The organism is Sulfitobacter pacificus, assembly GCF_030159975.1.
Classification (GTDB): Bacteria; Pseudomonadota; Alphaproteobacteria; order Rhodobacterales; family Rhodobacteraceae; genus Sulfitobacter; species Sulfitobacter pacificus.
The window spans coordinates 736611-793818 of the sequence record NZ_BSNL01000001.1 but is presented as its reverse complement, the minus strand read 5'-3'; the positions used below and the strand labels follow the sequence as shown (position 1 = coordinate 793818).

Here is a 57208-nt window from a genome sequence, read left to right as displayed (position 1 = left end):
CAAGGAAGGACCGCAGCTTGCGCGACCGGCTGGGATGCTTGAGCTTGCGCAGCGCCTTGGCCTCGATCTGGCGAATACGTTCGCGCGTCACGCTGAATTGCTGGCCAACTTCTTCCAGCGTGTGATCGGTATTCATGCCGATGCCGAAACGCATCCGCAGAACACGTTCCTCGCGCGGTGTCAGGCTTGCCAGCACCCGTGTTGTGGTTTCCTTGAGGTTCTCCTGAATGGCACTGTCCAGCGGCAGCACAGCATTCTTGTCCTCGATGAAATCGCCAAGCTGGCTGTCTTCTTCGTCGCCAATCGGGGTCTCCAGTGAAATCGGCTCCTTGGCGATTTTCATCACCTTGCGGACCTTTTCCAAAGGCATTTGCAGCTTTTCGGCCAATTCTTCCGGCGTCGGCTCGCGGCCAATCTCGTGCAACATCTGGCGACCTGTGCGCACCAGCTTGTTGATGGTCTCGATCATATGCACCGGAATACGGATGGTGCGCGCCTGATCGGCAATCGAGCGGGTGATCGCCTGACGGATCCACCATGTGGCATAGGTGCTGAACTTATAACCGCGACGGTATTCAAACTTATCCACCGCCTTCATCAGGCCGATGTTACCTTCCTGAATAAGATCAAGGAATTGCAGACCGCGGTTAGTGTATTTCTTGGCGATCGAAATCACCAGACGCAGGTTGGCCTCGACCATTTCTTTCTTGGCCTGACGGGCCTCTTTCTCGCCCTTCTGAACCTGCTGCACGATGCGGCGGAATTCAGGGATATCCAGACCGACATATTGACCGACCTGCGCCATATCCGCGCGCAGTTCTTCAACCTTATCAGTGGATTTCTCAATGAACATCTGCCAGCCGCGACCGGGCTTTTCCGCCATCCGCTCCATCCAGTTCGGATCCAGCTCATACCCGCGATAGGCGTCAACAAATTCCTTGCGGTTGATGCGCGCCTGATCCGCCAGTTTCACCATGGCAGAGTCGATCTGCATGATCCGGCGGTTGATCCCGTATAGCTGGTCAATCAAGGCTTCGATACGGTTGTTGTGCAGGTGCAGGTCGTTGACCAGCAACACAATTTCCGCCCGCAGCTTCTGATATTTGTCTTCCTGCTTCTTGGTGAATGAATTGTCTTCATTCAATGTCGCGGAAATCCGGCTGTCCTGCATCTCGCTCAGCTTGACGTAATCATCGGCAATGATGTCCAGCGCTTCCAGAACCTGCGGTTTCAGCGCAGCTTCCATCGCGGCCAGCGACATATTGGCCTGTTCGTCATCATCATCGTCGTCATCATCTGTGGAGATCGGGTTGCCGTCCGCGTCAAGTTCCTGCTTTTGCTCTTCGCTCTTGGTGTCTGTCACGCCACCAACCGCAGGCACAACCGGCGTTGTTTCACCGTCTTCGCCCATCTGATCGCCAAAAGTCGCCTCAAGGTCGATCACATCGCGCAGCAGAATATCTTCGGACAAAAGTTCGTCGCGCCAGATCGTAATCGCCTGAAAGGTCAGCGGGCTTTCACACAGGCCCGCGATCATCGTATTGCGGCCCGCCTCGATGCGTTTGGCAATGGCGATTTCGCCTTCACGACTCAATAGCTCAACCGAACCCATCTCACGCAGATACATGCGTACCGGGTCATCAGTGCGGTCCAGCTTTTCCGTGGTGCCGGAGGACAGCGTGACTTCCTTGTTGCTGTCCGTGGTGGCAAGCTCGGTGCCACCTTTGGCTTCTTCTTCCTCGGCGTCCTCATCTTCGATGATGTTGATGCCCATTTCAGACAGCATCGACATCACGTCTTCGATTTGTTCGGATCCAACCTGATCAGGCGGCAGCACCGTATTCAGCTGACCATAGGTGATATAGCCCTTCTCGCGGGCCTCCGAGATCATCTTTTTTACTGCTGCCTGGCTCATGTCCAGGGAATGACCGTTATCGCCGTCTTCGCGCTTGGTGTCTTCGTTGGTGTCTTTCGCGGCCATGTAAGTCCCTCCAGCGCAAACGCGCGAATCAGTGTCCGGTGATTCGTTAATGCCGAATCATGCGGGTTTCAGCGTGATTCTTAAACCCGATATCCTGCTTTTTCCTAAAGTGCCTGCCAAAAGATCACTGTCTGCCCTTTTCAGCCTTCAGCTGCCGCCTTTGGATTTACTAAAAATGATCTTCTCGATCAGCGTATCCCACGCACTACGCTCGTCTTTATCGATATGCGCACCATTGTCGCCCACCAGATATTCCGCCGATTCCTGCTGCCCCGACCGGCTCGCCTCATTGGCGGCACGCGCGGCCTCTGACAGGCGCCATGTGACGCCTTCGTCCGCTACCCCATTCAGATCCTCAGCCGCTTCGGCAATCTCTGCGTTCAGTCCCCGCGCCGCTTCCAGTTTTGCCAGTTCCTCCGCCACCGTCAGCCGCGCCATCTCGGCATCGCCGGGATTACGGATACAGGGTGTGATGGCTACGTGGCGCTGGGACAGCAGGTTTTCAAGTGCCTCCTCCCCCAATGCGCCGGAAATCTTTTCGCGCAACACCTCAGGTGTGTCATGGGCATGGCGCAGCATCACATCCCGCAACCGGCGGTGCATGTCATCCGCGCAGGTCATCCCCTCCAAGCCGCTTTCGAACCTCTCGACAATCTGGGGGTTGGTGGCACATGCTGCCAAAATCACCGCCTCGCGCAAGTATTCGGTCATGCCGGCATCGGTGGCCGCAACCAGCATCGACGACTTTGCTGTATGGCTGGCCTTATAGGGCGGCTCCTTGCCCCATTTCCCGGTTTTACCCCGCGCCACCGCCGTGCGCCCGCCGGTTTGCGGGCGGAACAGCTTCCAGCGCAGGTCTTTGATTTCCTGTCCATAATGACTGCGGATCGACGGATCTTGTATCAATTTGATCTTTTCGCGCAGCGCCTTGTCCAGCGCCGCCTTGCGTTCGGGACTGTCAAACACCTTGCCTTCGGTCTCGCGCTGCCACAGCAATTGCACCATCGGCACCGCCCCGTCGATCAGCTTTTGAAATGCCCCTTTGCCAGCAGATTTCAACAGATCATCCGGGTCCTGCCCTTCCGGCATCATCGCAAACCGCAGGGATTTGCCCGCCTCGATCAAGGGCAGCGCCAGATCAATCAGCCGCAACGCCGCGCGTTGCCCTGCCGTGTCGCCATCCAGCGTAATGATCGGTTCAGGATCAATCCGCCACAGCATCGCCAGCTGGTTTTCCGTGATCGCCGTACCCAAGGGGGCGACCGCCGCCTCAAACCCTGCCTGTTGCAGCGCAATCACGTCCATATACCCTTCGGCCACCAGCAAGGGCTGCCCCTTGCCCGCCGCCGTGCGCGCCTCTTTCACATTGTAAAGGCTGCGCCCCTTGTCGAACAATTCCGTCTCTGGGGAATTCAGATATTTCGCGTTGTCATTGGGGTCCATCGCACGCCCACCAAAGGCAATCGCCCGCCCCCGCGCATCCCGGATCGGAAACATGATCCGCCCGCGAAACGTGTCATAGGGTTTGCCGCCCTTGGTCGAGGGTTTGGCCAGCCCGGCACCAAGGATCAGCTTGTCGTCAATATCCTTGCCCTTCAGCGCATCCCACAGCCCCTGCCATGTGTCCGGCGCAAACCCGATTTCCCAGCGTTCCAGCGCCGCATCATTCAACCCGCGCTTGTCCAGATAGGCCCGCGCCTCGGCCCCGGCATTGGTCTTGAGCTGCAAACGGAACCAGCGCACCGCCAGCTCCATCACATCGGCCAGCTCTGTGCGTTTATCCGCCTTTTCCTGCGCCCTTGGGTCCTGTTTCGGCACCGGCATCCCGGCCTCACGTGCAAGAATCTCCACGGCTTCCATAAACCCGACATTCTCTGTCTCGCGGACAAAGGAAATCGCATCACCCTTGGCGTGACAGCCAAAGCAGTAATAGAATCCCTTGCGGTCATCGACATGGAAACTGGCGGATTTTTCCTGATGAAACGGGCATGGTGCCCACATGTCGCCCTTGCCCTGATTGGACTTGCGAGGATCCCACACAACTTTGCGCCCGACAACCTGCGACAGGCTCGATCTTGTACGTAACTCGTCTAAAAATCCGGGTGGAAGGCTCATGCGTCTTTATATCGGACGGCTAAGGGCGAAGTCCATATGGCGTGCCGCTTATTGCTGCAAACACAGCTCCGTCCAGGCATCTGCAAGGTTCTGTTGCCGGATGTCACGCATCTTCATCTCATAGACCCATGGTGTCAGCAGCGGGATGGCGGTGTTGAAATTCTCTGGCCAAGTGGCGTTTTCCAGCACATGTGCCTGCACCTTGCGTTCCTTGACCCGGTCCAGCCGCGCCTGCTGGATCGCAGCCACGACACTTGCCTGATGGCCGCAGCTTTCAACCTTGGCGGCGTCCTGTGCCCAAAGGGGCAGCGCCAGCGATGATGCAGCAACAGCTGCCAGTACCAATACACGTGTCATTTCTTGAAACCATCCCGTCAGATTCGATTTAACCAAAGGTTAACCGCGTGACGCCACCGCCGCCATAGCCTGTTTCAGATCATGCAATAAGGTGCCGGCCATCGAGCGGAACACCATAATCTGAAAGCTTTCCGGCCCGGTGCGGGTGATCGAGGCATTCATATGCCCCAGCTGACTGCGCGCCGTATGGCCCCGTTTGAACGTGCCTGCCCGCAGGTCCAGCGGCACCAGCCGTGCCAACACATCCACCGCGCCCGCACCGCTGATGTTCACCACCGCCCAGGCATCGGATTGATCCACCACAGCAGCATGATCAGCCAGCGCCGCATCCGGGGCAGCGCCGATCAACATCACCTCGTCGCGCCCGAACCAAAGACAGCGCAGACCGCCCTTGCCCGTGCTGCGCCCCGCCGCCGGCAATTTTACCCCATGCGCCCGTTCCAGCGCAGCCGACAATCCCGATGTGTCGCCAAAGGCAGACAAAGAGGCCATCGGCGCAAACCCCGCTTCCTCAACCGTGACAGCGCCCAAACTCAACGGCACCAGCCCCGCACAGGCGCTTCGTTCCTTTAATTCAACCACGCACCCTCTCCCCTGCTTCATCCACAAACACCGGATTACAAATCTCCACCTCGGTTTCGATACCGCGCATATGATCCACCATGCGCACCACCTCGCCCAGCCTCTCTGGCCCGCGCCGCAGGAACGCCAGACCAATCATCCGCCCGCAGTCCGGCGAATACCCGACAGAGGACACATGCCCCTGATGGTTCACCCGGATCGCATCCGCGGCGCGATCAAACAGAAACGCACCGCCGCTCAGCTTGCCCTCCGCCTCAACAGGTTTCACCCCGACCAACTGTGGCCGGTCCTCATCCACCAGCCCCTCCCGCGCCGCCATCACCTTGCCAACACAGTCTTTCTTGGCAGAAATCATCCGCCCCATGCCAATATCAAAAGCCGTTGCGCGCCCCTCAATCTCCGCATGGGTGATGAACCCTTTTTCGATCCGCAGCACGTTCAGCGCTTCCATGCCGTAAGGCCCACCGCCCAGTGCCTCTGCCCGCGCTGTCAGCACATCAAACAGGCTGGCTCCGAAGCGCGAAGGCACCGCCAATTCATAAGCATGCTCACCCGAGAAAGAGATCCGAAACAACCGTCCCTGAACCCCGCCAACACTGACACCACCACAAGCCATAAACGGCCAGCTCTCGCCATCAATCGGCACATCCAGCAGCCCGTTCAACAGCTCCCGCGCCTTGGGGCCAGCAATCGCAAACTGCGCCCATTGTTCGGTGACAGAGGTAAAAGCGACCTGCCATTCAGGATGCAGACATTGGGTTACAAACTCCAGATGACGCATGACATTGCCTGCCGCCGCCGTTGTGGTGGTCATGACAAAATGCTGCTCACCCAGTCGCGCACAGGTGCCGTCATCCATGACATGCCCATCCTCGCGCAGCATCAGCCCATAGCGCACCCGCCCGACCTTCAGCGTCGAAAACATATTGGTATAGACAAAATCCAGCAGCTGCGCCGCATCTGGCCCCTGAATGTCGATCTTGCCCAGCGTCGAGACATCACAGACACCAACCGCGCGGCGCACATACCCGACCTCACGATCACAGCTTTCACGCCATGTCGCTTCTCCGGCCTTCGGGAAATAGCTTGGCCTGTACCACAGCCCCGCCTCAATCATCGGTGCCCCCCGTTCCACCGACGCCTGATGCGAGGTGGTCCAGCGTTCCGGCGCAAACCCATGCCCCTGACTGCCCGCTCCCATCGCCGCGATGCTGACCGGCGTGTAGGGTGGTCGGAACGTGGTCGTCCCTGTCTCCGCTATCCCGCGCCCTGTGGCATCCGCCAGAATGGCCAAGGCGGCCACGTTCGAATTCTTCCCCTGATCCGTTGCCATGCCCTGCGTGGTATAGCGTTTCATATGCTCGACAGATTTGAAATTCTCCACAGCCGCCTGTTTGACGTCCTTCACGGACACATCGTTCTGGAAATCCAGCCAGGCCCGCCCTTTGCCCGCCACAGCCCACAGCGGTGCCATACGGTACGCCGCATCCTCTGCCACCGGCAGATCCACATCCGCCGCCTTCCGACCCAGCGCCTTCACCGCCGCTGCGCCCGCCGCAACACCGTCTTTCAGACAGGCCAATGTGGAGAACACCCCGTTACAGGCCCCCGCCACAGTCATATTCTCCAAAGCCCCTTCGCTCGGCACAAAGGCCTGAAGATCCTCGCGCCAGCTTGGCCGCCCACCGGTATGACAGGTCAGGTTCACCGTTGGGTTCCAGCCCCCCGACATGGCCAGACAATCCACTTGCAAGGTCTCCTTTTCACCCGAGGCCAGCCGCAGCGTGATGCTCTCCAGCGCCTTGCGCCCGCCGGAATTACACACCTGCGCGCCTTTGAAGATGGCAAATCCGGCCCCTTCAACAACCGCATCCGCGCGGCTGTCGATCAGCGCCACCACATGTACACCGGCCTTGACCAGATCCCGCGCCGTGCGGTGCGCATCATCATTGTTGCCAAACACCGCAACCCGTTTGCCGGGACTTACCCCCCAACGGTTCAGATAGGCCCGCACCGCCCCGGCCATCATGATCCCGGGCCGGTCATTGTTCTGAAACGCCACAGGCCGCTCGATTGCCCCGGCTGCCAGCACCGACTGTTTCGCCGCAATCCGCCAGAAACACTCCAGCGGTGCGCCACCTGTCCGCTGCCCGGTATGCTGGTTCACCCGCTCAAGCGCCCCATACATGCCGCCGTCATAAACGCCGGTCACGGTGGTACGCGACATCAACCGCACATTCTCCATGTCCGCCAGTTCCGCCACGACCTCCGCAGCCCAAACCGCGCCGGCCTGATGTCCCACGGCGTCACTTTCCGCGTTCAACCGCCCGCCCATCACGCTGTCTTCATCCGCCAGAATCACATCCAGACCGCTGCGCCCCGCGGTCAGCGCCGCCATCAACCCCGCAGGCCCCGCACCAATCACCAGCAGATCACAAAAGGCAAAGGCCTTCTCATAGGTGTCCGTATTGCTCTGCCCGCTCAAGGCACCCAAACCCGCCGCCTTGCGGATCACCGGCTCGTAAATCGCTTCCCAGAACTTCCGGGGCCACATGAAGGTTTTGTAATAAAACCCGGCCCCCAGAAACGGGGCCGCCAGATCATTCACCGCCATCACGTCAAAATCCAGCGACGGCCAGGCATTCTGGCTCTTCGCCACCATCCCTTCAAAAACCTCCACCTGTGTGGCACGCAAATTCGGCTCCGCCTCAGCGCCCTGCCCCAGCGTGATCAGCGCATTCGGCTCTTCGCTGCCCGCCGTCAGCACCCCGCGCGGACGGTGGTATTTGAACGACCGCCCCATCAAACTCACACCATTCGCCAAAAGGGCCGAGGCAAGACTATCCCCCGCAAAACCGTCATACCCCACACCATCAAAGGTAAACCGCACCGGCTGACCGCGATCCACAATGCCCTTGCCCGCAACCCTCATGATGCTTCTCCCATGGTCCGCTTCACATCCGCCGCCAGTTTCACATCCGAAATCTCATGGCTGCGCGTGTCGCGTTTCACCACCAGCCAGGCACCGCACCCCGCTTCATGATGCCATAATTCCTCGGTCACCCCCGCCGGGTTCTCGCGCAGATGCAAATAGTGATCCCATGCCTCTGCCGAGGCCTCTACCTCAGGGCGTGCCAACATCACTGCCGCACCTTGATAATAAAACTCACGTCGGTCCCGATCTCCACATAACGGACATTCAATTCTCACGTGATCCCTCCCAACAAAGCACCCACTTGCCCCTCTTTTTGGCCTTATATACTGTCCGCACTCTCATCCCGCGCTAGTGCAGGTTATGCTGCGATCCGGTCGCCTCTTCATCCATCAAACCGACCCCGGTGCGGAACCGGTCCAATCTGTATTTTGCCGCCGCTTCATGGCGATTGCCCGTAGCCATCAAATGCGCAAAAACATCCCCCGATCCCGGCACCGCCTTGAAGCCGCCGTAACACCAGCCGCAATTGATAAACAAACCTTCGGTCTCGGTCTTGTCGATGATGGGCGATCCATCCGGCGTCATATCCATGATACCGCCCCAAGAACGCAGCACCTTGGCCTTGCCGATCATCGGCATCAGGGTCATCCCTGCCTCCATCACATGCTCCATCATCGGCATATTGCCACGCTGCGCATAAGAGGCATAAAAATCTAGATCACCGCCAAAGACCAATCCGCCCTTATCCGACTGGCTGATGTAGAAATGCCCCATGCCAAAGCTGACAACATGGTCGATCACCGGCTTGATCCCTTCGGTGACAAAGGCCTGCAACACATGGCTTTCAATCGGCAAGCGCATCCCGGCCATTGCCGCCACCTGCCCCGACCGCCCAGCGACGACCACCCCTACCTTTTTCGCGCGGATCGGCCCACGGGTGGTCTGCACGCCTTTCACAACACCGTTCTCGATGTCGATCCCCGTCACCTCACACTGCTGGATCAGATCCACGCCACGCTGATCGGCCCCGCGCGCAAACCCCCAGGCCACCGCATCATGGCGCGCCGTGCCACCTCGCCGGTGCAGCAAACCGCCGTAAATCGGAAAACGGATATTGTCGAAATCCAGATAGGGCAGCATATGGCGCACCGCCTCTGTGCTCAGCAATTCCGCATCATCACCCTGTGACACCATCATATTGCCGCGCCGCGCAAAGGCGTCGCGCTGACCGTCGGAATGACAAAGGTTGATAATTCCGCGCTGCGACATCATCGCATTGTAGTTTAGATCCTGCTCCAGCCCTTCCCACAGCTTCAGCGAATGGGAATAAAACTGCGAATTGCCCTCAAGCCCGTAGTTCGCCCGCACAATCGTGGTGTTGCGCCCGACGTTGCCGCCGCCAAGATAGCCTTTTTCCAGCACCGCGATATTGGTCATGCCGTGGTTCTTGGCCAGATAATATGCGGTGCTTAACCCATGTCCGCCACCGCCGATGATCACCGCATCATATTCGGCCTTGGGTTCAGGATCACGCCAATGGGGCGTCCAGCTCTTGTTGCCGCTCAACCCCTCGCGCAGCACGCGCAACCCTGAAAACCGCATGATGAAAACCTCTCTAGCCCTACCGCCATAAAGGCAGCACCCGCCCGAGGGTACAACGGCTTTTTACACCAGCTGGTCCATCAGCGACATTAAACCGCCGCAGCAGCACCTATTGCCTTCATCGCAGCAATATAGGGCCCCGGCCCATGGCTGATCCGTGCAACACCCGCTTTGGCCAGCTTTTCAATCGGCAGGGCATCGCCCATCCGCATCACATTGACCGGCAGCTCCTGCGCGCCGCAAAACTGCGCGATCAGATCCGCATCCGCCAGACCGGGCACGAATATCCCATCTGCCCCGGCCTCGGCATAGGCCTTGGCGCGCGCAACCGCCTGCACCATCAGATCCGCCGCTGGCGCGGTATCGCCGCAGAAAAACACATCCGTGCGCGCATTGATGAAAAATGCGGGCCCCAGCGCCGCCCTGATCGCCGCAATCCGCGCGGCCTGATCGCGCACAGGGTGCAGCCCCTCGCCACCGACAACGCGGTCCTCGAAGTTCATACCAACCGCCCCGGCCTCGCGCAGCAACACCGCATTCACCGCCACCTCTGTCGGGGTCAGCGCATACCCGCCTTCAAAATCCACCGTGACTGGCACCTCCACAGCCCCCGCCACCTGCCCCGCCACCCGTAAGGCATCCGCCATCGGCAGCGCCTCACCATCCGCAAACCCCTGTGCGGCGGCCACGGCCCAGCTGCCCGTTGCCACCGCACTGGCCCCTGCATCCGCCACTGCCTTGGCCGATCCCGCATCCCAAATATTGTGCAAAACCAGCGGGTCCCCCTTCGCATGCAAGCCCCGGAACGCCGCCGCTTTTTCTGAAAATTCCATCATCTTCCTCCTGTTCCCTGCGCAAATCCGCGCTCCATTTCGATCAACGCCTGTTTGCGCCACAAACCACCACCATATCCGGTCAGCGCCCCATCCGCGCCAATCACGCGATGACAGGGAATCACAATTGCAATCGGGTTCGCCCCATTGGCCCGCGCCACCGCCCGTGTCGCCTCGGGACGGCCCATAGCTTTGGCCACCTCCCCGTAAGAGCGGGTTTGCCCCGCCGGTATCTCGCGCAAGGCCCGCCAGACCTCTTGGGTGAATGCTGTGCCCAGAGGCGCCAGCCGAGTCTGGAAATCGGCAGATTGCCCCGCCATAAACGCCGCCATCTCGGCCTCTATCTGGTCTGTCGGGGCAAAGCGGCCAAAGCCCAGCGACCCTTTGGCAAAACCATACAGCCGTTTCAATTCCGCCGGCAGCGCCTTGCGTTCGGCAAATTCCAGCAAATGCAGCGCATGTTTATCGCTGACCGCAATCATCGGCCCCAGCTTGGTCTCGATCCAATCGGCCCGCAATGTGGCATCCGACACAAACTTCGACGGGGCCAGCCCCAGCCATTTGCCAAAGGCACGGCGAAAGGCGGCGGGGCTGTCATAAGACGCCTCGATCTGTGCATCGATAACCCGCCCGCCTTCCGGCAAAACGGCCGCCCCCGTGCGCAGCCGCGTCAGCCGCGCCATCTCAAGGAAGGTCATGCCGAAATGGCGTTTGAAGGCGCGCCGCACCGTTGACGGGTCCAACCCCATGGCAATCACATCATTTTCCTGCCAGCGCCGTGCCGGATCCTCGCGCAATGCCGTCAACAAGGCCGCTATGGCCGGTTCGCCCTCTGCTGCCGGTGCCATCGGGTGGCAGCGTTTGCAGGGGCGAAACCCCGCTTCGATACAGGCCCCCATCGTGTCAAAGAACACACAGTTCTCGCGTTTGGGTTTACGCGCGGGACAGGTCAGGCGACAAAATACACCGGTAGAGGTCACGCCGACATAGGCCCGCCCGTCAAACCGCGCATCCCGCGCCAGCAAGGCCGCATAGAGCGCCGCATCATCTGGAAGATCAAACATCATGACACAGGCATAGCGCGCCGCGCACAGCCTGTCCGCCCATGATCGGGCGTCTATTCAAGAAAGTGAAAATTCATCAGATGTTTCAGGCCCGAGCACACCGTGCCAACAGCCCTGTCAGTCTGGAAAGGGCGGCACCCGCCCTTTCCTTTTATCTCGCCGGTATCACAAACCTTTGGCGCGATAGCTTGCCGCCACTTTGTCAATCGACACCAGATAGGCCGCCGTGCGCAGGTCCTTTACATCGTCGCGCCCGTGCCAGACATCCGCCATCGACTGATAGGCCGTCGACATTGTGTCATCCAAACCGGAACGCACCAGCTCCAGCTCGCCCGCGCCGCGCAGATACTTCTCTTTGAAGTTCGGGCTCAGCTCCCAGCCGATGCCGCTGTCTGCCGACAACCGCTCCAGCTCGTCCACCACCAGCTGGTGACGCGATTCCTCCTGACGGCGCTGCATCCGGCCAAAGCGGATATGGCTCAGGTTCTTGACCCACTCAAAGTAGGACACCGTCACACCACCCGCGTTGGCATACATATCCGGGATAATGACACAGCCCTTGTCGCGCAGGATCTCATCCGCGCCCGCTGTCACCGGTCCGTTAGCGGCCTCGATAATCAGTGGTGCCTTGATGCGTTCCGCATTGCTCAGGTTGATCACCCCTTCAAGCGCCGCCGGGATCAGGATGTCACAGTCCAGCTCCAGCAGCTTCGCGCCATTCTCCTCCATCTTGCTGTCTGGATAGCCGGTAATCGTGCCATGTTTGCCGATCCAATCATAAACCGCCTGCACATCCAGCCCGTTTTCATCATGCAAGGCACCGTCGCGCTCAATGATCGCGGTGATCTTGCAACCGTCTTCCTCGCTCAGGAACTTGGCCGCGTGATAGCCCACGTTGCCCAGCCCCTGCACGACAACCCGCTTGTCCTTCAGCTTGCCAGTCAGCCCGGCCTTTTCCATACCCTGTTTGTCGCGGAAAAATGCGTGCAGCGCATATTGCACGCCGCGCCCGGTCGCTTCGGTGCGGCCCTGAATGCCGCCCGCATTGGTCGGTTTCCCGGTCACACAGGCCACGCCGTTGATGTCGGTGGTGTTCATGCGTTTGTACTGATCCGCAATCCAGGCCATTTCGCGCTCGCCGGTGCCCATATCGGGGGCGGGCACGTTCTGGGCCGGGTTGATCATATCGCGCTTGATCAACTCATAGGCAAAGCGGCGGGTGATCAATTCAAGCTCATGCTCGTCATATTCACGCGGATCAATACATAGCCCGCCTTTGGACCCACCAAAGGGGGCCTCTACCAGTGAACATTTATAGGTCATCAAAGCGGCCAGCGCTTCAACCTCATCCTGATTCACCCCAAGCGAATAACGGATACCGCCTTTGACCGGCTCCATATGTTCGGAATGGACCGAACGGTAACCGGTGAATGTCTGGATCTTGCCGCGCAGACGCACACCAAAACGCACAGTGTAGGTGGCGTTGCAAACGCGGATTTTCTCTTCCAGCCCCGGTGGCAGATCCATCAATGCAACGGCGCGGTTAAACATGATATCCACGCTTTCGCGAAAACTCGGTTCGTTTGATGACTGCATCGGTCTCTCCTGTCCATGTTCGAGGGCAGCGGTCTGGGTGCCTCATCGCTGTCGCGACTCAGCAACCTGTTGGATGCCCCGCCGTTACCCTAACCCCCGAGTTTGCAAGGTGCGACTTTATTCATCGTTAACATGCCATCTCTTGTGCAGGGCAAGAATCAGGCGACAAAGCGAGGACTGTCCACAAGCCGGAAACAGCCCCCATGATTCCAGCCTCACAGTTGATTAAAAACCACATAAAATGCCCGTATTTGCCTATAATTCGCCCCATTTCCGCCACGTTGGCACGTCACAACAGTCGCAAGGAAAAGTCCGCCCGCTTGTCTGGGACGCCCTGAAGGGGTTTGGCTGGAAAGGTTAACTACGATGACACAACTACTGCGTAAAAAACGCGCTGATCTAAGTGATCTGGCGACATTCTATCGCAATTTTGCAAAGGACGAGGACGGGGTTGTCACCATCTTTGCCTGTTTCATGGTTTTCATGATGATCATGGTTGGTGGCATCGGCGTGGACATGATGCGCCACGAAATGGAACGGACCCGCATTCAAGCGGTGGCCGACCGTGCTGTTCTTGCTGCCGCCGATCTGGACCAGCGACTGCAACCCGAAGCGGTTGTGCGGGATTACTTTGCCAAATCTGGCATGGCCGACTTCGTTTCCGAAGTGACTGTGGATCAGGGGCTGAACTACCGTACGGTAACAGTTGATGCCACAGCCAATGTCGACACGCAATTCATGGACTTCCTTGGTGTTGACTCATTGTCAGTGCCAAGTGTTTCGACTGCCGAAGAAAAGGTAAACAAGGTCGAGATCTCGATGGTACTCGATATCTCCGGTTCCATGCGCCACAACAACAAGATGTCAAACCTGCATGACGCCGCAGGGTCCTTTCTGGATGCCGTCCTGAAAGAGGAAACCAGAGATCTGATTTCTGTCTCCGTTGTGCCCTACACCGCACAGGTGAACGCTGGCAAAGATATCTTTGATCTGATGGATGTCGACCAGACCCATGATTATTCCCACTGCATCGATTTCACCGATGCTGATTTCGGCTACCCTGCCATCTACGCCGGCCATGTTCAGGGCAGTGAACCCTATGAACACATGCAGCATTTTGATGCAGGCTATAGCTGGAATGGCAGCCGGTCAGAGAATGCAATCACCAACCCAGGCTGCCCGAAACAGCCCTATGAGGCAATCACTGCCTTCTCACAGGACAAAGAAGCCCTGAAAGCCCAGATCAACCAGTTCCGTCCGCGGGCGAACACGGCCATCCATCTGGGCATGAAATGGGGTGTTGGCATGCTTGATCCGGCATGGCAGGCATTTAATTCGGCGCTGCCGGAAGTTGACGAAGCCTTCCGCGACCGGCCTGCCGCCTATCCCGATCCAGATGCCCCCGGCACAAACGAAACATTGAAAACCATCATCCTGATGACCGATGGTGAAAACGTTTCGACCCAGCGCATCGTCAAGGACTATGTCTATGCCCGCGAAAGCCACTGGCTGCACTGGAGCAAATACCCGCTGAACTATTACCTGAACCGGCATGTCCGCTCTCGTGACCACTGGCGCTGGAAGTACACCAAATACACGCCAAGTTTTGCCGACAGCCTGCTCAGCGACATCTGCGACGCGGCCAAGGAAAACAATATCGTAATCTGGTCTATCGGGTTCGAAGTGACAGACCATGGTGCCAACGTGATGCGTGATTGCGCCTCCTCACCCAGCCATTTCTTCCGGGTGGAAGGTATCGAGATCACAGAAGCGTTTGACTCCATCGCCCGCCAGATCAACCAGTTGAGGCTCACACAATGATACAGCCCGTACATAAGTTTCTGCGACGGTTCCGCCGTGATGAAGACGGCGCCGCCCTTCTGATCGAATTCGCAATCTTCGTTCCCCTGCTGTTCAGTGTCTTCCTGATGGCGATCGAAATGGGCATCTACTCCATGCGGCAGATGTATCTTGATCGCGGGCTCGACATTGCGGTGCGTTACGTCCGCCTGAACACCAACCGGACGTTTACGCATAACGAGATCAAACAGTTGATCTGTGACAATTCAGGGTGGCTTGAAAACTGCGACGAGACACTGCGCCTTGAGATGACAACTGTGGACCCACGCGCCTTCACCCGCTTTGACCCGGAAGTCGACTGTGTTGACACCTCTCAGCCAGCAAAGCCCGTGCGCGGTTTCACCCTTGGCGAGGCCAACCAGATGATGATGCTGCGCGCCTGCGTCAGGTTTAATCCGGTCTATCCGACCACCGGTCTGGGCCGTGAATTTGAAAAAGACGGGACTGGACGGGCCAAAATGGTCTCGATCGCCGCCTTTGTACAGGAGCCGTAAAGATGTGGATTGCACGTGTAAAAACCCGGCTGCGCGGCTTTCTGCGCAATGATGACGGCACCATTGCGGTTGAAGCAATGATCATCTTGCCGGTGATGTTCTGGACCTTCCTGTCGGTGTTTTCGATCTTCCACGCCTTCAGAACCTATAGCATCAACCACAAGGCCGCCTTTTCAATCGGTGACTCCATCTCGCGTGAGACGGCACCGCTGGATCAAGCCTATTTGGATGGGTCGTTGCAGCTGTTTAACTATATGTCCAACAGCCGAAGCCATTCCGCACTGCGGGTGACCTCGCTTTACTTTGACGCGGACAATGCCCGCTTCTATCGGGACTGGTCAAAATCCAGCGGTGGCAAGCCGGAACTCAGCAATGGCGACGTCAGAGACTGGGTCAACAGGCTGCCGACGATCCCCGACAATGAACGCATCATGCTCGTCGAAACCTGGAGCACCTATGAGCCGCCCTTCAAAACAGGGCTGGAACAACGCGAGATCACCAACTTTGTCTTCACCCGCCCGCGCTTTGCCCCACGGGTCTGCTGGCTCGAATGTAACTAAGTCCCGGTGAACAACGGCACGTTCACGTAACCAGTATTTGTTTACCCCAAACGCACGCGGTCCGCCCTATTGGTGCGGGCCGCGTGTTGCCATCATAGCGGATAAGACTTCGGACATGAATTTGGTCTGACTGCCCGGTGTCATCCCGCCAATCCCGATGCGCCGCCCTGTGCGCCACCACAGACCGGGCCGCCAGGCACGTGGTGCATCTTGCGATGCACCTGCGGTCTTGAGCAGGAAACCGTTCGAGGGTTTGAAGGCAAAAACGCCGCGGTCCATGGTTTGAATATCGGCCACGCGCGCGATCACCGTGCCATCACCATCGCGCAATTCCGTCGGGGTCAGCTCGATCCAGCTGGCGGTCGACCTGCGCATCCTGTCGGTAAGCCACAGAGCCCCCGCACCCAGCGCGATCAAGAACACCTGCCAACCCAGCGACGGGGGCCGGACAAAAGCGATGTAAATCAACAATACGCCCAGCAATCCAAGGGACGTTAGCCCCAGAATGCGCCGCCCTGTTGAGGCCCGCGCCACGGCAAGAACTTCGTTTTCGTCTTTGAATTCCACTTTTACAGCTCCGCGTTGACCACAGGCTCCCTACCCCGCGCCGCAGCCATGGGCAAGCGAACCCGCGCTCACGGGCGTTTAGGCCCTTTGCGCTTGGGGCGTTTCAGCATCTCGTCCAACCTTTCCGCCACCTCTTGACGCTCCTGCAACGAGAGGGTGCCGACCCGTCGCAACCACGCGGCCTGCACCTCACCGGAAAACTGTTCCGCCGCCGCTGTCTGCGCCGCCAGCAATTGCTCTAGCTTTGCCGCGTCAAACTGTTCGGCGCGCAGAACCGCGATCAACTCCTGATGCAGGGCACGCCGCTCCGCACGGCTTGGCAAATCCCTTTCCCCGTCCTTCAGATCATCACGCAGCGCCCGCCTGTCTTCCTGCGACAAGGACCGCACAAAAGACACGCCGGAAGAATGCCCCGCCTCCGATTTGGGGTGCCAGCCACGTTTACCCCCGGCATGACGCAGGGCCGCACCGGCGAAAATTCCCACAAAAACAAGGTTCAACGCCAAGGATATCCCAAAAGCCCATTTTAGAACACGCCCCCTTGTGCGCCGTGGCTGTGGTGTCTGTGTCATCCTAGCTTTCCTCAATATCCCAACCGAATGCGGTCAACGTACTCACATTGATATCCGCCTCCAACGTGTTCTCTATCCCCAGAACCGTGCCCGCCAGATCGGGCAAACCTGTGGGCGGTGCCACGCCCAGCCAAAACCCCAGACAGCTTGCCGTGATCAAACCGCCCATACCCGGCAAACCGCCCAAGGCGCTGAACACCGCCTGCCAGCCCCGACGCGGGGGGGCGGGCTGCATGGTTTCAGCGTCAGACAGCACCCGTGCCAGCAACCCGTCAGGCATCTGCGGCGCTGTGGCGCGGGCCTGTTGAAACAAGGCCTCAAGCTCCGTGTCGTTCACATTCTCATCCATCATTCTCATACCCCAAGGCATCCCGTTGTCCGGCCAAGGCCTGCGTCAGCGCTCGCTTCCCCCGCGCGGTCAGGCTTTCCACCGCTTCGATCCCGGTCTCCAGAATCACTGCAATCTCTGGGTTGGCCAACCCATCAATGTGGCGCAAGACCACCGCCTGTCTCTGCCGGTCCGGCAAACAATCCAACGCCTTTTGCAAGGCATCCGCGCGGGCCGCATCCTGCATCCGTTGTTCCACACTGGCCGCCGTATCAGCAGGTTCATCAATATCATCCAACCCGGTGCTGCGCCGCTTGCGCAGGCGGTCAGTACAGAGATTGGCCACCACACGGTAGAGCCATGTGCTGACCTTGGCCTCACCACTGCGCCAATCCGGCGCAATCTTCCACAGACGCAACAAGGCATCTTGTGTGACATCCTCTGCCTCGGCCGTATCCCCCAGGACGCGCAGCGCATGCGCGTAAAGTCGCGGCGTCAGCGCCGTCGCCAACATCCTTGCCGCTGCACCATCCCCTGCTGCATAGCGCTGCAACAAGGCCGCCTCGGCATCATCACCCGGCGCAGTCTGAGGAGAGTTGGACATATCCATCATCGCTAAGCGTCTCGGGGGCGCAAATCAAGCGCCCCCGGTCCATACCTCAGTCAGCTTTGCGCGCGTGATCTTTACCGTGGTGCCCCCGGCCCAGATGCTTGCGGGCCTTGTCAAATTCCTCCGCACTCAGGCTGCCATCATCATTGGCATCCAGCTTGGCGAACATCTTGGCCGGATCGCGCCGCGCGTTCATCTCCTCATAGGACAGCTTGCCATCGCCATTGGCATCGACGCGCTTCATCATCTTGGCCGCCCGTTTGCCGTGACGCCCTTCCGAGGCGGCTTCCAGCTCTGCCGCATCCAGCTTGCCATCCTTGTTGGTGTCATGGCGTTCCAACATCTTGGCGGCACGCTTGCTGCCACGATCGACACGCTGCGCCTGCATTTCCTCAGCAGTCAGAAACCCGTCACTATCCGTATCCGCCGCCGCAAAACGGGCCTGCGCATGTGCGTTCAACTCTTCAGGTGTGACCGCGCCATTGCCATCTGCGTCGATCTGCTCGAACATCGCTTTGGTGTCCTTGTCACCGCTCTTGGCCTGTGCAGTACCGCCAACGGCAATAAGTCCCGCCAGCAAGGCAATCTTGATATATGTCGCATTGATCATTGGGTTACTCCATTTGTGATCTTGGGGCCCATTGTTTCGGGTCCAGTGATCATCAAACGGGCGGTTCGCTGAATTCCGTCGCAGATATTTCACATTTTTTGTAGAAACTTGCGACATCGCGCCGCAATTTCCGCCTGTGCCCTTTATTTCCCGCCGAATGAGGCGCAAATGAAAGACATCAAAAGGAATACCTATGACCGAGCACGCACATCTCGCAGACACCCCTGCCGACTTTTCTGCGCCCAGCACCGAACGTCCCCGTTGGCAGGCGATGCTGCGCGGCTGGCGTGGGAAATGCCCCAACTGCGGCTCCGGTCCGTTGCTTAACGGATATCTCAAGGTCAATCACGACTGCGCCGTGTGCCGTCAGGAATTCCACCACCACCGCGCGGATGACGGGCCGGCTTATCTGACCATCCTGATCGTCGGCCATCTGTTGGCACCGCTGTTGCATATCGTCTTTGTCACCTGGCGCCCCGAGCCACTGACCCTGTTCAGCATTTTTGCGGTTGGCTGCGTCGGCTTGTCCCTCTACCTTCTGCCCAGACTGAAAGGCGCAATGATCGGATTTCAGTGGGCCAAGGGCATGGGCGGTTTCGGGGACGATACCTGACATCCCTTGTAAAGGGATAAAGGCATGAGCATCGACAAAAGCCAGATACGCAATGCAGCCACGGTGATCGTGTTGCGCGACAGATTTGACGCACCACGCATCCTGATGGGGCAGCGCGGGGCCAAGGCTGTGTTTATGCCCAATAAATTCGTTTTCCCCGGCGGTGCCGTAGATGCAGGTGACGCTGATATTCCGCTGGCCAGCCCGCTGCCCGATCTCTGCGCCACGCGCCTGTGTGAAGATGCGGATGCGACATTGGCCCATGCCATCGCCGTCGCCGCCATACGCGAGCTTTGGGAAGAAACCGGCCTGATCCTTGGCACCAAGGGCGAATGGGACCGGCCCCCGCCCGCCGATTGGGAAACTTTCGCCGCCACTGGCCACCTGCCCGCCGCCTCCGCCCTGCAATTCAGCTTCCGTGCCCTGACCCCACCGGGCCGCCCCCGCCGGTTTGACGCAAGGTTCTTTCTGGTGGATGCAGATGACATTGCCTCTGATCTGGATGATTTTGAGGCCGCCTCTGACGAGCTGAGCCACCTGCAATGGGTGCCCCTCAGCGAGGCACGATCCTTTGACATGCCGTTTATCACAGAGGTGGTGATGGCAGAGGTTGAAGCCCGCGCCAAAGACCGCACCCCACCAGAGTCCGTGCCGTTTTTCAAAAACAACGACGAGGAAAGCCTGTTTCTACGCCTGCGTGGCAGACCGATGAACGGCTAATGCAAACGTCCAACTGCACCCGAACATTACGCCTTTGGCCTTCACCCGTGGGCTGCGGATGAACCGGCCCGGTCAGATCACCAAAATCAGCAGCAGGATCGACACCAGCAGGATCGCCATGCCAAGCCACTCTCTTGCGGAGATCTTTTCACGAAAGAACAGAACCGAAGCCGCAATGCTGAAAATAATCTCCACCTGACCCACCGCTTTGACATAGGCTGCGTTCTGCAAGGCAAAAGCGATGAACCAACACAGCGATCCCGCCATCGAGGTCAACCCGATCCAGACCGCCACTTTGCGCGCGCGCCAGACCGCACCGATCTGCCCCGGTTCGCGCAGCCGCAACCAGACCAGCATGATCACCGTCTGCATCGCCACCACCACCGTCAGCGTCAGCCCCGCCCGCAAAAACGGATCATCTGCCGCAACAGCAAGGGTCGCGCCGCGATAACTAACCGCAGAAAAGGCAAACAACACCCCCGATGCAATCCCCAGCGCCGAGGCCCGGTTGCCCAGATCACGCAGCTTGAATCCGGTCGCATTGGGTACAGCGGATAACAGCAACAGCCCGACAATCCCGATCGCAATCGCCACAAAGCCAAAGGCCGACACACCTTCACCCAGCAACAGCCAGCCCACCAGCACCGTCTGGATCACCTCTGTCTTGGTAAAGGTCATGCCCACCGCAAAATTGCGTTGCTTGAACAACAGCACCGCACAGACCGTTGCGGTGATCTGCGAACAGGCCCCCAGCAGCCCAAACCCCCAAAAACCCGCACCGACCTCCGGCAGGGTGGCGTTTTCAACCGCGAGATAAGCCAGCAGCAACAGGGTTACAAAAGGCAGCGCATAAAAGAACCGCGAAAACGTCGCCCCCGCCGCGCTCAGCGTTGCAGTGGCCAGATGTTTTTGCAGCATAAAGCGCACGGTCTGGAAAACCGCCGCAGTCAGGGAAATGAGGATCCAAAGGTCAGGCAAAAACGCTGTCATGCCTCCCCTATAGGCTTAATCCTCTTTCGGCTGCCAGAGCGGATGTGCCACAGGGTCTTTTGCCCTTAGAAAATACCGCGCGATGATCTGGCCATAAGATCGATAGACATAGCCCTGATTGCCCAGCAGAAACTTATCCTTGCCCGCCCGATAAAGCGCGGGCAGATGATACCAGGCCACCTGCGGATGGGCATGGTGCACCGCATGGAAGTTATTGTTCAGAAACAAAAACGCCAATACACCCCGATCCTCAATCACCACCGACCGGCCTGCACTGCGCTCATGGGCGCGATGCTCCAGAAAGGTGCGGATGCGCAGAACCGACATTGCGCCGTAACAGGCCCCCAGATAGGCCCAGAGAGAGACCGAGGACAGCGACACCAGCCACAGCGTCAGCACAACTCCCGGCAGATGGGCCAGCCAATGCCAGATCACCTCCCGCGCGCCATGTCGGATGCGGCGCAGATCCCCGCGCAGAAATCCCGCCATGCCGATCACCGGCCCCACTACCATCCGCCCCAATAGCGTATTATTGAACCGCAGCACATGCTGCTGCCAGACCGGCAAGCTGCGCCAGACCGCCGGATCCAGATAGGCACTTTCGGGATCATCATAAGGGTCGGTCAGATCCGCATCCCGGTGATGTTCCAGATGCAGGGCACGAAACCGCAGATAGGGCACAAATAATCCCGGCTGAAACAGCCCCAGGGCGCTGTTCGCCTCTATGCTGCGGAAAAACCCATCGTGCAAAATCTCATGGCTGAGTGAGGAATGTAACGTCAGCGCAAAAACCAACAACCCCCATTGCAGCCCTTCCCAACCTGCTGGCAATAACAGCGCCCCACCCCAAACCACCGCGCAAAGGGACAGCACCCCAAAGGTCGGCCAGCGCCATCCGACATCTTCCCGGTTCAGAACAGCGGTTTCAAGATCGCTCAAAAGAGGGGCATTCATATCAGTCCTGCGGTTTTTTGTTTCACCCTGCATGCGGCAGCGCCGTCGCCTCGGCCATTCCAATAATGATTAACAACCTCCCGAATGCGTGATATAAATCACCATATGTCTGAAATACCCAACAAACTCACCCGCGCCCAAGAATTTCGTCTGCGCCTCACACAGGCCATAAAAGCTGCGGGCATCACCCAAAGCGCCCTCGCCCGCGCCATCGGCACCGATCGTTCCACCCTGTCTCAGGCGCTTGGCGATACCGGCACCCGCCTGCCCGGGGCCCATGTGATCGGGGCCTGTGCCAGTGTGCTTGGGGTCTCCTCGGATTGGCTTCTGGGGCTGTCGGACCGCCCGGAGACCGCCGCTGATCTGCTCTCCAACAGCTTTGAGGTCAGCCACGCCCCCCGCGCCCTTGTCGACGAACAGATCTTCGATTGGCACCGCGAGGCCGCCGGCTATAAAATCCGCCATGTGCCCGCAACCCTGCCCGATATGCTCAAGACCGATGAGATGCTGACATGGGAATATGGCCCGCATCTGGGCCGCACCGCAAAACAGGCCATCAATGCCTCACAGGACCGGCTGAACTGGATGCGCCAGACCGGTTCGGAATATGAAATCGCCCTGCCGCTTTATGAAATCGACTGTTTCATCCGGGCCACCGGCTATTACACCGGTCTGCCCGCTGCCATCCGCCGTACACAGGCCGACCGGCTGATCACGCTTACCGAACAGCTTTACCCGCGCTTGCGCATCTACCAGTTTGACGCCCGCCGGCTTTATTCCGCACCGGTCACCATCTTTGGCCCGCTGCTTGCGGTCTTTTACACCGGCGGCCATTACATGGCCTTCCGCGACCGCCGCCGGATCGAAACCTTCACCAGCGATTTTGACACGCTGATCCGCGAAGCCCAATACACCGCCCGCGATTTCCCCACCCTGCTCACCGAAATGCGCCAGATGATCCGCTGATCTCCTTTCGGAACGGAGCCGCCTTTGCGTGAACCTGTGCCGCGCCGGACGCGGCTTTCGATCAAGAAAAATCGCCGCGGGCCCCGCTTGCGGGAGACGGCTATTTTACTTGAGCGCAAGACGGGGCTGGTGCAAACCGGCTCGTGCAAAGACGGATCTGGTCTGAAAGGTCTTTCGGAAAGGAAAGCCCTGCAGCGCCGCATCCCTTTCGGCACCCTCCCTCTTCAGCGCCTGCACTCTTTAAACTTTCGGATCAGGGTTCTCCGTATGCCCATCCACCGCGATGACCTGCCCCGAAACCATCCGTGCCTGATCAGACCCCAGAAACACCGCCATATCGGCAATGTCGCGCGGCTGCACAAATGATCGCATCGAAGTGCCTGCCGCATAGCCCGCATAAACCTGATCGCGTGTCATGCCCTTGACCGCCGCCTCACGCGCCAGAACCCCTTCCATGCGCGCGCCTTCAACAGATCCCGGACAGATCGCATTGACCCGAACGCCAAATGGCCCCAACTCCATCGCCAATGTCTTCATCAATCCGATCATCGCCCATTTCGCCGCCGCATAGGGCGCACGGTTGGGATAGCCATAAAGACCAGCCGTAGACGAGGTCAGCACAATCGCGCCCGCCCCGGCGGCCTTCATCACCGGGGCCGCGTATTTCGCCGCCAGAAATGCCCCTTCCAGATTGATGCTTACACATCTGCGCCAATCTTCCAGCGCGACATCCTCAACCGGCGCGGTCGGCCCTGCGATACCCGCATTGGCGCATAGGACGTCCAAGCGGTCCATCTGCGCAAACACCGCCGCCATCGCGGGCTCATCCGTTGCATCCACCTGAAACCCGCGCCAGTCGTCGGGACAGGCCGCCAGGGCAGCACCGTCCACATCCGTCACCCAGACCTCAAGCCCTGCCGCGGCAAAGCCCTCGCCCATCGCACGGCCAATGCCTGACGCACCCGCCGTGATCAGAACCCGTTTCACCGCGCCCCGCCAATCGCACGCCCCAGACCTTCAGGGCGCGGCAATCCCGCATGCCCCTGCGCAATCCGCCCCAGCGCCGCCTCAATCGCCGGTGACGGTGGGCTGGGCTTGCGCGTGTCAAGGCTCACATGCAGCAGGAAATGCTCCCCGCTGGCCAGCACCCGCGCGCCCTCGCGCATCTCGTGGAACAGATGCATCTTCTTGCCTGCGCCCAAAATCACCTGCGTGGTGATTTCGATCACCGCACCTGCATGCACCTCGTCCAGATGCCGGATGTGGGTCTCGGCGGTGAAATAACTCCCGCCCTTGGCAATATAGTCCGCATCACAGCCGATCATCTCCATAAACCGGTCCGTCGCATCGGCGAAGGCCTGTAGATACCGGCTTTCGGTCATATGACCGTTGTAATCCGTCCAATCCAGTGGCACCGTGCGCCGCGCCGTCAGCACCGGCTGATCCGCCTCCACCTCATCCGCATGGGCACCCAGCGCCGTGCCTGCGCGCATCATCTTTTCCTGCGCGTTGATCAACGCCCCCGCTCCCCAATTCTGCGCCTTTAAACCGCGCATCATGGTGACCAGATTATTGTCCCGGATCCGCTCCAGCTCGCGGATCGAATGATGTCCCGATTGCGCATCCGACTGCCCGGCAATCAAATCAACCAGCTCGTCGGTAAACTCAGGCACATCCATCAGCTTGGTCCAGGGCCATTTCAACGCCGGCCCAAACTGCGCCATGAAATGTTTCATGCCCGCTTCGCCTCCCGCCACGCGATAGGTCTCAAACAACCCCATCTGCGCCCAGCGGATGCCGAAACCATAGCGGATCGCATCATCAATTTCTTCCGTGGTCGCAATCCCATCCTTGACGAGCCACAGGGCCTCGCGCCAGACCGCCTCCAGAAACCGATCCGCCACATGGGCATCGATCTCTTTCTTCAAATGCAGCGCATGCATCCCCAGCGAAGCGAGAACGGCCTTGGCCTTCTCAATAAGCGCTGCCTCCCCGGCCTCGCCCGGCACCAGCTCAATCAGCGGCAACAGGTAGACTGGGTTAAACGGATGGGCGACCATGATCTGCCCGGGGCGTGCCGCCCCCTGCTGTAACTCGCTCGGCTTGAAACCAGAGGTCGACGATCCAATCACCGCCTCAGCGTCACAGGCCGCCTGAACTTGCGCGAAAGTTGCGTGTTTGATTTCCAGCCGCTCTGGCACGCTTTCCTGAATCCACTCCGCGCCCTCAACCGCCTCAGCGATGGAGCCATGAAAACTCAACGTTCCCTCATCAGGCAGCGCCACATCGGTCAGACCCGGCAAGGAGCGCCGCGCATTGGCCATGACCTCACCAATCTTGCGCTCTGCTTCCGGGTCGGGATCAAATACCCGTACATTCCAGCCGTTCAACACAAACCGCGCGGCCCAGCCGCCGCCAATCACCCCACCACCAATGATCGCTGCTGTTTTCGTCATTTCACCACCCGCAATTTGCTGACATCCCAGCCATTAAAATCCAAAATCTCTGTTGCCGCGCGGATCCGGTCGCCTGCCGGTTTGCGGCTGCGGTTCAGGATCGCCGCCCAGCGCCCCTCCGCATCGCCAATCGCCGCTGTGCGAAACCCCTCATCGACCCACATGACAACCAATGTGTCTTCGCCGCCCATCTCGCGCAACACACCGGGCGCGGAAATCTCATATGCCGTCTCTGCCTCCCGCGTCCGACGCAGGTAGACCCCACCGGACGCCGCCCGATATTCCTCCGATCTGGTGCAGCTCCCCAGACAGGCCACCGTCTGCCATGCACCGGCAAAACGGTCACGGTCAAAGCGGCTGGTGCCGCCAAAAGCCACCGTCGGGTTGCGCAGCCCGATCAGAACATCCGGTGCAGGTTCGGCCACACATCCCGTCAGTACCGCCAGCATCACAATTGCTGCGATGCGGCGGTGTATAGGGGGTGCATCAGAGGTGTACCGGGGGTGCCCCCCCGTTTTCACAACAGTTTCTGCGCCTGCACTCACTTCGGGGCCCGCTTGCTCAGCCCCAGTTTTTCGCGCACCTCTGCTGGTCCGATGACCCGTGCGCCCATATTCTCAATGATGCTTCCCGCCCGCTCGACCAGCTGCCAGTTCTCCGCCAGAACCCCCTTATCCAGCCACAGATTATCTTCCAATCCGACCCGCACATTCCCCCCCGCCAGCACGCTTGCGGCGACATAGGCCATCTGGTTGCGCCCCAATCCAAAGCCGGAAAAATGCCAGTCCTCAGGCACGTTATTCACCATGGCCATAAAGGTATTCAGATCATCCGGTGCGCCCCAGGGCACCCCCATACATAGCTGCACCAGCGCGGGGCTTTCCAGCACACCATCGGCAACCAGTTGTTTTGCATACCATAAATGACCCGTGTCAAAGGCTTCAATCTCGGGTTTCACGCCCAGCTTGGTCATCATACTGCCCATCGCCGTCAACATGCCGGGCGTGTTGGTCATCACATAATCGGCCTCTGCAAAATTCATCGTGCCGCAATCCAATGTGCAGATCTCTGGCAGACACTGCGCGACATGCGCCACCCGTTCAGTGGCCCCCACCATGTCAGTACCTTCGCGGGTCGGAAACGGATTTTCCACATCGCCAAAAACAATATCCCCCCCCATGCCGGCGGTCAGGTTCAACACCACATCCGTGTTACTGTCACGGATGCGTTCGGTGACTTCACGATATAGCGCCAGATCCCGGCTAGGTTTGCCGGTCTCGGGATCACGCACATGACAATGCACCACCGCCGCCCCTGCCTTGGCCGCCGCAATGGCGCTTTCGGCAATCTGCTGTGGCGAGCGTGGCACATGCGGGCTTCGGTCCTGGGTCGCGCCAGAGCCTGTGACAGCGCAGGTGATAAAGACCTCGCGATTCATGGTAAGTGGCATGGGGTGCTCCTTGCGGGTGAGGTTAGGGTTTTCACGAACCATGGCCTAGGAAGACGGCCTGCGCCATGCCGAATGCGACAGATTGCGTCCTCTAGAACGACGGCTGCGCAGCGGGGTGTTTTCCTGCAAGAAGACGCCCCGGATTTTGGTTAACTTCCGCCCGCTCAATAGGGAAGCGGATGGGCCCTGTTGACCTCATCAAGGGCAGTCAGCACCTCATCGCCCAGCCGCAGATCAGCGGCGCCAAGCGCGGTTTCCAGTTGCGACATCTTTGTTGCGCCAAAGATCACAGACCCCATAAAGGGCCGCTGACAACACCAGGCCAGTGCCATATGGACCGGGTCCAGTCCATGGGTTTCCGCCACTTTCAGATAGGCATCCACGGCCTCAAAGGCACGCGGCCCCTTGCGTCCACCAAGGTCTTCATTCAGCGACAGACGCGATCCCTCGGGCACCGCCCCACCCTGATATTTACCCGTCAACAGCCCTGTCGCAAGTGGTGAAAACGCAAACATATCAATGCGTTCATTGATACATGCCTCCGCTACATCTGTGTCCGCCATCCGGCACATCAGCGAATATTCGTTCTGCACGGATATCGGATGCGGCCCGCCTGTGCGCTTGGCGGCCTCGGCCCATTGCGCCATGCCCCAGGCGCTTTCATTGCTCAGACCGAAGTGGCGGATCGTGCCGCGTTTGACCTCTGCCTGCAACGCGCCCAGCGTGTCTTCCATATGCGCCATGGTCTCTGCGCGGTTCTGATCGGAAGGGTCGTAGGTCCAGTTCTTGCGAAACATATAGCTGCCCCGGTTGGGCCAGTGAAACTGATAGAGATCAATCCAATCCGTCTTGAGACGGCGCAGCGACCCCTCAATCGTTTGGGCAATTGTTTGGGATGAAATCGGCGCACCATCGCGGATATGTGCGACACCTGCGCCTGAGTGTTTGGTCGCCAACACGACGTCATCGCGCCGCCCGTCGCGTTCGTTCCACAGACCGATGATCCGCTCGGTCCGGCCGGTAGTTTCCGCGCTGATCGGGTTGACCGGATACATCTCGGCGGTGTCGATAAAATTGATACCGGCCTCAAGCGCGCGGTCAATCTGCGCATGGGCCTCGTCCACCGTGTTCTGCGTGCCCCATGTCATCGAGCCCAAACACAGCTCGGAAACCATCAGGCCACTGCCGCCAAGATCATTCTTCTTCATCACCATCCCTCATATTTTCCGCCACCCTAAGCCACTGAAACGTGCCTTCAAGACCAAAACCCACCCGCCCTTTGCCACAATTTTCTAAACAAATCCCAAGACGCGCAGGAAACGACGTCAATTGTCGAGTTTCGACTTGGGCAGCTGGATCAAAAATGCGTTAAAGCACCTATGCGTTTGCTTATTTCCTTTGCCGCCCTCTTCCTCTCCGTCATCCTGCTGCAACTTTCCTCTGGCGGTGTTGGTCCCATTGATGTGCTTTCCGGCACTGTATTGGGCTTTTCCCGGCAGGAAATCGGCCTCTTGGGCTCGGCTCATTTTCTGGGCTTTTTCATTGGCTGCTGGTGGTCACCGCGGCTGATGGGCTCGGTTGGCCACAGCCGTGCTTTTGCCGCTTTCACCGCCATGGGGGCCATCGGGCTGATGGCGCATATGCTGGTGGTTGACGCCTATGCATGGGCGTTGATGCGCGTGGCGTCAGGGCTTTGCGTGGCGGGGTGTTATACGGTGATCGAGGCCTGGTTGCAGGCCAAAGTCACCAATGAGACACGTGGGCGCACCATGGGGATCTACCGCGTTGTTGACATGACCGGCAGTCTGGGCGCGCAGATGATTGTCGGGATCCTCGCCCCTGCATCCTATGTGTCCTACAATCTGCTGGCCATCGGGTGTTGTGCGGCCCTGCTGCCGCTGACCTTGACCACTATCAAACAGCCCAAAACACCGGACTCGCCCCGGTTGCGTCCGCGCCTTGCCTTTGACCGTTCCCCACTGGCCGCAGCGGGGGTGGTGGTCGCGGCCCTGTCCAGCGCGTCGTTTCGTATGGTTGGGCCAATCTATGGTCAGGAAGTCGGGCTGAGTGCGGGCCAGATCGCATGGTTCCTGTCGGCCTTTGTGCTGGGCGGCGCTTTGGCGCAATTCCCGGTTGGCTGGCTGGCAGATAAATACGACCGCCGCTGGGTGCTGATCTGGCTGTCCGCGGCGGCGATCCTCAGCTGCGGGGTGACCATGATGTCCAGCGGGCTTGGCACCACGGGCATCATGCTGTCGGCGGGGCTGTTTGGTCTGACGACATTCCCGATCTATTCGGTTGCCGCCGCCCATGCTCATGATTTCGCCAGCGATGACGAACGTGTCGAACTTTCTGCCGCGCTGATGTTCTGGTTTGCGTCAGGGGCGATTTTCGCGCCCTATGCTGCCTCTGTGCTGATCGAAAGCTATGGACCCGCCGCCCTTTTCATCATGATTTCGATTGGCCACGCCCTGCTGGTGATCTTCGGGCTGGTGCGGATGCGCGCACGCCCAGCACAGACCGATCGCACCCGCTATGTCTACGCGCCGCGCACCTCCTTTGTCATCGGGCGGTTGTTGGGCAAGGATCGTGATAAACCTCGAAAACCACCCACTAAAACGCCATAGTTTCACCACAGCGCTACCTTCCTGAACCGCTATCCGCTCCTCACGAAAAGGATCGGATATATGAAATTTCTTACCGCTGCTGTAGCCATTCTGTTCGCTTTTGCGTTGACCATATTGCTGGCCCCTGACGGCACATCTTCACAATTGCCACCTGATGCGGCCCCGATCGCCTTAACAGCCCCCGCAGTAGAGGAAAAACCCGCTTCACGAACCCCATCTGAAAAGGCGACTATTGATGTTTCCGGCATTGAAGGCGCATGGCGTGATTGGATGTCCCGATACAATATCAGGGCCAGCGCGATGACACTGGGCCGCGGCGGTCAGATTCTTCACAGCATGGGCGAAGGCAGACGCGCCGATACCGCCTATCCCATCGCCAGCCTGACCAAGGCCATCACCGCCATGTGCCTAAATGACATCATGGATGCCTTTGACCTGAGTTGGTCAAGCACACTTGGTGATCTGGCCCCAGCCCTGACCAAGCACCACATGCCCCCACACCCCGGTGCAACTGCGCTTTCGCTTGGCGATCTGGTTACACATACCACCGGTTGGCCCAAGAACATCGCCGCAACTGAAACCGCTGGCGAAGGGCGCAACCTCTACACCCAACAGCACTTTGCCCGTGAAGCCCTGACCAACCCGGCACATCAATCCGCGGACCACAGCTTTACCTACTCGAACACCAACTTCGCCGTGCTTGGACAGATCATTTCAGTTCTTTCCGGCAGGCCATACGGTGAAACCTGCAAGGCACGGATCATGGGGCCTGCGGGCGCATCCCAAGCCGCCGTTGCAGGACGTATGTGGGCCACTGGCGGTTTTGGCGGTTGGTCCGCATCAACCGAAGACTATGCTCGTTTCTTGATGCATTGGTTTGCTCCCGAGCAAGCTTGGATGCTGGCACCTGAAGATTTTGACTATGACAGCAAAAGTGGTGCAGGGCTGGGTGTTTTTCACAGAAAAACACCAACAGGAAAAGCGATCCAGCACAATGGGATGTGGCGCAGCAAAAAACCAGCCCGCCAGCATGGCGCATTGTTTGTCATGACCGAAACGGGGACCACATTTGTCGTAAACTGGCAAGGTCAATTGCCCAACGCCGGATATCGCGACCTACGCGCGGCCATTATCCCCCAAATGCCCTGATTGATCCCGCATCACTTGCAGTCTATGTCAGGCAGACCCGCGTAAAGGAAAAGACATGGCCCGCCACCTCATCACTTCTGCCATTCCCTATATCAATGGCATCAAACACCTTGGTAACCTTGTGGGCAGCCAACTGCCCGCTGACCTTTATGCACGGTATCTGCGCACGCGCGGCAACGAGGTTCTGTTCCTCTGCGCCACTGATGAGCACGGCACGCCGGCTGAACTGGCCGCGACCAAGGCGGGCAAACCGGTAGCTGAATATTGCAAAGAAATGCACGCGGTTCAGGAACGTATCGCCGGGGATTTCGGCCTGTCCTTTGATCATTTCGGGCGCTCTTCTTCGCCGCAAAACCATGCGCTGACCCAGCATTTTGCCGGGGTGCTGGCAGATCAGGGCATGATCGAGGAAGTGACCGAGAAACAGGTCTATTCCAACGCGGATGAACGCTTCCTGCCGGATCGCTATATCGAGGGCACCTGCCCCAACTGCGGCTTTGACTCTGCCCGTGGCGATCAATGTGACAATTGCACCAAACAGTTGGACCCGGTTGATCTGATCAACCCGCGCAGCACCATTTCCGGCTCCACCGATCTGGAAATGCGCGACACCAAACATCTGTTCCTGCGTCAAAGCCAGATGAAGGACCAACTGGATACATGGATTGACGGCAAGACCGACTGGCCGGTGCTGACCACCTCGATTGCCAAGAAATGGCTGCATGACGGCGACGGGCTGCGCGACCGTGGCATCACCCGTGACCTCAGCTGGGGTGTGCCGGTGAAACGCGGGGATGCGGACTGGCCGGGCATGGAAGGCAAGGTGTTCTACGTCTGGTTCGACGCGCCGATTGAATATATCGCATGTGGTGCGGAATGGGTCGAGGCCGGCAAAGGCACTGATTGGGAGCGCTGGTGGCGCACCGACAAAGGTGCCGATGACGTGCGCTATACACAGTTCATGGGCAAGGACAATGTGCCCTTCCATACGCTGAGCTTTCCGGCCACCATCATGGGCTCTGGCGAGCCTTGGAAGCTGGTCGATTATATCAAATCTTTCAACTACCTGACCTATGATGGCGGGCAGTTCTCCACCTCGCGCGGGCGGGGTGTGTTTATGGATCAGGCGCTGGAAATCCTGCCGGCAGATTACTGGCGCTGGTGGTTGCTGAGCCACGCACCGGAAACTTCGGATGCGGAATTCACTTGGGAGAACTTCCAGTCCTCTGTGAACAAGGATCTGGCGGATGTTCTGGGCAATTTCATCAGCCGCATTACCAAGTTCTGCCGTTCCAAATTCGGTGAGGCCGTACCAGAGGCAGGCAGTTACGGTGCGCCCGAAGAAGCGTTGATTGCGGATATCACCGCCCGTGTGGCGCGCTATCAGGATCATATGGATGCGATTGAAGTGCGCAAATCTGCACAGGAGCTGCGGGCGATCTGGGCTGCGGGCAACGAATACCTGCAGGCAGAGGCCCCCTGGACCACCTTCAAGACCGATCCTGACAAGGCTGCCGCGCAGGTGCGTTTGGCCCTGAACCTTATACCGCTTTATGCCAGCTTGTCCTCCCCCTTTATCCCAACCGCTGCGGCCTCAATGCTTGCAGCGATGAAAGTCGAAGACGCGGGTTGGCCCGATGATGTGCCCGCGGCGCTGGCCCGTCTTGCCCCCGGTCACGCCTTTGAGGTACCCGAGGTGCTGTTTGCCAAAATCACTGATGACAATGTCACCGATTGGGCCGAACGTTTCGCTGGCACAAGGGCGTAGCCCGGCACGGGATGCGATGATTCAGTTGCCATAATCAGGCGGCTAGAATTCCTCCCATCCCTCTGCGGCAAGGTCGGGGCTTGCCGCCAGCGCTGCATTGCCGTGCGAACCTGCGCGCGGGGGGGCCGGCATTGGCGGGGCAGGTTTTGCCACTGGCGTTTTCCGGGGACCTTCGCGGTGCATATCCAGTTTGAAACGCGACACGGCCTGAACCAAAGCATCGGCTTCTGACGTCAAGGCGTGGCTGGCGGCGGTGGTCTCTTCAAACATTGCGGCATTCTGTTGGGTGACATGATCCAGATCATTCACCGCGGTGTTGATTTCAGCCAGCCCGCTGGACTGCTCACGCGCAGAGGTTGCAATATTTGACACCCGGCTGGAAATCTCGGCGACGGATGTCACGATTGACGACAACGCCTTGCCGGTGCGATCAACCAGATCAACGCCCTGCTGCACCTGTTCGCCACTTGAATTGATCAGCTCGTTGATTTCTCGCGCCGCGTCAGAGGAACGTTGAGCAAGGGCGCGCACTTCGGTTGCGACAACCGCAAACCCACGCCCCGCCTCGCCTGCACGGGCGGCCTCAACCCCGGCATTCAGCGCCAAGAGGTTGGTCTGAAAGGCAATATCGTCGATCACGCTGGTGATCTTGGAAATCTCCTGCGAGGAATTCTTGATCTCGTCCATGGCGGTCACCGCCTTGCGGGCAACCTCCCCGCCCTGATCGGCATTGCGTTGTGCATCCGCAGACATCTTGCTGGCGTGATCAGCGCTTTCAGCGGCGGAGCGGACAGAAACCGTCAATTCGTCCAGCGCGGCGGCGGTCTCTTCAAGGGTCGCCGCCTGTTTCTCCGTCCGGCGTGACAGATCATCCGCAGCAGATGTGATTTCCCCCGTTTCATTGCGAATGGAATCGGAGTTGTGGATTACTGCCGAAATCGCATCGCGAAGGGATTTGACCGTGGCGTTAAAGTCATTGCGCAATTGCAGGTAAACATCGGGCACATCTTCCGTAATGTCACATTCAAGGTTGCCGTCCGACAATTTATTGAGACCGATGCCGAGTATCTGCACAACTTTGGTCTGTTCCTCTGTCGCACGCAGCCGCTCGGCCTCTGCCGCCTTGATCGCTTTGTCCTGATCCGTGACATCAGTGCCGATAAAGGTCACGCGATCCGGCGCACCCTCTTCGTTTTTGGTCACAGCAAAACTTCCGTCAACCGTATAGGTCTTATCCGCAAACTTGCTGTAGGCGCTGAACCGGCCTTGCTGAATATCCTCGCTCAGAACCTGCCGTGCAAATTCGTCGCCATTTGCATCCCCCGGCAAATTCCCTTTGAAAATGCTGTCCAGGCTGCAGACATCGGTATCCGCAAAGGTGCCGTTGATCATCGACAGGAAAATATCATTGGCATCAATGACCTTCCCAGCCCTGTTAAAGACGATCCTGGCCTGTGCGGCGTTTATTGCCTGAACCAATGCGGCATCCTGTGCGGTATTTGTACGGTCATCCCATTCGACCACACAGCCAAACAATTGCCCCTCCGCATTATGCACCGGGTTGATGTTCAAACGCAGGATTCGCCCGCCCGAGCGCATATTCACGCTACGCTCTTCCTTGGACAGTTTGATGGTCGGATCGGTGACCTTGACCAGCATGGTTTTCAACTGCGCAAGCTTACCCAGATCCTCATCCACTAGGCTGTCCGGTTTTATATCCGGCCAGGCTTCCCTGATGTCCGGCAACAGGTTTTCCATCAGATCAACACAGGCCGGATTTACAAAGGTAATCTTGAACGACATGTCCACAATCATCATCGCTGCGGCAGAGCCTTCTAATGCCGCGCTTTTAAACAGGTTCTCGAACTCCTGCTCCCGCGCATCAGCCAGTTTGGCGCGAAACTGATCCAGTCGCTCTGCCATGACACCAATTTCGTCACGTCGGGTCGCATAGGGGATCACGGTATCATATTGCCCTTGAGCAACAGATCCCATCGCATGACCCAGCTTTGCCAATGGCTGCGACATGCGCAGGCGCAGGAATATGGTCGCAAACGTCAGAGAGATCAGGAAAACCACAAAGCCGAACGCCAGAATGGTCATTTCGTCCTGCGCAAGAACTGCCAATGCAGGTGCCATCGTCCAGGCCGTCACCACCACGCCAACAATTTCATCCTGCCCGCCAAAGCGGCTGGGGATGGCCGCAATCATCCCATCGGCCGACAATACGGCGGCACCCGTCTGTAATACCTCCTGGCCAAGGCCGGTCATTTGCGCCGCCACCGTCTCTGGCACGCCTTCGCCGGTCTGGAACACCACCTTTCCGCCCGCATCAAGCACCACACCACCAAGGGCCGCCTCTCCCGAATTCTCAAGAACGCCACTGACAATTTCAGACAGGGCATCAATGTTGGTAAACTTGATGGACCCGCCCATTTGCATCGCCAAAAGTTCCGTCACCTCCTGCGCGCGCACGGTTGTGGTCGTTTCTGTCTTTTCCAGCATCACCGTGTGGTTCTTGTATTCGATGACCGACACAACCAAGGCCACACAAAGCGTCACGATAAATGTACTTTGAAAAAAGAGGCTCTTTAAGAAAGGAACGCGGGTCTCTTGGGTGGTGTTTTCAGACATGCTGCATTTCCTTCACGCGACGGATGGCCCCTGGGGACCGGTTGCGCGGGTTTTAGGCAGACATTTATTTCCAGCCGATTAACATCCCTGATGATCCAACTGACCACAGGCGCGAACGACACCGGCAACCTCTGCGAAAGCTTCGGATAATGGGTTGGATTTTCGCCAAATCATGCCAACTGTGCGCCCGGGCTGCGGCCCTGCAAAGGAGGTACAGCTGACATTGGCAGAACGGGTTTCCACCTCAACTGCCATCTGCGGGATCACCGTCACCCCAATCCCAGCCCCAACCATCTGCACCAATGTTGACAGGGAGCTGCCATCCAGCCCATCACGGGGCATGGCAGAAGGTGCGTTGCAAAAGCCCAGGGTCTGGTCACGAAAACAATGACCCTCTTCCAGCAATAACAACCGCATATCGCGCAAATCCTCGCCTTTGGGCGCGGGTTCGCTTGCCGCACTCCGGGGCCGCACCAACAGAAAGTTTTCGCTGAACAGTGCGGTTTCGGTCAAGGTCGGTTCCGAAACCGGCAAGGCCACAATCGCCGTGTCCAACTGACCTTTCTGTACCTCCTGCACCAGACGCGGCGTCAGGGTTTCGCGCACATGCAGATCCAGCGCCGGATGACTTTGGTTCAGCTTACCGATCAAGGTAGGCAGCAGGTATGGCGCGATTGTCGGAATCACTCCCAGACGAAAACGCCCGGTCAACTGCCCTTTGGCGGCGCGGGCAAAATCATCCAGCTCATCCACGGACCGCAGAATCGCAGTGACCCGTTCCAGGAAGGCTTCGCCAAATGCGGTCAGCTGTATTTGGCGCGCCGCACGTTCCACCAGTTGCGTGCCAAGACTTTCCTCCAACTCCTTGATCTGAACAGATAAGGCGGGTTGAGAAACCGAAGACGCCTCTGCCGCCCGGCCAAAATGGCGGTGTTGCGCAAGCGCTTCAAAGTATCGTAGCTGCCGGATAGTGAAATTTGCCATAACCTAAAACTATCACAACCATCAGATAATCCAACTTATAACTACCGTTCAGCTTTGGTAAGCTCTCCCCAAATCACCTGAGCAAATCACCTGAAAGGAACAGATCAATGGATGGCAATGATTATGAAGCGGGCGGCAAATGCCCGGTGATGCACGGCAGCACCAAGCACGTCACACATGATGCGCGCACCAACAAAGACTGGTGGCCAAATCAACTTAACCTCAAGATTTTGCACCAGAATACCCCATTGGGTGACCCGATGGGCGAAGATTTCGACTATGCCGCAGAGTTCAAAAAGCTGGATCTGGATGCGGTAAAGAAAGATCTCGCGGCGCTGATGACAGATTCGCAAGATTGGTGGCCTGCGGATTATGGTCATTACGGTCCGTTGTTTGTGCGCATGGCATGGCATTCAGCCGGCACCTACCGCACGGCAGATGGTCGCGGTGGCGCGGGATCAGGATCGCAGCGTTTTGCGCCGCTGAATTCATGGCCCGATAACGGTAACCTTGATAAGGCCCGCCGCCTGCTGTGGCCCGTTAAGCAGAAATACGGGCGTCAGTTGTCATGGGCTGACCTCTTTGTGCTGACCGGCAATGTCGCCATGGAGACCATGGGCTTTAAATGTTTCGGTTTCGCCGGTGGCCGCGCCGATGTCTGGGAGCCCGAAGAAGACATCTATTGGGGAACGGAAACAGAGTGGCTGGAACCCTCTGGTGGTGAGAACAGCCGTTATTCCGGTGATCGGGAGCTGGAAAATCCGCTGGCGGCGGTGCAGATGGGGCTGATCTATGTCAATCCCGAAGGGCCGGACGGCAACCCTGATCCACAACTTTCGGCCAATGACATCCGCGACACCTTTGCCCGCATGGGTATGAACGACGAGGAAACCGTTGCCCTGACCGCAGGTGGCCACACCTTTGGCAAGGCACATGGTGCTGGTGATCCAACGCTGGTGGGCGCCGAGCCTGAAGCTGCCGGGATCGAAGCCATGGGCTTTGGCTGGGCCAATAAATTCGAAACCGGGCTGGGTGCGCATAGCACGACATCCGGGATCGAAGGGGCCTGGACGCCAACGCCAACCACCTGGGACATGTCCTATTTCGACACGCTGTTGGGCACCGAATGGGAGCTGACCAAAAGCCCGGCCGGCGCAAAGCAGTGGAAACCCAAAGGCGATGCCATGGCCAACACCGTGCCGGATGCCGCCACCGGCAAACCGGCCTACCAGCCGATGATGACCACGGCGGATATGGCCATGCGCACCGACCCTGAATACCTGCGCATTTCCAAGCACTATCACGCCAACCCAGAGGTATTTGCCGATGCCTATGCCCGCGCCTGGTTCAAACTGACCCATCGCGACATGGGGCCAAAAGCCCGTTATCTGGGCAAGGAAGTGCCGGCCGAAGATCTGATCTGGCAAGACCCGCTGCCTGCGGTTGATCACCCGTTGATCGATGATCAGGACATCGTGGATTTGAAGGCCAAGATCCTTGCAACCGGACTGAGTGTGTCAGAGCTGGTCTCGGTGGCATGGGCCTCTGCCTCCACCTATCGCGGGTCGGATCACCGTGGCGGGGCCAATGGTGCCCGTATCCGACTGGCCCCGCAAAAGGACTGGGAGGTCAACGAACCAGCCAAGCTGGCAAAGGTTCTGGCCGCGCTGGAAGAGGTGCAAACCACCTTTAACGCCGGGGCGTCCGGGGGCAAGAAAGTATCCCTTGCTGATCTGATCGTTCTGGGCGGCAATGCGGGTGTTGAGCAGGCGGCAAAGGCTGCGGGCCACACCGTGAACGTGCCTTTTGCACCGGGACGCACCGATGCAACAGCGGAGCAAACCGATGTCGAAGGCTTTGAACCGCTTGAGCCAAAGGCAGACGGTTTCCGCAACTATCTGGCGGTAGGCTTTACCGTGCCGACAGAGAAACTGCTGGTGGATCGTGCGCAACTGCTGACCCTCACCGCGCCTGAAATGACGGTACTGCTGGGTGGTTTGCGGGTCATCGGTGCGAATTACGGCGGCCAAAAGCACGGCGTGTTCACCAACACCCCCGGCAGCCTGAGCAACGATTTCTTCAAGACCATTCTGGATATGGATGTCACATGGCATGCCATTGAAGGCGAAGAGGTGTTCGAAGCGCGGGACCGCAAATCGGGTGCGCCTGTCCGCACCGGCACACGCACCGATCTGGTCTTTGGCTCCAACTCGCAACTGCGGGCCTTGGCCGAAGCCTATGGCAGTGACGATGCAAAGGACCGTTTTGTCGCTGATTTTGTGAAAGCCTGGAACAAGGTGATGAACGCGGATCGTTTCGATCTGGTGTAAACCTTTGACAAATTGATAACACAGGCCCTTCTGAGCAATCAGGAGGGCCTGTTTCGTGTTCGGTTCATGGGGCCAGCCACCGACCTTGCCAGCCATCCTGCGCTGCAAACACCGCGCGGCGGTGACGTACATCCAGATGCACCAAATCCATCTGCGTCAATTGACATTTCAACACCGCAAACCGGCTGCGATCTGCGGGTTTTTCATAGGCATGGACCTCTGCAATCGGCGTGCCCGGTACAGGCTGCGTGCCATAGGACACGCGCGCGGTAACGGGCACCTGTGCCCAAGCTGCGTCAACCTGCGCTCCGGTCAAAATCTCGACCCGCGCGGTCAACCTGATCTGCAGGTCTGCGGCAGGCAGCCAGATGTGCAATGCCGCCATCGGGGTGTGACGCAGGGCCGTGACCTTATCTGTCTCAATATCCGTATGCACCTCAACCAACGCAGCCGTACGATCCGCACCGCGCAAGACCACTGTCCGCGCTTGCGGCACACTGTCCGGCCCCACCGTGGCAAAGGTGGGATAGCGCGCTGGCGAAGTGCCATCTGCAACCCCCTGTGCCAGATGCGCCCAGGCATCATTCCAAAATGCCTTCAGATCATTTGGATCACTCATAACCCGTCATCTCCAAATATCCTGTGCCACTGTGACTGCCACGAAATGTGACCGGCCCCTCCCAATAGGGGATCGACAGGCCCATCCAGGCATCCCGGTTCAGTGCCGACACCGTCACATCCACCCCGCGTTCGGGCAGTTTCACCTGCCATTCAACCGGCACCTCACGCCCCGCAACCTGATGACTTTCCAAGGGTTTCGCTGTAAATGCCCCCGCAGGCATATTGCTTGTTGTGCCGTCCGGTGCAATCCAGGTGGAGGCGCTATATCCCTCGCCATCCGACTGGCGCAGCTGGAATCCCATCAGCTTGGCCCCATCATCAAACGACATGGAAAACCAATCCCAACCGGTTTGCGTCTCGCCCAAAGGTTGCGAAGACCATTCGCGGTCCAGCCATGCAGAGCCGGTGACAGCCACCTTGCCCTCGGGCAAGTTCAGGCTGCCAGCGATGTCGAAAAACGGCTGGGAATAATAGTAGCTCGCCTGCCCCTGCTGTGACTTGACGGAGTAACCGTCTGCCCCGTGAAACACCAATGGACCTTTGGCGCTCAACATCATGTCGTAGGCAAAATCCGGGCCGGAGGCCGTCAGTGTCATCGCGTCGAAATCCGCCCCCTTCATGGCCCATTCATCAATCCACGCATGAAACGGTGCCGCCTCTACCCCCGCTTGCCCAATCCCGCCACGGGCAAAACGTTCACTGGCAAAATGCGCATCCGGCGTGGTGACCGCTGCATGGGCAAACCACACCTGAGGAGAGCGCCAGCCCACTGCCTCTCCCGGTGCAAGTGCGGTGCGAAACAGGGTCCATTGCAACCCATAGGGCGTGCCATCCGGCCCTGTCAGATTGGCCGTCAGATACCACCATTCGATGCGATACTCGGGGTGGGGGCCGTGTTCCCTGGGAAAGCTAAAAACCGGATCCGGCGCTGGTGCCGCAAAACCTTTTACATCCGCGCCAAGGCCAGAAAAACCCTGCGCCCAAAGGGTCACCGGAAACAGACAAAGGAAGACAAACAGCCTAACGTTCATTGGCAAAAACCTTTAGCAAAGCGGAGGGCGGTTTGCGCATCAGGCGCATTGCCGGCCACAGGGCGGCCAATACCGCCGCGATCAGCGCATAGGTGCCCAGCCAGAAATATTCGACCGGGAACAGATACATGGGCAGTTGCCAGCCAAAAGCCTCTACATTGATAATGCTGAGCAGAACCCAAGCGAGGGCCAGCCCCAAGGGCACCGCACAGAGAAACACCAGCGTGGCCAGCGCCACGGCGCGCAGCACCTCAAGCCAGCCCAACATCCGCCGCGTCAGCCCCAAGGCCCAGACCGGGGCAAGCTGCGGCACACGCAGATCGGCCAAAGTCAGCAGGCTCATCAAAATCGCGAAACCGGCAACCATCAGGGTCAGCGCGTTCAGCGCGGCGGTGACGGTGAATGTTCGCTCAAACACCTGCATCGACAGCGCCTTGATCGCCGCCTGATCGGTGATCGCATTGGGTGCAATGCCAAGCGCCTGCGTCAGATCCTGGCGCAAGGCCGCCGGGTCCGCGCTGCGTATGCCAAAGCGCAGCGGCACCAGCGATGGATGCAGCCTTTCAAACAGCGATTGCGCAATCACAACCTGCCCGTTGGGATTGCCGTAATCGCCGACAACCGCTGCAATGGGCAAGGTCAGTCTTGCGTCAATCTCGACATCATCACCCACCCACAACCCCGCACGGCGGGCCAGTTGTTCATTCACCACCACCGCCTGCCCTGCCGCAACCGCATCCCATGGCTGTGTCACCGCCGCCAGAAACACCCAGTTGTCACGATAGGTGGGCCCAACCCGGACACTATATAATTCGGTCGGGCGACCGGTGATGCGTGTTTGCACCGACATCAGTGGCAGCGCCTCAATGGCCTTTGCATCCAGATAGGACAGCAGCGCGGCACTTTCCTCCGCGGTTTCAACCTGCACAAACAACTCCGGCGCAAGCCGTTGATCAAGAAAGCCAATAAAGGTCAGCCTGAAACTCGATACCATGGTCGACACACCGATATTGGCCGCGACCGCCAGCAACAGCGCCATCAGGGCAAGGCTCAGCCCCGGCAATTGCTGCCGCGTATCGGCCCAGAACCATTGCCACAACGGGGCGCGGGCGCGGGTCTCGCATATAGATAGCATCAGGGCGGTGACAACGGGCAGCGCAAGGGCGGCCCCGATCAACAGACAGCCCAGCAAGGCAAAGCCCGCGATCAACCCTTTGCCGAATATGGCCAGAAGCAGCGCTGCGCCCAGCAGGACCATGGCCCCCTGTGTCTGAAACCGGAACCGCGCGGCCGAGGCCATGACCCAAGCACGTGGGCGCACACTGGCCAGCAAGGGCATATGGCTGATCTGCCAGATCCGCCCTGCCAATGCGATGGCGGTGCCAAGCAGCGCTATCAACAGCCCCGACAGCCACCATTCGACGCGGATGTGCAGCTTGCCGGAAATTTCTGCCCCATAAAGCCCGCGCAGGGTGGCGGCGACATCGGGCAGCAAAAGCGCCGCGATAAGATAGCCCGCAATCACCCCCAGCGCCGCACCAATGGCGGCCAATGTCATCATCTCAACCGCAATCATCGTGAGCAACAGGCGCAAAGGCACGCCCAAAGAGCGCAGCGTGCGGATCATCCCCCGACGCTGTTCAAACGCAAGGCCGATGGTGCTGTGCACAATAAACAGACCCACGGCAAAGCTGAGCAAGCCAAAGGCGGTGAGGTTCAGATGGAAACTATCGGTCAATTGCCCGATGTCCGCCCCTTGCGCTGCGGCTTGCAGACGCAGCTCCGGGGCGACACTGGACAGATCCGGCCTGCCAAGCGGTTGATCTGGCAGAACGATCAGGCGGGACAGATCATTGCGGTTCAACAGGGTTTGCACGGTGCCAATGTCGGCGATGCCAATGCCCGGTGCAATGCTGGCATCCACGGTGACCGTCAGATCCGCTTGCAAACGCTCTGCGGTCTGTGGATTCACAAACACCTGTTCCGCACCAGCGGCACCCACTGTCAAAAGCCGTTCCGGTTGCAGCCCACCAAGCCCGCCGGGGGTGGTGACGGGATCAACCCCGATGATGCGCAGCCCATGAAGCCGCCCCTCGATCACCGGCGAGACCAGCCAGCCAGCCCGCCTGAGCGTGATATACGTCTCCTGCGGAATGCGACTGCCTTGCCGTGGCACCAACTGGTCAAACTGCCCCTCGCCCAGAGTTGCGGCGGCGTTGTCATAACTCGCGCGGGCCTCTGCGTTGATCGCCTGCACACCGGACCATAAGGCAGTGGCCAGCGCCAATCCCGCGAGATAGGCAAACAGCTGGATCGGGTTGCGCCGCCAATGCGACAAAAGCGCCGAAAAACAGGCCCCTATCATGCCAGCAGGCCGCTTTTCAGATGCAAGCGGCGCTGCATGCGGGCGGCGATGGCTGGCGAATGGGTCACCAACATCAGCCCGGCCCCGGTCTGCGTGACAAGATCCAGCATCTGTTCCAGCACCTCTTCTGCTGTGCCCTCATCCAGATTCCCCGTGGGTTCATCCGCCAGCAAGAGTTTCGGTTTGGCGGCAAGCGCGCGGGCAATCGCCACACGCTGTTGTTGCCCCCCGGACAGGGTTTCGGGGTAGGCGTTCAAATGATCCGCCAACCCCAAGGCTGCGCTGACTTGGGCGATGTGGCTGGCATCCCCCCGCCCGGCAAGGCGCGCCTGAAACGCAATATTGGCGGTAACTGTCAGCGAGGGGATGAGGTTAAATTGTTGAAAAACCAATGCGATATCGGTACGGCGCAGCTGCGCAAGGGCACCGTCTTCCATCGGGCCAAGGTTTTGACCTGCAACCTTGACAGTGCCGCTGTCGAACGCCTCCAGCCCGGCGGCCACATGCAAAAGCGTGCTTTTGCCACTGCCGGATTCCCCGGTCAGCGCCAATGTCTGCCCCGCCGCCAGATCAAAGCTGACCCCGCGCAGCACTGGCACTGGCCCGTCATTGCTTGGAAATGATTTCTCGACCTTGTCGAATTCTAACAGCATGGCCATCTCCCGTGACCCTCAGATTTAGCGGATCGTGGCAGGATTGACAGCAGCTTGCCCGAAATTGACCAATGTGACGCGGGCATGGCAAGCTGCCGCGTGGGACGCGACCTAAAAACTTGGCGGCGTGCAGGCGCTGATGATCTTGCAAGGGGCATCACTGATATTGCGGAACCTGTGTGGCAAGCGGCTGTCAAACAGGTACCCCTCACCAGCCCGCAGCACCCTGACCTGATCCGCGACAGTGATTTCGATTTCGCCCGCCGTTACAATCCCAGCTTCTTCACCCGCATGGGTCAGTAATTCTGGCCCGGTATCTGCCTGCGGCGGATAGGTTTCATCCAAAACCTGCAACGAATGTGTGCTGGCGTCGCCAAGCTGGCGCAAAGACACCCCCTGCACCCCCGATTGCGGGGCGATTTCGACAAATTCTTCCGCTTTGTAGAAATAGGTGGGCTGGGTTTCTTCTTCGATATTGGCGAAAAATTCGGCGATGCTCATGGGAATCGCGTCCAGCAAGCTTTTGAGGGAGGCAACCGAGGGGCTGGTCTTGTTCTGTTCAATGAGCGAAATCGTGCCATTGGTCAAACCTGCCCGCGCAGCCAGCTCGCGTTGCGACAACCCCTGCGCCTTGCGCAATTCCTGTAGTCTTTTCCCAATGTTCACAAGGCTTTCCCTCATTGGTTCGTTTTTTTGGTTTCGCCGCTTCTCTAACGCATCTTGAACTTGGTCAAAAGCCAAATGGGCGCTTTCGGGAAATTGTAACAATTGACAGCTGCGGCAGGCCACTGTTGTGTATTGACAGCTATAATAAACGCACTATGAGAATTTTAAACACCCCCACCAATGGAATCATCCTTGGGGGCTTTCATGTTCTGATGCCGTAGGAGCCTCGCCATGTCGAACACTGTAAAGAAGAAGTCCCGCAAGGCCACAACCAAAGCCAAAACAAAGCCAGTGATGTCAGTTGTACCGGACGTTGCCGTTACCACAACAACCGGCAAAAGCAACGCAGAGCTGATCGCCCGCCGTGAAGCTGCGGTTGCGCGTGGTGTTGCATCTGCTGCGCCGGTCTTTGCGGATCACGCAGAGAATGCGGAGCTTTGGGACGTCGAAGGCAACCGTTATGTAGATTTCGCCGGTGGTATCGCGGTTCTGAACACCGGGCACCGTCACCCCAAAGTGATTGCAGCCGCCAAGGCGCAGGAAGATCATTATACACACACCAGCTTTCAGGTTGTGCCCTATGAACCCTATGTCGCGCTGGCGGAAAAGCTGAACGCGCTGGCACCGGGTGATCACGCCAAGAAATCCCTGTTGGTCACCACTGGTGCGGAAGCGGTTGAGAATGCGGTAAAGATCGCGCGCGCGGCCACGGGCCGTCCCGGTGTTATCGCCTTTACCGGTGGTTATCACGGCCGCACGCTACTGACGCTGGGCATGACCGGCAAAGTATCGCCTTACAAAAAAGACGTGGGGCCCTTCCCGTCAGACATCTTCCGTGCGCCCTTCCCTTCCCAGCGTGACGGTATCACCGTTCAGGACGCCCTGACCGGCCTGCAAAATCTGTTCCTGACAGATGCGCAGCCAGAGCGTATCGCCTGTATCATCATCGAACCCGTTTTGGGCGAAGGCGGCTATACACCAGTGCCTTTCGAGATGCTGACCGCCCTGCGCGAGATCTGTGACCAGCATGGTATCATGTTGATTGCAGACGAAATTCAGGCGGGCTTTGGCCGGACTGGCACATGGTTTGCAATTGAACATTCCGGCGTGGTGCCGGATTTGATCACTGTGGCAAAATCTATGGCCGGCGGTTACCCGATTGCGGGCGTGATTGGCCGTGCCGAGGTGATGGATGCGGTTATTCCGGGCGGTTTGGGCGGCACCTATGGTGGCAACCCTGTCGCATGTGCTGCGGCTCTGGCGGCCATTGAGGCAATCGAAGAAGAGGACCTGCTGGCCCGCTCCACTGCTTTGGGTCAGACCTTCCGCGACCGGTTTGCCGAAATCGGTGCCCGTGTGGCCCCTTTCCGCATGTGGGACATTCGCGGGTTGGGTGCGATGCTGGCGGTCGAATTTGTGACCGATTTTGAAACAGCAACACCGGATGCGGCCCTGACCAAAGCGGTTGTGGCACATGCTTTGCAGCGTGGTTTGATCCTCTTGGCCTGTGGCATGCATGGCAACGCCCTGCGGATCATGGTGCCGCTGACCGCATCGGATGCCATCATCGACGAAGGCATCGCAATCTTTGAGGCGGCATTGGCCGCCGCGATTGCTGAACAGCAGGTCTGAGCCACGTCATTGACGTAATATCTGGGGCGGTCCGAATTGGGCCGCCCTTTCTCGTTCCAGCCCCTGCCACCACATGACCTAGCGTCAATCACCAGATAACATTGGCAATTCTCGATTCTCTCCCCCTATATTGGGTGGGTGCAGCAATGCGCGAAGGCAGCGCAACAGCAGCGCAGCCGCCGAATTCATCCCAAAAATTAAGCGCCTTGATAATAATATTAAACATATTTGCTTGAAATTGACATTTTCAGTTGCAAGCATCGCAGTGAGTCGTCAGGCTTCCTAATACCGCTGCTTTCTGGTGTTGGCAGCTTGACCGTCACAAAGAGGGCGGATGCGTTGTTCACCCAACACGCCCACCAGACAGTCGCGAGCAAAAGTCTGTGTCGCCAAAAAGTGACTCTGCGCAACCGATTGTAAAGGCAGCGAAACGGGGGGGGAATGACAGAAGTAGTGCCAAGAACACCATGCCGCGCGCGCTGGTTTCCGCCCGCTTTGCATTATGGGCGCACGGGACCTATTTCACCTGTTTCCGTCCGGGCCATAAGGGCATAAAGGATGCGTAACGCAGAGATATTGACGGCCCCCATGGGACGCCTCTGCTTTTACGGAGCTTCCTTGATATGACCCCTTTTGCAATTGCCGGCGTCCAGATGTACGTCAACGCCCTTCACCCCAATGTCGAAGGCATGCTGCAGCGCCTTGATGTGCTGATGATGCGCTTTCCCTGGACGCAGATGGTGTTGTTCAGCGAACTTGCCCCCTTTGGCCCGCTTGAGGAATTCAAGCTGCCGCCGGAAAATGATATCATCGACAAATTCTGCGAGGCCGCCAGACGTCACAAGATCTGGCTAATCCCCGGATCGATGTTCCTGACAGACCCTGATGACGGGCTGGTGCGCAACACCTCGCTGGTGATCAACCCGGATGGCGATGTGATCCGCCGCTATGCCAAGATGTTCCCCTTCCTGCCTTATGAGGCAGGCGTTGCGGCAGGCACTGATTTCTGTGTGTTTGACGTGCCGGAGGTGGGGCGCTTTGGCCTGTCGATCTGTTATGACATGTGGTTCCCCGAAACCACGCGGCAACTGACGTCGCAGGGCGTGGAAGTGTTACTGCACCCGGTGCTGACCGGCACCACAGACCGCGACGCAGAGCTGGCGATTGCCCGCGCGACCGCTGCGCAATTCCAGTGCTACGTCATTGATGTCAACGGCCTGGGTGCGGGCGGTGTCGGCCGGTCCTGCATTGTTGATCCGACCTCGCTGGTGCTGCACCAGTCACAGGGCCAGGAAGACATGTTCCCGATTGAAATTGACCTCTCGATGGTCCGCCGTCAGCGCGAAACCGGCATGAAAGGTCTGGGTCAGGTTCTGAAGTCCTTCCGCGACCGTCCGGCAGATTTTTCAGTTTATGATCGAAATAGTGGCGTCGACAGCTATCTGAACACTTTGGGCCCTCTGGCAGTGCCACAACAAGGGTCACGTGCAGGCTTGCATGTGGACCTGCCGGCAACGGCAGAGGCCGAACTAAACGATCGCGAACCCAAACTAGGGATCGGGATTTCGCCTGTCATGGGCAAAACAACAGGAAGCTGAGCAGAGGATTTGTAGCACAAGCTACGGACCATCTGTATCGGCTCATATAGGGAGTACGACCGATGGATTCCGTCAGCGATTACTATTCCGCGACTCAATTGCGCGCCGACCGGTGGAGTGCCTTGCGCGAAAGCGTGATTTCACTCTGCCGGGAGGGCAACAGCCGGAAGGTGGCGGCACTTAAAAAGAAAATCGAAGAGCTGTTTGACTCGCTGGCGCTGATCGAACCCTATTGGGCCTTTCCCGGCATGGCTGCTTTTGACCACATGCGCCGGCAGTTTGAATACGGCCATTTCGACGACCTGTCCTTTACCACCAATCGTGTAAAACGGGCGCTGACAACCGGGGCCTATCGGCGGCGTACCATTCCGCTGGACCGCGACAGTTCCGATGACGAGGAACATAACGACGAGGCCATGCTGTCCCCAGAAGCCCGCGCCATGGCCCGCCCCTATTTCGAGGTGTTGATCGTTGACAATGTGAACGACCAGCAGGACCGCTGGCTGAAAAGCAATGTCTCGCGTATGCGCCGCCCGGAAGATCCCTTCCATTACGAAGCTGTGGTGGTGCCCAGCCTTGAAGATGCGCTGATCGCAGTGCTGTTCAACCACAATATTCAGGCGATTGTGGTGCGCCCCGGCTTGGTGCTGAAATCAAAGAACGACAATGAAATTCTGGCGAAATACATCCACAATGCCAGCCACACAGATTCAATCGACACGATGATGCCCGAAGATTACGGCCCCGAATTGTGCCGGTTGATCGCGCGTGTACGCCCCGAGCTGGATGCCTATCTGGTCACCGAACGGTCAGTCGAAGACATTGCGGGCCTTGATCTGGGGATTTGCCGGCGGGTTTTCTATAACCAAGAAGACTTTATGGAGCTGCACCTGAACATCCTGCGCGGGGTGGCAGCGCGGAACAAAACCCCGTTCTTCACCGCACTTGTTGAGTATTCCAAACAGCCCACCGGTGTGTTTCACGCAATGCCGATCAGCCGTGGCAAATCCATCACCCGCTCGCATTGGATTCAGGACATGGGCGCGTTTTACGGGCCGAACATCTTCCTTGCGGAAACCTCTGCCACCTCCGGCGGATTGGATTCATTGCTGGAACCGCATGGTCCGATCAAAGAGGCACAGGAGCTGGCCAGCCGCGCCTTCGGGTCGAAACAAACCTTCTTTGCCACCAATGGTACCTCGACCTGTAACAAGATCGTTGTGCAGGCGGTGGTACGCCCCGGTGATATCGTACTGGTCGATCGTGACTGCCATAAATCGCATCACTACGGCATGGTGCTGGCGGGGGCCGAGGTGGTCTATCTCGACAGCTACCCGCTGAATGAATATTCGATGTATGGTGCAGTGCCGCTGCGCGAGATCAAACATCAGCTGCTGGCGCTCAAAGCGGCAGGCAAGCTGGATCGTGTGCGGATGCTGCTGCTGACCAACTGCACCTTTGACGGGCTGGTCTATAATGTAGAACGGGTGATGGAGGAATGCCTGGCGATCAAGCCGGATCTTGTATTCCTTTGGGATGAAGCATGGTTTGCCTTTGCCCGTTTCAGCCCCACCTACCGCCAACGCACCGGCATGCGCACAGCCAATAACCTGCGCAAACGTCTGCGCACAGAGGAACACCAACGCGACTATGAATTGCAGCAGCTTGAGCTGGAAGGTGCGTCAGACGAGACCATGCTCAACACCCGGCTGATAGCCCCGCCCGATGCACGGATCAGGGTCTATGCCACGCAATCGACCCACAAAACCCTGACCTCGCTCAGGCAAGGCTCGATGATCCATGTGAACGATCAGGACTTTAAAGGCGAAGTCGAACAATCGTTTCACGAGGCCTATATGACGCACACGTCAACCTCACCGAACTATCAGATCATTGCCTCGCTTGATGTGGGCCGTCGGCAGGTCGAACTGGAAGGCTTTGAGTTTGTCCAGCGCCAGATCGAAGCGGCAATGTCGATGCGCAAGGCAATCAGCAGCCACCCGATGCTGCAAAAATACTTCAGGGTGCTGACCGCTGGCGACATGATCCCTGAACACCACCGACAAAGCGGCGTGTCCAGCTACTTCGACAACGATCAGGGCTGGACCGACATGTGGGACTGCTGGGAGCAGGACGATTTTGTGCTGGACGCCACAAGGGTCACGCTGGCGGTGGGTGGCACCGGATGGGATGGCGATACCTTCAAGACCCAAATTTTGATGGATAAATACGGCATCCAGATCAACAAGACCTCGCGCAATACGGTCCTGTTCATGACCAATATTGGCACGACACGCTCCTCTGTTGCTTATCTGATCGAGGTGCTGGTCGAGATCGCCAATGAGCTGGACGAACTGCTTGACGATGCCTCTAAGATGGAGCGCCTGTCGTTTGATCGCAGGGTGAAGAACCTCACCGAAAACTATCCGCCCCTGCCCGATTTCAGCCGCTTTCATGATGCCTTCCGTCCCGACGACGTGACACCGGAAGGAGATATGCGCACCGCTTATTATCTCAGCTACAACGAGGCGAATTGCGACTATCTGGAACTGGAGGGTTCGCTGCAGGAAGCACTGGATGCCGATCAGGAGGTGGTCTCGGCCGGGTTCATCATCCCCTACCCCCCCGGTTTCCCGATCCTCGTGCCGGGACAAGTTGTCAGCAAGGAAATCCTCGCCTTCATGCGGGCCTTGGATGTCAGCGAAATTCACGGATACCGCGCCGATCTGGGGCTGCGTGTCTTTACGCCGGAAGCTTTGGAAAGCGTCCAAAGCCCGAAAAAACTTAAACCTGCCGCCGAATAAGAAAAGGAAAAATTATGCCAACAGTTCTCAAAAATATCTCGGAAATCCGCCGGTTTTTTCACCGCAACGAAGATCCGGTCTACTTCATCTCGGCGACCAACTTTAACCTTTTGGGCCTCGATGAATGGGTAAAGAACTTTAAATATATCTGTTACATCGACTGTTACGGCGGCAAACATCCAAACGTTTTCTGCCCGTCTGAACAACCCCATGCGGAATTCCAGTCGATTGAAGACATCAACAATTACCTGCTTCAGCACAAGGAAGTCATCGACTTCATCAAACGCCGTGGCGGCAAGCCCAAGTTTGTTTTCCTGATGTTCGACGAAGAAACCGAACGTCTGTCCAAGGAACTTGGCGCGGATGTCTGGTTCCCCAAGGCCAAGCTGCGTTCCAGCATGGACAACAAAATCGAAACCGTGCGCATCGGCAATAAGGCGGGTGTGCCTTCAGTGCCCAACGTGCTGGCCGAGGTGAAGGATTACGCAGACCTGCAAAAAACCTGCGAGAAAGCCGGCATTGGTCATGATCTGGTGCTGCAATCGGCCTTTGGCGATTCAGGGCATACAACCTTCTTTATCAAATCAGAGGCCGACTTCCGCCGTCACGAACACGAGATTGTCGGCGAGGGCGAGATCAAGATCATGAAGCGGATCGATTGCCGCGGTTCAGCGATCGAGGCCTGTGCCACCAAGGAAGGCACCATTGTTGGCCCGCTGATGACCGAACTTGTGGGCTTCAAGGAATTGACCCCCTATCGCGGTGGCTGGTGTGGCAATGAAATCCTGTCTACCGCCTTTCCACCCAAGGTCCGCCAGAAAGCGCGCGAGCTGACGTTTAAATTCGGTGAACAACTGCGCAAAGAAGGCTATCGCGGGTATTTCGAACTCGACTTCCTTATTGATAAAAAGACCGGCGATATCTGGCTGGGCGAGCTAAACCCACGCATCACCGGCGCGTCCTCGATGACAAACCACGCCGCTTTCGCCCATGCGGATGCACCGCTGTTCCTGTTCCACCTGCTGGAGTTCTCGAAGAAGAAATTCGACCTTGATACATCGGAGCTGAACGACCGCTGGGCAGATCCCAATATGATCGACAGCTGGTCACAGATGGTGATCAAACATACCGAGGACAGTGTTGATATCTGCACCGAATCCCCGGAAACCGGCATCTACAAAATGCTGGAAGACGGCAGCGTGGTCTATGACCGTTTTGACTATCACCGCCGCGCTGTTGAATCCGAAAACGAGGCCTTCTTCCTGCGCATCCTGCAACCGGGGGATTATCGCTACGAAGGGGCTGACATCGGCATTCTGGTGACACGGGGACGTTCAATGACGAAATCTTTCCAGTTGAACGAGCGGGCGAAAAAGTGGATCCACGGCATCAAGAAAACCGTTGAAGGCAAACCCCTGCCTGCGGCAAATGCGGGTCCGGTGCTGGCGGACCCCGCTTTCAAGATCCTGTAAGGAGAAGCCATGTATTGGCGCGCCCTCAGCGAAGATACGCCCGGTCCCAAGTGGGCCGGGCTTTTCGCCGAATATTGGCCAGACTACCAGCGCTGGTGGTTGAAAGAGGGCGATGCGGCGCGGGCAAGCTATCTGGTCAGCCGGCGCGCCTTGGGCACGCATATGCCGGAAATCCTGCCGCTCTATGACTCGCTTTGCGAGCTTGCCGGCGGCGGGGATCAAGCGGCACGTTTCCTTAGTTTCTACTGCCCGCCGCCCTATCTGGCTGGCTGTTCCCAAGCGATCTGGACCGGTGAAGAACCGGTCATGGTGCGCAACTATGATTACAATCCCGATGCCTTTGACAGCCTGGTCCTGCGCACCAACTGGCAGGGACGACGGGTGATCGGCACCTCTGATGGGTTGTGGGGGCTGGTAGACGGGATGAACGACGCGGGCCTTGCCATATCGCTGACCTTCGGCGGGCGGCGCGTGGTGGGCACTGGTTTTGGTGTGCCGCTGATCCTGCGGTATGTGCTGCAAACCTGCACCACAGCAAAAGAGGCCGGTGCGGTACTGGCCCGGGTTCCGACCCATATGAGCTATAACGTCACCGTGCTGGACGCCAAACGCAATTATCTGACGGCGATGCTGGCCCCTGACCGTCCGGCGATCATCACCCATGCGGCTGTGGCCACCAACCATCAAGAAAATGTCGAATGGATCAGCCATGCACGTTTCACGGCAACTGTGGAACGCGAAAGGTTTCTGTTGCAGCGCCTGACCCTGCATCGTGATCCAGAGGACAAGTTCATCAGCGCCTTCCTGCGCCCGCCGCTTTATTCCACAGCTTTCAACGCCGGTTTCGGCACGCTTTACACGGCAGTTTATCGGCCGCGTCTGGGCCAGATGGAAATCCGTTGGCCCGGCACAACATGGAGCCTTGGCATGGACGCGTTTCAGGAAGGTGGCCGCCGGGTGCAGATCCCCGGTGCGGCGTAAAGCACCCGCCTGCATTTCGCGCTGAAAACGATCTGACTGATCGTGAGGTGTCAGGATCGGATACCGCTATGCGTGGCGCGCGCGGTGTTTCTAATGATCGACCTACAAACCATTAAGCCAACAGGCATCTTACTGCTTGGAAGTATCACGGTCCAAAGTTGAAATCCGATACGCCGGTCAGCACCTGCATTTCTCGCTCATCACGAACCTGACAACTCGCGGCTTCCTCAGCCAATTCCTTGCAGAGCCTTTTGTAATCCGCGCTCTGACGCGCCCAGACCGCTTTCAGACCTATCGGCAGTCGAGACTGACGGTCTGCAAATTCACTGATCCGGCTCGCTTCCTGCGCCTCGCTCAACGCCTGCCGTTCCTGCCGCTGCAGGGCCACGAGCGCTGACAGTTTTTGAGCGTGTTCTTCCTGTTGGCGTTCGAAATCACGGGTCGGCTTATCACCTCGGAAATGATGCGGAGCATTATTGGCCAGGAACTCAACGGCTTCTTCCACATCCGGCAGATCGGAGCCGTCGCCAAGTCGTTGGCGCAATTCTCGCGTATTGACGCCGCACCAGCGTGACAGGGAGTAAACCTCGCCCTGTGCATCGACGGCCACAAAGCCACGCCTGTCCCCGCGCGCAAGGCAATAGCCGTTGTTCAGCAGAGCCGCCGCGAAAGCGGCGCGGGAATCTGAGACCTCCCAGCAGGATTTGAACAGGGCTTTCAGTTGTTCGGGATCGCGTTTGGCGCGCTTTGCCTGTCCCGCTTCAGCGTGGAAATAGGCATTTAGATCGCGGTCTTCCCGCCGTCGCAACCCGGCTGGAATCTCCCAGCCATGTTCCAGATATAGCTCCCGCGAGATATCCATCAGACGCCGCTTGAAATGCGGCAGGTTGATCGCCCGCATTGATCCCACATCAATCCGCGACCAGACACATTGGGCATGGCGACGATCCTTCTTTTCATGAAGGACAATTGCCCGGGGCTGGTCCGTCAGGCCCATTCGCCGTTCAATCTCACCGATGACGTGTTCAAATTCGTCAACCGACACTTTTGCCATCTCAGGCGGATTGAGGCTTAGCGAAAACAAATATTGCTGGCATTTCGTGCCAAGCTAAATGGCTTCCGTTTCCTTGAAAGCGTCAACCAGATCATCTGCCAAAAAACCGCGCAGCTCATGCGCAACCGCATGCTCATTGTCTTCGACATTCATGAGATGCAGCGCCAGCTCACAGCCGTTTGCACGTTGATTACCTTTAAGGATCATCCCCGCTTCCCGAGCGCCTAGAGCAGGGTTTGGCGCAGAAAGAGGATATGGTCATAGGTTTCCTCGATTTGTCCGCGCGTCTCGTTATCCATCGCCAGAGACCCAACATTTGCATGATCGGTAAATTGGTTCAGATTGTTGGCGATGCGGGATTGACCGAGCAACCCGAGGATTTGCGCAATCGCCTGTTTGTCAGTAACCGAAGTCGATGAGCGGCGTTTTCTGCACGGCAATCTCTCATTCAGCACCTTCGCCCGAATGAACGTGGCCAAGGCCATCCCATCGGCCATGTCCTTCAATCGCGCATGATCATCGGACGACAGGCGCAATGTCACACGCGGACAATCGCGCGGGGGTTTGTGGCGGGTCGATTTTCTCCCCGAAAGACTGCTTGCCTTTGCCCGCCCTGATGATGCCTTTTGAAAGTCTTGATGAGCCGTCTTCATAGCGACGGTCCTCGCAGGCATGACCGGGGCCCTTTTGCCTGTTTTTTAAGTTTAGCATCATTCGAAGGCTGCGATGCTGCGTCGAATTCCAGAAGTTTGTGGATAACCTCAGGTTTGGACTTGAGAACCGCCTCCCGTTGCTCCAATTCTTGGAACAAAGCAGACAAATCAGAGTTCGAACTTGAACCCGCTCTGTCCGCCATTTCACAATTTTGATCCTGAACACCTGCTAACACCTTGAATGGTAAGGTGGTTTATGGGGTTCGAAGTCCTGTTTTGCGGCAGTATGCTATGCGCTCTGCAGATGTCAGTTTCAGCACCGTTCTTTGCAGGATGCGTTGACCCGAAACCCATAGTTTTCAAGGGCTTGCGAGGAAAATGCATGCGAGTAATTGGTCGAAGCTGTGCGCTGGTTCTGCCCTTTTCGCCAGTTTTTCGCGGGAAACCAGCTTTTCGCCTTCAAGTTTCGCAATGCGCCACCTCTTTTAGCGATGCGGCCTTGATCGACCGTCATTTGGCAGAACGACGCAACCTCGAGCGCGAGAAATCGTTTCAAGATGCACAACAGGCGTTTGAGCGGGAAATCCGCGAGGCGGCTTAGCCTGGACAGGCTCAATTCTATGAACCTGACCCAAATCAGCCGCTGATTTTGCCACGCGAAAACCTGCCATTCACACGCGATCAACTCAAAGCACGGCCTGTACTAATCCTTGCGCATATCAGCGACAAACAGGCCGGTTTCACACGCACCGATATTCTGCGCGGGCTGGCCAATCATATCAGCGATCCACTGGAATTGCGTACGGCCTCTGACCAAGTCATGGCATCATCGGAACTGGTGCAAATCAGCAAAGGCACGCGCACGCAGTACACCACCAGAGAATACCTGACTGCCGAGCGGAGTCTTGAAACTGTTGCATCTGAGATGGCGCAATCGGGTGGTTTCAAAGTGGGACCAAGCAATATCGGCAGAGCCATCAAACGCGAGAATGACAGGCTGCAAAACCGGTCTCGTGGTCAGTTGAGCGATGAGCAGGTCGCGGCTATCGACCACATACTTAGGCCGAACCAATTGTCATCCGTTGTCGGCCTTGCAGGTGTGGGAAAAAAGCACGTTGCTGGCCGTGGCGCGCGACGCGTGGGAGCGGCAGGGCTATATGGTTCACGGCGCAGCTTTGGCGGGTAAGGCTGCTGATAGCCTGGAAACGGCGTCAAGTATTGCCTCGCGAACATTGGCCTCGCTGGAGGCAAGCTGGAAGTGCGGATATGAACCCGTGGGCCATGGCAGTATCGTTGTCATTGATGAAGCGGGCATGGTTGGTAAGCGACAATTGATGCGTGTTATCGAGCAGCTTCGCCATCGGGGCTGCAAGCTCGTGCTGGTTCGCGGTCCCGACCAGCTCCAGCCCATTCAGGCGGGCACGCCGTTTCGGGATATCGTTGACCTCAATGGAGCTGCCGAACTTGTTGAAATCCGCCGCCAGGCATCCGATTGGCAACGTGCAGCCTCAAGAGATTTGGCGCGGGGGCAAACCCACACAGCGCTTCAAAGTTACGCCGATCATGGCGTGGTTCACGATAAGAAAGACCGTGATCAGGCAATCGCTGCGCTGGTTGATGATTATGTGGCGGATTGGATGGAGAATGGTGAGTTCATCTCACGGCTGGCGCTCGCCCACCGCCGAATTGATGTGCACGCCATCAACCAGGCCATCAGAGCCGCGCGCGCGATCAAAACTGGCCCCAAGTCAGAAACGTTGTTCACCACGGATCACGGACCGCGCGCTTTTCCTGTGGGCGACCGCATTCTCTTCACCCGCAACGATGGGACACTTGGCGTGCGAAACGGAATGTTGGGAACGATCCTGGCCGTTGGCGACAACAAACTGACTGTTCATCTTGATCCTGATGGCAACGACAATCGCCGACGCCTGACGTTCACACCCCAGGAGTTCTCATCCATTGATCACGGCTTTGCCGTCAGTAACGCCCTGGGGCATTTTGTTAAGAGCCGTTTTGATGGCCGAAGTTGTTTCATCGCTTAAGGTGCGATGCCCTGAATACTCAAAATGCCTCATGTAAAAAGAGTTGAAATGACCAAGGACCGTAACGTCCTGAGGTGTCAAAGAAATTTCAATGCTGGGCGCACTTCGTTCCTTTATTGCTTCTGGCCAGTTTTCGGGGAATGTGGCGCGCAGCGCACTTGGAAAAAACATCCCCTAAAGATCAAGCAGAAAATCAACGGCGGGCGCGTCATCGACCGAATTCATGCGGTTCCAAGGCGGTGTTTTCCCTTGCTCCTCAATGAAGGTAAATGTCTCAAGAAGCTCCGCAAAACTGTTGGCGACCCGTCGCTTTGTCCCGTGAACCCCGTCACCAAAGGATGACCAGAACCAGATTGCCCCCATGTCAGAAGGATCAAGCGACAAAACAAGAGTATCTCCGCCGGAAATCACCGCTATCGCAATGAAGGGCACGTCGAAATCGCGCTTGATGACGTCTGCGGCACTTTCCTTTTCAATCTTTGCAAGTGGAAAGAAATACTGGACCGAGAACGCGCGAAGTGGCCCCTCAAGCAAAATAGGCTCGACCAACTTAATGCTGTTGGGAAAGACCTTTCCGCCGCCGTATTTCCGTAGAAATTGAACGTAGGCCGTCAAAGAGGTTGTCGGTTTTCCGCCGAGAATTTCATTGATGTTCTCAATTGAGATTGGTGTCCCAGGAATGATTTTCATGTAGGTATCCTTCATCAGAAACCATCAAAGTGTTGTCCGTCATACAACGACACTCCGCCGGTATGTTTGTTCACGGCGTGCAGGTCATGATCGACAAGTTCCATGGTGGTCCCGTCTTCTTTGTGGTGCCACGTAAAGTCGCCATTGTCGTAGCCATCTGGCAGCTCGGCGCAAGCTTCACATACAAAGCTTGTGGGCTTACATAGAGCCTGGATCACCTTGGGAGAACGGGTACTGTGAAAGCTTCAACGGGCGACTGTGCGACGAATTGCTAAATGGAGAGATCTTCTACTCGCTCCGTGAAGCTCAAATCATCATCGAAGAATGGAGGAAACACTACAACACAAAGCGACCACACAGTGCATTGGGCTACCGCCCACCAGCGCCCGAAGCTATCCTCCCGATGGACCAAGGCCAATCATGCACTAACTTTCAATTTGGATCACTCAAGTGGGGCTGCTCAGTAGAAGCTCTCGCTGTTCAAAAATTTGCCTCCAGAACAGTGAGCTGGAGACAGGCACCAAAACAGCCTACAGCAATAAGTAGAGGCCTTCGTCGACCAATAATGTACAGGTGTAGGTTGTCGGCATCGCGCCTAGCAAGACCGAGCGTACCTTTTACATGTCAATTTTCACA

Annotated in this window: 52 protein-coding genes and 1 pseudogene (1 of these 53 running past the window's edge); 19 read left to right on the top strand and 34 right to left on the bottom strand. The window is 58.1% G+C overall.

The features are described 5' to 3' along the window. From rpoD to QQL78_RS03910, 10 genes are all read right to left on the bottom strand, one after another. Positions 1-1981, bottom strand: the 5' portion of a protein-coding gene (rpoD, locus tag QQL78_RS03955; protein ID WP_284370784.1) for an RNA polymerase sigma factor RpoD. Its footprint begins 8 nt before the window's first position; 1981 of the gene's 1989 nt are visible here — the first part of the coding sequence; the start codon lies at positions 1979-1981; its stop codon lies beyond the left edge, outside the window. A 147-nt stretch (positions 1982-2128) separates the two neighbouring features. Then, positions 2129-4096: a DNA primase gene (gene dnaG, locus QQL78_RS03950; RefSeq protein WP_284370783.1), complete on the bottom strand. Its 1968-nt coding sequence runs from the start codon at positions 4094-4096 to the stop codon at positions 2129-2131. Between the two features lie 48 nt (positions 4097-4144). Further along, the gene (locus tag QQL78_RS03945) at positions 4145-4453 is read right to left on the bottom strand and encodes a hypothetical protein (RefSeq protein ID WP_284370781.1); all 309 of its coding nucleotides are present in this window, start codon (positions 4451-4453) and stop codon (positions 4145-4147) included. Positions 4454-4492: 39 nt separating this feature from the next. After that, positions 4493-5035, bottom strand: coding sequence for a sarcosine oxidase subunit gamma (locus tag QQL78_RS03940; protein ID WP_284370779.1), 543 nt, complete (start codon positions 5033-5035; stop codon positions 4493-4495). Then, positions 5028-7967, bottom strand: a complete 2940-nt coding sequence (locus QQL78_RS03935; RefSeq protein ID WP_284370777.1) for a sarcosine oxidase subunit alpha family protein — start codon at positions 7965-7967, stop codon at positions 5028-5030. The genes QQL78_RS03940 and QQL78_RS03935 overlap by 8 nt, the downstream gene beginning before the upstream one ends. Further along, positions 7964-8245: a sarcosine oxidase subunit delta gene (locus QQL78_RS03930; protein WP_284370775.1), complete on the bottom strand. Its 282-nt coding sequence runs from the start codon at positions 8243-8245 to the stop codon at positions 7964-7966. The genes QQL78_RS03935 and QQL78_RS03930 overlap by 4 nt, the downstream gene beginning before the upstream one ends. A gap of 73 nt (positions 8246-8318) precedes the next feature. Then, entirely contained in the window at positions 8319-9572 is a 1254-nt protein-coding gene (locus QQL78_RS03925) for a sarcosine oxidase subunit beta family protein (RefSeq protein WP_284370774.1), read from the bottom strand. A gap of 89 nt (positions 9573-9661) precedes the next feature. After that, complete coding sequence (locus QQL78_RS03920; protein ID WP_284370772.1) at positions 9662-10405, bottom strand: isocitrate lyase/PEP mutase family protein; 744 nt, start codon at positions 10403-10405, stop codon at positions 9662-9664. After that, on the bottom strand, positions 10405-11472 hold the full coding sequence (locus QQL78_RS03915; RefSeq protein WP_284370770.1) for a bifunctional transcriptional activator/DNA repair enzyme AdaA: 1068 nt from the start codon (positions 11470-11472) through the stop codon (positions 10405-10407). The genes QQL78_RS03920 and QQL78_RS03915 overlap by 1 nt, the downstream gene beginning before the upstream one ends. A 162-nt stretch (positions 11473-11634) precedes the next feature. Further along, positions 11635-13065 carry a Glu/Leu/Phe/Val family dehydrogenase gene (locus QQL78_RS03910; RefSeq protein ID WP_284370769.1) on the bottom strand — a complete coding sequence of 477 codons (1431 nt, stop codon included), beginning with the start codon at positions 13063-13065 and terminating at the stop codon, positions 11635-11637. A gap of 366 nt (positions 13066-13431) precedes the next feature. On the opposite strand from QQL78_RS03910, the gene QQL78_RS03905 reads away from it, so the two are divergent. Genes QQL78_RS03905 through QQL78_RS03895 form a run of 3 tightly spaced genes read left to right on the top strand, consistent with a single transcriptional unit; the run spans position 13432 to position 15979 of the window. Next, complete coding sequence (locus QQL78_RS03905) at positions 13432-14886, top strand: TadE/TadG family type IV pilus assembly protein (protein WP_284370767.1); 1455 nt, start codon at positions 13432-13434, stop codon at positions 14884-14886. Beyond that, entirely contained in the window at positions 14883-15419 is a 537-nt protein-coding gene (locus QQL78_RS03900; RefSeq protein ID WP_284370764.1) for a TadE/TadG family type IV pilus assembly protein, read from the top strand. The genes QQL78_RS03905 and QQL78_RS03900 overlap by 4 nt, the downstream gene beginning before the upstream one ends. 2 nt (positions 15420-15421) lie before the next feature. Continuing rightward, positions 15422-15979 carry a TadE/TadG family type IV pilus assembly protein gene (locus QQL78_RS03895; protein WP_284370762.1) on the top strand — a complete coding sequence of 186 codons (558 nt, stop codon included), beginning with the start codon at positions 15422-15424 and terminating at the stop codon, positions 15977-15979. A gap of 66 nt (positions 15980-16045) precedes the next feature. Here QQL78_RS03895 and QQL78_RS03890 read toward each other — a convergent pair whose 3' ends face one another. From QQL78_RS03890 to QQL78_RS03870, 5 genes are all read right to left on the bottom strand, one after another. Then, on the bottom strand, positions 16046-16546 hold the full coding sequence (locus QQL78_RS03890) for a hypothetical protein (protein ID WP_284370759.1): 501 nt from the start codon (positions 16544-16546) through the stop codon (positions 16046-16048). Between the two features lie 68 nt (positions 16547-16614). After that, positions 16615-17118 carry a periplasmic heavy metal sensor gene (locus QQL78_RS03885; RefSeq protein ID WP_284370757.1) on the bottom strand — a complete coding sequence of 168 codons (504 nt, stop codon included), beginning with the start codon at positions 17116-17118 and terminating at the stop codon, positions 16615-16617. A 1-nt stretch (position 17119) separates the two neighbouring features. Further along, the gene (locus QQL78_RS03880; protein ID WP_284370755.1) at positions 17120-17470 is read right to left on the bottom strand and encodes a hypothetical protein; all 351 of its coding nucleotides are present in this window, start codon (positions 17468-17470) and stop codon (positions 17120-17122) included. Beyond that, positions 17460-18050, bottom strand: coding sequence for an RNA polymerase sigma factor (locus QQL78_RS03875; protein ID WP_431358327.1), 591 nt, complete (start codon positions 18048-18050; stop codon positions 17460-17462). The genes QQL78_RS03880 and QQL78_RS03875 overlap by 11 nt, the downstream gene beginning before the upstream one ends. 55 nt (positions 18051-18105) lie before the next feature. Then, complete coding sequence (locus tag QQL78_RS03870) at positions 18106-18666, bottom strand: EF-hand domain-containing protein (RefSeq protein ID WP_284370753.1); 561 nt, start codon at positions 18664-18666, stop codon at positions 18106-18108. Between the two features lie 271 nt (positions 18667-18937). Here QQL78_RS03870 and QQL78_RS03865 point away from each other — a divergent pair, with 271 nt between their 5' ends. Both QQL78_RS03865 and QQL78_RS03860 read left to right on the top strand, forming a co-directional pair. Continuing rightward, positions 18938-19279: a DUF983 domain-containing protein gene (locus tag QQL78_RS03865; protein WP_386258953.1), complete on the top strand. Its 342-nt coding sequence runs from the start codon at positions 18938-18940 to the stop codon at positions 19277-19279. 24 nt (positions 19280-19303) lie between these two features. Then, the gene (locus tag QQL78_RS03860; protein WP_284370749.1) at positions 19304-19999 is read left to right on the top strand and encodes an NUDIX hydrolase; all 696 of its coding nucleotides are present in this window, start codon (positions 19304-19306) and stop codon (positions 19997-19999) included. 72 nt (positions 20000-20071) lie between these two features. Here QQL78_RS03860 and QQL78_RS03855 read toward each other — a convergent pair whose 3' ends face one another. Both QQL78_RS03855 and QQL78_RS03850 read right to left on the bottom strand, forming a co-directional pair. Beyond that, a complete protein-coding gene (locus QQL78_RS03855) occupies positions 20072-20989 on the bottom strand; it encodes a DMT family transporter (protein WP_284370748.1) in 918 nt (305 codons plus the stop codon). Between the two features lie 15 nt (positions 20990-21004). Continuing rightward, positions 21005-21943 (bottom strand): fatty acid desaturase, encoded by a 939-nt coding sequence (locus QQL78_RS03850; protein ID WP_284370745.1) that lies wholly within the window; start codon positions 21941-21943, stop codon positions 21005-21007. A 105-nt stretch (positions 21944-22048) separates the two neighbouring features. Here QQL78_RS03850 and QQL78_RS03845 point away from each other — a divergent pair, with 105 nt between their 5' ends. Then, on the top strand, positions 22049-22909 hold the full coding sequence (locus QQL78_RS03845) for a helix-turn-helix domain-containing protein (RefSeq protein WP_284370743.1): 861 nt from the start codon (positions 22049-22051) through the stop codon (positions 22907-22909). A gap of 240 nt (positions 22910-23149) precedes the next feature. Here the strand turns inward: QQL78_RS03845 and QQL78_RS03840 are convergent, their stop codons facing one another. The 5 genes from QQL78_RS03840 to QQL78_RS03820 form a co-directional block, all read right to left on the bottom strand. Then, complete coding sequence (locus QQL78_RS03840) at positions 23150-23896, bottom strand: SDR family oxidoreductase (RefSeq protein WP_284370741.1); 747 nt, start codon at positions 23894-23896, stop codon at positions 23150-23152. After that, positions 23893-25365, bottom strand: coding sequence for a carnitine 3-dehydrogenase (locus QQL78_RS03835; protein ID WP_284370740.1), 1473 nt, complete (start codon positions 25363-25365; stop codon positions 23893-23895). The genes QQL78_RS03840 and QQL78_RS03835 overlap by 4 nt, the downstream gene beginning before the upstream one ends. Continuing rightward, complete coding sequence (locus QQL78_RS03830) at positions 25362-25814, bottom strand: lipocalin (RefSeq protein WP_284370737.1); 453 nt, start codon at positions 25812-25814, stop codon at positions 25362-25364. The genes QQL78_RS03835 and QQL78_RS03830 overlap by 4 nt, the downstream gene beginning before the upstream one ends. 92 nt (positions 25815-25906) lie before the next feature. Beyond that, positions 25907-26815: a 3-dehydrocarnitine:acetyl-CoA trimethylamine transferase BcoG gene (gene bcoG, locus QQL78_RS03825; RefSeq protein ID WP_284370736.1), complete on the bottom strand. Its 909-nt coding sequence runs from the start codon at positions 26813-26815 to the stop codon at positions 25907-25909. Positions 26816-26979: 164 nt separating this feature from the next. Further along, on the bottom strand, positions 26980-28023 hold the full coding sequence (locus QQL78_RS03820; RefSeq protein ID WP_284370734.1) for an aldo/keto reductase: 1044 nt from the start codon (positions 28021-28023) through the stop codon (positions 26980-26982). A 171-nt stretch (positions 28024-28194) separates the two neighbouring features. On the opposite strand from QQL78_RS03820, the gene QQL78_RS03815 reads away from it, so the two are divergent. The 3 genes from QQL78_RS03815 to metG are packed head-to-tail and all read left to right on the top strand — an operon-like array spanning position 28195 to position 32359. Then, positions 28195-29442 (top strand): MFS transporter, encoded by a 1248-nt coding sequence (locus tag QQL78_RS03815; protein ID WP_284370732.1) that lies wholly within the window; start codon positions 28195-28197, stop codon positions 29440-29442. Positions 29443-29502: 60 nt separating this feature from the next. Then, positions 29503-30591, top strand: coding sequence for a serine hydrolase domain-containing protein (locus QQL78_RS03810; protein WP_284370730.1), 1089 nt, complete (start codon positions 29503-29505; stop codon positions 30589-30591). 55 nt (positions 30592-30646) lie between these two features. After that, complete coding sequence (gene metG / locus QQL78_RS03805) at positions 30647-32359, top strand: methionine--tRNA ligase (protein ID WP_284370728.1); 1713 nt, start codon at positions 30647-30649, stop codon at positions 32357-32359. Between the two features lie 42 nt (positions 32360-32401). Here the strand turns inward: metG and QQL78_RS03800 are convergent, their stop codons facing one another. Both QQL78_RS03800 and QQL78_RS03795 read right to left on the bottom strand, forming a co-directional pair. Then, the gene (locus QQL78_RS03800; protein WP_284370726.1) at positions 32402-34993 is read right to left on the bottom strand and encodes a methyl-accepting chemotaxis protein; all 2592 of its coding nucleotides are present in this window, start codon (positions 34991-34993) and stop codon (positions 32402-32404) included. Positions 34994-35071: 78 nt separating this feature from the next. Continuing rightward, positions 35072-35977, bottom strand: a complete 906-nt coding sequence (locus tag QQL78_RS03795; protein ID WP_284370724.1) for a hydrogen peroxide-inducible genes activator — start codon at positions 35975-35977, stop codon at positions 35072-35074. Positions 35978-36084: 107 nt separating this feature from the next. Here QQL78_RS03795 and katG point away from each other — a divergent pair, with 107 nt between their 5' ends. Continuing rightward, complete coding sequence (katG, locus tag QQL78_RS03790) at positions 36085-38307, top strand: catalase/peroxidase HPI (RefSeq protein ID WP_284370721.1); 2223 nt, start codon at positions 36085-36087, stop codon at positions 38305-38307. 64 nt (positions 38308-38371) lie between these two features. Here katG and QQL78_RS03785 read toward each other — a convergent pair whose 3' ends face one another. The 5 genes from QQL78_RS03785 to QQL78_RS03765 all read right to left on the bottom strand — a co-directional run bounded on the left by QQL78_RS03785 (position 38372) and on the right by QQL78_RS03765 (position 43643). Continuing rightward, complete coding sequence (locus QQL78_RS03785) at positions 38372-38926, bottom strand: pyridoxamine 5'-phosphate oxidase family protein (protein ID WP_284370719.1); 555 nt, start codon at positions 38924-38926, stop codon at positions 38372-38374. Continuing rightward, the gene (locus tag QQL78_RS03780) at positions 38919-39959 is read right to left on the bottom strand and encodes a lipocalin-like domain-containing protein (RefSeq protein ID WP_284370717.1); all 1041 of its coding nucleotides are present in this window, start codon (positions 39957-39959) and stop codon (positions 38919-38921) included. The genes QQL78_RS03785 and QQL78_RS03780 overlap by 8 nt, the downstream gene beginning before the upstream one ends. Then, on the bottom strand, positions 39949-42324 hold the full coding sequence (locus QQL78_RS03775) for an FtsX-like permease family protein (protein ID WP_284370715.1): 2376 nt from the start codon (positions 42322-42324) through the stop codon (positions 39949-39951). Before QQL78_RS03775 ends, QQL78_RS03780 begins: the two co-directional genes overlap by 11 nt. After that, a complete protein-coding gene (locus QQL78_RS03770) occupies positions 42321-42977 on the bottom strand; it encodes an ABC transporter ATP-binding protein (RefSeq protein ID WP_284370713.1) in 657 nt (218 codons plus the stop codon). Before QQL78_RS03770 ends, QQL78_RS03775 begins: the two co-directional genes overlap by 4 nt. 111 nt (positions 42978-43088) lie before the next feature. Continuing rightward, complete coding sequence (locus QQL78_RS03765) at positions 43089-43643, bottom strand: cupin domain-containing protein (protein ID WP_284370711.1); 555 nt, start codon at positions 43641-43643, stop codon at positions 43089-43091. Positions 43644-43874: 231 nt separating this feature from the next. Here QQL78_RS03765 and gabT point away from each other — a divergent pair, with 231 nt between their 5' ends. The 5 genes from gabT to QQL78_RS03740 all read left to right on the top strand — a co-directional run bounded on the left by gabT (position 43875) and on the right by QQL78_RS03740 (position 52130). Beyond that, complete coding sequence (gene gabT, locus QQL78_RS03760; protein ID WP_284370709.1) at positions 43875-45275, top strand: 4-aminobutyrate--2-oxoglutarate transaminase; 1401 nt, start codon at positions 43875-43877, stop codon at positions 45273-45275. 623 nt (positions 45276-45898) lie between these two features. Next, positions 45899-46873, top strand: coding sequence for a carbon-nitrogen hydrolase family protein (locus tag QQL78_RS03755; RefSeq protein ID WP_284370707.1), 975 nt, complete (start codon positions 45899-45901; stop codon positions 46871-46873). Between the two features lie 62 nt (positions 46874-46935). Next, the gene (locus QQL78_RS03750; RefSeq protein ID WP_284370706.1) at positions 46936-49677 is read left to right on the top strand and encodes an aminotransferase class I/II-fold pyridoxal phosphate-dependent enzyme; all 2742 of its coding nucleotides are present in this window, start codon (positions 46936-46938) and stop codon (positions 49675-49677) included. Positions 49678-49691: 14 nt separating this feature from the next. Then, positions 49692-51149, top strand: coding sequence for a biotin carboxylase (locus tag QQL78_RS03745; RefSeq protein WP_284370703.1), 1458 nt, complete (start codon positions 49692-49694; stop codon positions 51147-51149). A gap of 9 nt (positions 51150-51158) precedes the next feature. Further along, a complete protein-coding gene (locus QQL78_RS03740) occupies positions 51159-52130 on the top strand; it encodes a C45 family autoproteolytic acyltransferase/hydrolase (protein ID WP_284370701.1) in 972 nt (323 codons plus the stop codon). 145 nt (positions 52131-52275) lie between these two features. On the opposite strand, the gene QQL78_RS03735 is transcribed toward QQL78_RS03740, so the two are convergent. From QQL78_RS03735 to QQL78_RS03725, 3 genes are read right to left on the bottom strand one after another with little or no spacing between them, the layout of a single operon-like run. Next, positions 52276-53214, bottom strand: a complete 939-nt coding sequence (locus tag QQL78_RS03735; protein WP_386258895.1) for a relaxase/mobilization nuclease domain-containing protein — start codon at positions 53212-53214, stop codon at positions 52276-52278. A gap of 24 nt (positions 53215-53238) precedes the next feature. Beyond that, complete coding sequence (locus tag QQL78_RS03730) at positions 53239-53391, bottom strand: hypothetical protein (RefSeq protein ID WP_284370698.1); 153 nt, start codon at positions 53389-53391, stop codon at positions 53239-53241. A 17-nt stretch (positions 53392-53408) separates the two neighbouring features. After that, on the bottom strand, positions 53409-53669 hold the full coding sequence (locus QQL78_RS03725) for a hypothetical protein (RefSeq protein ID WP_284370696.1): 261 nt from the start codon (positions 53667-53669) through the stop codon (positions 53409-53411). Positions 53670-54093: 424 nt separating this feature from the next. Between QQL78_RS03725 and QQL78_RS03720 the strand changes: the two genes are divergently transcribed. From QQL78_RS03720 to QQL78_RS03710, 3 genes are read left to right on the top strand one after another with little or no spacing between them, the layout of a single operon-like run. After that, positions 54094-54438: a hypothetical protein gene (locus QQL78_RS03720; protein ID WP_284370694.1), complete on the top strand. Its 345-nt coding sequence runs from the start codon at positions 54094-54096 to the stop codon at positions 54436-54438. A 48-nt stretch (positions 54439-54486) separates the two neighbouring features. After that, positions 54487-55023, top strand: coding sequence for a hypothetical protein (locus QQL78_RS03715; protein WP_284370692.1), 537 nt, complete (start codon positions 54487-54489; stop codon positions 55021-55023). Next, positions 54962-55882, top strand: a complete 921-nt coding sequence (locus QQL78_RS03710; RefSeq protein ID WP_284375432.1) for an AAA family ATPase — start codon at positions 54962-54964, stop codon at positions 55880-55882. The genes QQL78_RS03715 and QQL78_RS03710 overlap by 62 nt, the downstream gene beginning before the upstream one ends. 174 nt (positions 55883-56056) lie before the next feature. On the opposite strand, the gene QQL78_RS03705 is transcribed toward QQL78_RS03710, so the two are convergent. Continuing rightward, complete coding sequence (locus QQL78_RS03705; protein ID WP_284370690.1) at positions 56057-56572, bottom strand: SMI1/KNR4 family protein; 516 nt, start codon at positions 56570-56572, stop codon at positions 56057-56059. A gap of 14 nt (positions 56573-56586) precedes the next feature. Beyond that, positions 56587-56790: an HNH endonuclease signature motif containing protein gene (locus QQL78_RS21665; protein WP_386258892.1), complete on the bottom strand. Its 204-nt coding sequence runs from the start codon at positions 56788-56790 to the stop codon at positions 56587-56589. On the opposite strand from QQL78_RS21665, the pseudogene QQL78_RS03700 reads away from it, so the two are divergent. Beyond that, positions 56769-57001, top strand: a pseudogene (locus tag QQL78_RS03700) (integrase core domain-containing protein); the annotation flags it as partial. The gene QQL78_RS21665 and the pseudogene QQL78_RS03700 overlap by 22 nt on opposite strands. Between the last annotated feature and the right edge of the window lie 207 nt (positions 57002-57208).

What these genes read in the sequence shown, in the direction of transcription:
- QQL78_RS03750 (WP_284370706.1), top strand. Translation starts at nt 46,936, where the DNA reads ATGGATTCCGTCAGCGATTACTATTCCGCGACTCAATTGCGCGCCGAC.
- QQL78_RS03910 (WP_284370769.1), bottom strand. Translation starts at nt 13,065, where the DNA reads ATGCAGTCATCAAACGAACCGAGTTTTCGCGAAAGCGTGGATATCATG.
- QQL78_RS03905 (WP_284370767.1), top strand. Translation starts at nt 13,432, where the DNA reads ATGACACAACTACTGCGTAAAAAACGCGCTGATCTAAGTGATCTGGCG.
- QQL78_RS03720 (WP_284370694.1), top strand. Translation starts at nt 54,094, where the DNA reads ATGGGGTTCGAAGTCCTGTTTTGCGGCAGTATGCTATGCGCTCTGCAG.
- gabT (WP_284370709.1), top strand. Translation starts at nt 43,875, where the DNA reads ATGTCGAACACTGTAAAGAAGAAGTCCCGCAAGGCCACAACCAAAGCC.
- QQL78_RS03850 (WP_284370745.1), bottom strand. Translation starts at nt 21,943, where the DNA reads ATGAATGCCCCTCTTTTGAGCGATCTTGAAACCGCTGTTCTGAACCGG.
- dnaG (WP_284370783.1), bottom strand. Translation starts at nt 4,096, where the DNA reads ATGAGCCTTCCACCCGGATTTTTAGACGAGTTACGTACAAGATCGAGC.
- QQL78_RS03800 (WP_284370726.1), bottom strand. Translation starts at nt 34,993, where the DNA reads ATGTCTGAAAACACCACCCAAGAGACCCGCGTTCCTTTCTTAAAGAGC.
- QQL78_RS03895 (WP_284370762.1), top strand. Translation starts at nt 15,422, where the DNA reads ATGTGGATTGCACGTGTAAAAACCCGGCTGCGCGGCTTTCTGCGCAAT.
- QQL78_RS03815 (WP_284370732.1), top strand. Translation starts at nt 28,195, where the DNA reads ATGCGTTTGCTTATTTCCTTTGCCGCCCTCTTCCTCTCCGTCATCCTG.
- QQL78_RS03880 (WP_284370755.1), bottom strand. Translation starts at nt 17,470, where the DNA reads ATGATGGATGAGAATGTGAACGACACGGAGCTTGAGGCCTTGTTTCAA.
- QQL78_RS03855 (WP_284370748.1), bottom strand. Translation starts at nt 20,989, where the DNA reads ATGACAGCGTTTTTGCCTGACCTTTGGATCCTCATTTCCCTGACTGCG.
- QQL78_RS03810 (WP_284370730.1), top strand. Translation starts at nt 29,503, where the DNA reads ATGAAATTTCTTACCGCTGCTGTAGCCATTCTGTTCGCTTTTGCGTTG.
- QQL78_RS03780 (WP_284370717.1), bottom strand. Translation starts at nt 39,959, where the DNA reads ATGAACGTTAGGCTGTTTGTCTTCCTTTGTCTGTTTCCGGTGACCCTT.
- bcoG (WP_284370736.1), bottom strand. Translation starts at nt 26,815, where the DNA reads ATGCCACTTACCATGAATCGCGAGGTCTTTATCACCTGCGCTGTCACA.
- QQL78_RS03925 (WP_284370774.1), bottom strand. Translation starts at nt 9,572, where the DNA reads ATGCGGTTTTCAGGGTTGCGCGTGCTGCGCGAGGGGTTGAGCGGCAAC.
- QQL78_RS03755 (WP_284370707.1), top strand. Translation starts at nt 45,899, where the DNA reads ATGACCCCTTTTGCAATTGCCGGCGTCCAGATGTACGTCAACGCCCTT.
- QQL78_RS03885 (WP_284370757.1), bottom strand. Translation starts at nt 17,118, where the DNA reads ATGACACAGACACCACAGCCACGGCGCACAAGGGGGCGTGTTCTAAAA.
- QQL78_RS03770 (WP_284370713.1), bottom strand. Translation starts at nt 42,977, where the DNA reads ATGCTGTTAGAATTCGACAAGGTCGAGAAATCATTTCCAAGCAATGAC.
- QQL78_RS03920 (WP_284370772.1), bottom strand. Translation starts at nt 10,405, where the DNA reads ATGGAATTTTCAGAAAAAGCGGCGGCGTTCCGGGGCTTGCATGCGAAG.
- QQL78_RS03745 (WP_284370703.1), top strand. Translation starts at nt 49,692, where the DNA reads ATGCCAACAGTTCTCAAAAATATCTCGGAAATCCGCCGGTTTTTTCAC.
- QQL78_RS03820 (WP_284370734.1), bottom strand. Translation starts at nt 28,023, where the DNA reads ATGAAGAAGAATGATCTTGGCGGCAGTGGCCTGATGGTTTCCGAGCTG.
- QQL78_RS03785 (WP_284370719.1), bottom strand. Translation starts at nt 38,926, where the DNA reads ATGAGTGATCCAAATGATCTGAAGGCATTTTGGAATGATGCCTGGGCG.
- QQL78_RS03830 (WP_284370737.1), bottom strand. Translation starts at nt 25,814, where the DNA reads ATGCTGGCGGTACTGACGGGATGTGTGGCCGAACCTGCACCGGATGTT.
- metG (WP_284370728.1), top strand. Translation starts at nt 30,647, where the DNA reads ATGGCCCGCCACCTCATCACTTCTGCCATTCCCTATATCAATGGCATC.
- QQL78_RS03915 (WP_284370770.1), bottom strand. Translation starts at nt 11,472, where the DNA reads ATGATGTTTGATCTTCCAGATGATGCGGCGCTCTATGCGGCCTTGCTG.
- QQL78_RS03775 (WP_284370715.1), bottom strand. Translation starts at nt 42,324, where the DNA reads ATGATAGGGGCCTGTTTTTCGGCGCTTTTGTCGCATTGGCGGCGCAAC.
- QQL78_RS03870 (WP_284370753.1), bottom strand. Translation starts at nt 18,666, where the DNA reads ATGATCAATGCGACATATATCAAGATTGCCTTGCTGGCGGGACTTATT.
- QQL78_RS03795 (WP_284370724.1), bottom strand. Translation starts at nt 35,977, where the DNA reads ATGGCAAATTTCACTATCCGGCAGCTACGATACTTTGAAGCGCTTGCG.
- QQL78_RS03875 (WP_431358327.1), bottom strand. Translation starts at nt 18,050, where the DNA reads ATGTCCAACTCTCCTCAGACTGCGCCGGGTGATGATGCCGAGGCGGCC.
- QQL78_RS03835 (WP_284370740.1), bottom strand. Translation starts at nt 25,365, where the DNA reads ATGACGAAAACAGCAGCGATCATTGGTGGTGGGGTGATTGGCGGCGGC.
- QQL78_RS03860 (WP_284370749.1), top strand. Translation starts at nt 19,304, where the DNA reads ATGAGCATCGACAAAAGCCAGATACGCAATGCAGCCACGGTGATCGTG.
- QQL78_RS03845 (WP_284370743.1), top strand. Translation starts at nt 22,049, where the DNA reads ATGTCTGAAATACCCAACAAACTCACCCGCGCCCAAGAATTTCGTCTG.
- QQL78_RS03705 (WP_284370690.1), bottom strand. Translation starts at nt 56,572, where the DNA reads ATGAAAATCATTCCTGGGACACCAATCTCAATTGAGAACATCAATGAA.
- QQL78_RS03740 (WP_284370701.1), top strand. Translation starts at nt 51,159, where the DNA reads ATGTATTGGCGCGCCCTCAGCGAAGATACGCCCGGTCCCAAGTGGGCC.
- katG (WP_284370721.1), top strand. Translation starts at nt 36,085, where the DNA reads ATGGATGGCAATGATTATGAAGCGGGCGGCAAATGCCCGGTGATGCAC.
- QQL78_RS03900 (WP_284370764.1), top strand. Translation starts at nt 14,883, where the DNA reads ATGATACAGCCCGTACATAAGTTTCTGCGACGGTTCCGCCGTGATGAA.
- QQL78_RS03865 (WP_386258953.1), top strand. Translation starts at nt 18,938, where the DNA reads ATGCTGCGCGGCTGGCGTGGGAAATGCCCCAACTGCGGCTCCGGTCCG.
- QQL78_RS03730 (WP_284370698.1), bottom strand. Translation starts at nt 53,391, where the DNA reads ATGATCCTTAAAGGTAATCAACGTGCAAACGGCTGTGAGCTGGCGCTG.
- QQL78_RS03935 (WP_284370777.1), bottom strand. Translation starts at nt 7,967, where the DNA reads ATGAGGGTTGCGGGCAAGGGCATTGTGGATCGCGGTCAGCCGGTGCGG.
- QQL78_RS03945 (WP_284370781.1), bottom strand. Translation starts at nt 4,453, where the DNA reads ATGACACGTGTATTGGTACTGGCAGCTGTTGCTGCATCATCGCTGGCG.
- QQL78_RS03725 (WP_284370696.1), bottom strand. Translation starts at nt 53,669, where the DNA reads ATGGCCTTGGCCACGTTCATTCGGGCGAAGGTGCTGAATGAGAGATTG.